The organism is Streptomyces clavifer, assembly GCF_036345975.1.
Taxonomy (GTDB): Bacteria; Actinomycetota; Actinomycetes; order Streptomycetales; family Streptomycetaceae; genus Streptomyces; species Streptomyces clavifer.
The window spans coordinates 5,549,579-5,607,249 of record NZ_CP107793.1; the positions used below are offsets into that span (position 1 = coordinate 5,549,579).

At 71.1% G+C, this 57,671-nt stretch carries 48 protein-coding genes (2 of these 48 running past the window's edge); 32 read left to right on the forward strand and 16 right to left on the reverse strand.

All coding sequences use genetic code 11. The features are described from left to right. The 11 genes from OG927_RS24410 to OG927_RS24460 all read left to right on the forward strand — a co-directional run. On the forward strand, positions 1-2,680 hold the final stretch of the coding sequence (locus OG927_RS24410) for a HAMP domain-containing protein (protein ID WP_056790942.1). The gene continues 2,750 nt to the left of window position 1, outside the view; 2,680 of the gene's 5,430 nt are visible here — the last part of the coding sequence; its start codon lies off the left edge, out of view; its stop codon occupies positions 2,678-2,680. Positions 2,681-2,924: 244 nt separating this feature from the next. Continuing rightward, on the forward strand, positions 2,925-3,605 hold the full coding sequence (locus OG927_RS24415) for a response regulator (RefSeq protein WP_056790939.1): 681 nt from the start codon (positions 2,925-2,927) through the stop codon (positions 3,603-3,605). A gap of 109 nt (positions 3,606-3,714) precedes the next feature. Beyond that, positions 3,715-6,486, forward strand: coding sequence for a DNA translocase FtsK (locus tag OG927_RS24420; RefSeq protein WP_124281033.1), 2,772 nt, complete (start codon positions 3,715-3,717; stop codon positions 6,484-6,486). Positions 6,487-6,698: 212 nt separating this feature from the next. Continuing rightward, positions 6,699-7,496: a helix-turn-helix domain-containing protein gene (locus OG927_RS24425; RefSeq protein WP_124281032.1), complete on the forward strand. Its 798-nt coding sequence runs from the start codon at positions 6,699-6,701 to the stop codon at positions 7,494-7,496. Between the two features lie 158 nt (positions 7,497-7,654). After that, the gene (rimO, locus tag OG927_RS24430; protein ID WP_056790933.1) at positions 7,655-9,133 is read left to right on the forward strand and encodes a 30S ribosomal protein S12 methylthiotransferase RimO; all 1,479 of its coding nucleotides are present in this window, start codon (positions 7,655-7,657) and stop codon (positions 9,131-9,133) included. After that, positions 9,130-9,966 (forward strand): CDP-diacylglycerol--glycerol-3-phosphate 3-phosphatidyltransferase, encoded by an 837-nt coding sequence (gene pgsA / locus OG927_RS24435; RefSeq protein WP_056790930.1) that lies wholly within the window; start codon positions 9,130-9,132, stop codon positions 9,964-9,966. The genes rimO and pgsA overlap by 4 nt, the downstream gene beginning before the upstream one ends. After that, positions 9,963-10,475 carry a CinA family protein gene (locus tag OG927_RS24440; RefSeq protein ID WP_056790927.1) on the forward strand — a complete coding sequence of 171 codons (513 nt, stop codon included), beginning with the start codon at positions 9,963-9,965 and terminating at the stop codon, positions 10,473-10,475. The genes pgsA and OG927_RS24440 overlap by 4 nt, the downstream gene beginning before the upstream one ends. A gap of 109 nt (positions 10,476-10,584) precedes the next feature. Continuing rightward, the gene (locus OG927_RS24445) at positions 10,585-10,968 is read left to right on the forward strand and encodes a helix-turn-helix domain-containing protein (protein WP_056790924.1); all 384 of its coding nucleotides are present in this window, start codon (positions 10,585-10,587) and stop codon (positions 10,966-10,968) included. 230 nt (positions 10,969-11,198) lie between these two features. Continuing rightward, a complete protein-coding gene (locus tag OG927_RS24450) occupies positions 11,199-11,669 on the forward strand; it encodes a Dps family protein (RefSeq protein ID WP_056790921.1) in 471 nt (156 codons plus the stop codon). A 45-nt stretch (positions 11,670-11,714) separates the two neighbouring features. Further along, positions 11,715-11,909 (forward strand): CsbD family protein, encoded by a 195-nt coding sequence (locus tag OG927_RS24455; RefSeq protein WP_056790916.1) that lies wholly within the window; start codon positions 11,715-11,717, stop codon positions 11,907-11,909. A gap of 294 nt (positions 11,910-12,203) precedes the next feature. Further along, complete coding sequence (locus tag OG927_RS24460) at positions 12,204-12,476, forward strand: hypothetical protein (protein WP_056790968.1); 273 nt, start codon at positions 12,204-12,206, stop codon at positions 12,474-12,476. Positions 12,477-12,499: 23 nt separating this feature from the next. Here OG927_RS24460 and OG927_RS24465 read toward each other — a convergent pair whose 3' ends face one another. The 3 genes from OG927_RS24465 to OG927_RS24475 all read right to left on the reverse strand — a co-directional run bounded on the left by OG927_RS24465 (position 12,500) and on the right by OG927_RS24475 (position 19,320). Then, on the reverse strand, positions 12,500-13,306 hold the full coding sequence (locus OG927_RS24465; protein ID WP_056790914.1) for an Fpg/Nei family DNA glycosylase: 807 nt from the start codon (positions 13,304-13,306) through the stop codon (positions 12,500-12,502). Between the two features lie 78 nt (positions 13,307-13,384). Continuing rightward, on the reverse strand, positions 13,385-18,097 hold the full coding sequence (locus OG927_RS24470; RefSeq protein WP_330320772.1) for an Lhr family ATP-dependent helicase: 4,713 nt from the start codon (positions 18,095-18,097) through the stop codon (positions 13,385-13,387). Between the two features lie 308 nt (positions 18,098-18,405). Continuing rightward, positions 18,406-19,320: a hypothetical protein gene (locus tag OG927_RS24475; protein WP_124281027.1), complete on the reverse strand. Its 915-nt coding sequence runs from the start codon at positions 19,318-19,320 to the stop codon at positions 18,406-18,408. A gap of 80 nt (positions 19,321-19,400) precedes the next feature. On the opposite strand from OG927_RS24475, the gene OG927_RS24480 reads away from it, so the two are divergent. From OG927_RS24480 to recX, 4 genes are all read left to right on the forward strand, one after another. Continuing rightward, positions 19,401-19,595, forward strand: a complete 195-nt coding sequence (locus OG927_RS24480) for a DUF3046 domain-containing protein (RefSeq protein WP_056790904.1) — start codon at positions 19,401-19,403, stop codon at positions 19,593-19,595. Between the two features lie 161 nt (positions 19,596-19,756). Continuing rightward, positions 19,757-20,878: an AI-2E family transporter gene (locus OG927_RS24485; RefSeq protein WP_124281646.1), complete on the forward strand. Its 1,122-nt coding sequence runs from the start codon at positions 19,757-19,759 to the stop codon at positions 20,876-20,878. A gap of 830 nt (positions 20,879-21,708) precedes the next feature. Beyond that, a complete protein-coding gene (gene recA, locus OG927_RS24490; protein WP_209469623.1) occupies positions 21,709-22,836 on the forward strand; it encodes a recombinase RecA in 1,128 nt (375 codons plus the stop codon). Positions 22,837-22,839: 3 nt separating this feature from the next. Next, on the forward strand, positions 22,840-23,532 hold the full coding sequence (recX, locus tag OG927_RS24495; RefSeq protein WP_330320773.1) for a recombination regulator RecX: 693 nt from the start codon (positions 22,840-22,842) through the stop codon (positions 23,530-23,532). Positions 23,533-23,813: 281 nt separating this feature from the next. On the opposite strand, the gene OG927_RS24500 is transcribed toward recX, so the two are convergent. The 9 genes from OG927_RS24500 to OG927_RS24535 form a co-directional block, all read right to left on the reverse strand. Further along, entirely contained in the window at positions 23,814-24,455 is a 642-nt protein-coding gene (locus tag OG927_RS24500) for a DUF6197 family protein (RefSeq protein WP_056790894.1), read from the reverse strand. Between the two features lie 103 nt (positions 24,456-24,558). After that, positions 24,559-24,984 carry a rhodanese-like domain-containing protein gene (locus OG927_RS24505; RefSeq protein WP_372450597.1) on the reverse strand — a complete coding sequence of 142 codons (426 nt, stop codon included), beginning with the start codon at positions 24,982-24,984 and terminating at the stop codon, positions 24,559-24,561. Further along, entirely contained in the window at positions 24,981-25,553 is a 573-nt protein-coding gene (locus tag OG927_RS24510; protein WP_057573575.1) for a cupin domain-containing protein, read from the reverse strand. Before OG927_RS24510 ends, OG927_RS24505 begins: the two co-directional genes overlap by 4 nt. 49 nt (positions 25,554-25,602) lie before the next feature. Next, positions 25,603-25,689 (reverse strand): putative leader peptide, encoded by an 87-nt coding sequence (locus OG927_RS36010; protein ID WP_311605579.1) that lies wholly within the window; start codon positions 25,687-25,689, stop codon positions 25,603-25,605. 32 nt (positions 25,690-25,721) lie between these two features. Beyond that, positions 25,722-27,356: an FAD-dependent monooxygenase gene (locus OG927_RS24515; protein WP_056790883.1), complete on the reverse strand. Its 1,635-nt coding sequence runs from the start codon at positions 27,354-27,356 to the stop codon at positions 25,722-25,724. A gap of 188 nt (positions 27,357-27,544) precedes the next feature. Further along, the gene (locus OG927_RS24520; RefSeq protein ID WP_056790880.1) at positions 27,545-28,459 is read right to left on the reverse strand and encodes an amino acid ABC transporter permease; all 915 of its coding nucleotides are present in this window, start codon (positions 28,457-28,459) and stop codon (positions 27,545-27,547) included. Further along, positions 28,456-29,124, reverse strand: coding sequence for an amino acid ABC transporter permease (locus tag OG927_RS24525; RefSeq protein WP_056790959.1), 669 nt, complete (start codon positions 29,122-29,124; stop codon positions 28,456-28,458). The genes OG927_RS24520 and OG927_RS24525 overlap by 4 nt, the downstream gene beginning before the upstream one ends. Before the next feature lie 100 nt (positions 29,125-29,224). Next, a complete protein-coding gene (locus tag OG927_RS24530) occupies positions 29,225-30,067 on the reverse strand; it encodes a glutamate ABC transporter substrate-binding protein (RefSeq protein WP_056790877.1) in 843 nt (280 codons plus the stop codon). 65 nt (positions 30,068-30,132) lie between these two features. Beyond that, positions 30,133-30,918 (reverse strand): amino acid ABC transporter ATP-binding protein, encoded by a 786-nt coding sequence (locus tag OG927_RS24535; RefSeq protein WP_056790875.1) that lies wholly within the window; start codon positions 30,916-30,918, stop codon positions 30,133-30,135. A gap of 361 nt (positions 30,919-31,279) precedes the next feature. On the opposite strand from OG927_RS24535, the gene OG927_RS24540 reads away from it, so the two are divergent. Next, positions 31,280-31,972 carry a response regulator transcription factor gene (locus tag OG927_RS24540; protein ID WP_056790873.1) on the forward strand — a complete coding sequence of 231 codons (693 nt, stop codon included), beginning with the start codon at positions 31,280-31,282 and terminating at the stop codon, positions 31,970-31,972. A gap of 15 nt (positions 31,973-31,987) precedes the next feature. Next, positions 31,988-33,382 (forward strand): sensor histidine kinase, encoded by a 1,395-nt coding sequence (locus OG927_RS24545; RefSeq protein WP_056790870.1) that lies wholly within the window; start codon positions 31,988-31,990, stop codon positions 33,380-33,382. A 10-nt stretch (positions 33,383-33,392) separates the two neighbouring features. On the opposite strand, the gene OG927_RS24550 is transcribed toward OG927_RS24545, so the two are convergent. Beyond that, positions 33,393-34,391, reverse strand: a complete 999-nt coding sequence (locus OG927_RS24550; RefSeq protein WP_056790867.1) for a TAXI family TRAP transporter solute-binding subunit — start codon at positions 34,389-34,391, stop codon at positions 33,393-33,395. A gap of 106 nt (positions 34,392-34,497) precedes the next feature. Here OG927_RS24550 and miaB point away from each other — a divergent pair, with 106 nt between their 5' ends. Both miaB and OG927_RS24560 read left to right on the forward strand, forming a co-directional pair. After that, on the forward strand, positions 34,498-36,018 hold the full coding sequence (gene miaB / locus OG927_RS24555; protein ID WP_330320774.1) for a tRNA (N6-isopentenyl adenosine(37)-C2)-methylthiotransferase MiaB: 1,521 nt from the start codon (positions 34,498-34,500) through the stop codon (positions 36,016-36,018). An 87-nt stretch (positions 36,019-36,105) separates the two neighbouring features. After that, positions 36,106-36,825: a class III extradiol dioxygenase subunit B-like domain-containing protein gene (locus OG927_RS24560; protein ID WP_209469618.1), complete on the forward strand. Its 720-nt coding sequence runs from the start codon at positions 36,106-36,108 to the stop codon at positions 36,823-36,825. 130 nt (positions 36,826-36,955) lie between these two features. Here the strand turns inward: OG927_RS24560 and OG927_RS24565 are convergent, their stop codons facing one another. Continuing rightward, positions 36,956-37,201, reverse strand: a complete 246-nt coding sequence (locus OG927_RS24565) for an antitoxin (protein ID WP_056790859.1) — start codon at positions 37,199-37,201, stop codon at positions 36,956-36,958. 164 nt (positions 37,202-37,365) lie between these two features. Between OG927_RS24565 and miaA the strand changes: the two genes are divergently transcribed. The 6 genes from miaA to hflX all read left to right on the forward strand — a co-directional run bounded on the left by miaA (position 37,366) and on the right by hflX (position 45,358). Further along, positions 37,366-38,304, forward strand: a complete 939-nt coding sequence (gene miaA, locus OG927_RS24570) for a tRNA (adenosine(37)-N6)-dimethylallyltransferase MiaA (protein WP_330320775.1) — start codon at positions 37,366-37,368, stop codon at positions 38,302-38,304. A gap of 108 nt (positions 38,305-38,412) precedes the next feature. Next, on the forward strand, positions 38,413-38,853 hold the full coding sequence (locus OG927_RS24575; RefSeq protein ID WP_330321351.1) for a hypothetical protein: 441 nt from the start codon (positions 38,413-38,415) through the stop codon (positions 38,851-38,853). Between the two features lie 73 nt (positions 38,854-38,926). Further along, on the forward strand, positions 38,927-39,796 hold the full coding sequence (dapF, locus tag OG927_RS24580) for a diaminopimelate epimerase (protein ID WP_330320776.1): 870 nt from the start codon (positions 38,927-38,929) through the stop codon (positions 39,794-39,796). A gap of 140 nt (positions 39,797-39,936) precedes the next feature. Next, positions 39,937-42,066: a RelA/SpoT family protein gene (locus tag OG927_RS24585; protein ID WP_319099281.1), complete on the forward strand. Its 2,130-nt coding sequence runs from the start codon at positions 39,937-39,939 to the stop codon at positions 42,064-42,066. A 105-nt stretch (positions 42,067-42,171) separates the two neighbouring features. After that, entirely contained in the window at positions 42,172-43,662 is a 1,491-nt protein-coding gene (locus OG927_RS24590; RefSeq protein ID WP_330320777.1) for a M1 family metallopeptidase, read from the forward strand. Positions 43,663-43,837: 175 nt separating this feature from the next. After that, entirely contained in the window at positions 43,838-45,358 is a 1,521-nt protein-coding gene (hflX, locus tag OG927_RS24595; protein WP_056790843.1) for a GTPase HflX, read from the forward strand. A 153-nt stretch (positions 45,359-45,511) separates the two neighbouring features. Here hflX and OG927_RS24600 read toward each other — a convergent pair whose 3' ends face one another. Then, positions 45,512-46,732, reverse strand: coding sequence for a trypsin-like serine peptidase (locus OG927_RS24600; RefSeq protein WP_371612926.1), 1,221 nt, complete (start codon positions 46,730-46,732; stop codon positions 45,512-45,514). A gap of 340 nt (positions 46,733-47,072) precedes the next feature. Here OG927_RS24600 and OG927_RS24605 point away from each other — a divergent pair, with 340 nt between their 5' ends. Genes OG927_RS24605 through OG927_RS24625 form a run of 5 tightly spaced genes read left to right on the forward strand, consistent with a single transcriptional unit; the run spans position 47,073 to position 55,234 of the window. Next, positions 47,073-48,473: a diaminobutyrate--2-oxoglutarate transaminase family protein gene (locus OG927_RS24605; protein ID WP_330320778.1), complete on the forward strand. Its 1,401-nt coding sequence runs from the start codon at positions 47,073-47,075 to the stop codon at positions 48,471-48,473. Between the two features lie 28 nt (positions 48,474-48,501). Beyond that, positions 48,502-50,457: an IucA/IucC family protein gene (locus tag OG927_RS24610; protein WP_330320779.1), complete on the forward strand. Its 1,956-nt coding sequence runs from the start codon at positions 48,502-48,504 to the stop codon at positions 50,455-50,457. A gap of 38 nt (positions 50,458-50,495) precedes the next feature. Then, complete coding sequence (locus OG927_RS24615; RefSeq protein WP_056790831.1) at positions 50,496-51,224, forward strand: GNAT family N-acetyltransferase; 729 nt, start codon at positions 50,496-50,498, stop codon at positions 51,222-51,224. Positions 51,225-51,284: 60 nt separating this feature from the next. Next, positions 51,285-53,216 carry an IucA/IucC family protein gene (locus OG927_RS24620; RefSeq protein WP_330320780.1) on the forward strand — a complete coding sequence of 644 codons (1,932 nt, stop codon included), beginning with the start codon at positions 51,285-51,287 and terminating at the stop codon, positions 53,214-53,216. A gap of 50 nt (positions 53,217-53,266) precedes the next feature. After that, positions 53,267-55,234 (forward strand): ATP-dependent DNA helicase, encoded by a 1,968-nt coding sequence (locus tag OG927_RS24625; protein WP_330320781.1) that lies wholly within the window; start codon positions 53,267-53,269, stop codon positions 55,232-55,234. Positions 55,235-55,403: 169 nt separating this feature from the next. On the opposite strand, the gene lexA is transcribed toward OG927_RS24625, so the two are convergent. Further along, entirely contained in the window at positions 55,404-56,201 is a 798-nt protein-coding gene (gene lexA / locus OG927_RS24630; protein WP_056790821.1) for a transcriptional repressor LexA, read from the reverse strand. A 635-nt stretch (positions 56,202-56,836) separates the two neighbouring features. On the opposite strand from lexA, the gene nrdR reads away from it, so the two are divergent. Continuing rightward, complete coding sequence (gene nrdR / locus OG927_RS24635; RefSeq protein ID WP_056790956.1) at positions 56,837-57,349, forward strand: transcriptional regulator NrdR; 513 nt, start codon at positions 56,837-56,839, stop codon at positions 57,347-57,349. 157 nt (positions 57,350-57,506) lie between these two features. Then, on the forward strand, positions 57,507-57,671 hold the beginning of the coding sequence (locus tag OG927_RS24640; RefSeq protein ID WP_124281013.1) for a vitamin B12-dependent ribonucleotide reductase. The gene runs 2,745 nt beyond the window's last position; 165 of the gene's 2,910 nt are visible here — the first part of the coding sequence; its start codon is at positions 57,507-57,509; its stop codon lies off the right edge, out of view.

The following is a 57,671-nucleotide window of genomic DNA, read 5'->3' on the forward strand; positions in this document are numbered from 1 at the left end:
CCAGGCACGGGTCCCCGGGGTCTCGGGCACCTGGAAGGACCTCACCGAGTCGGTGAACTCGATGGCGGACAACCTGACCGGTCAGGTGCGTCAGATCGCCACGGTCACCACCGCCATCGCCAAGGGCGATCTCACCAAGAAGATCGACATCGACGCGCGCGGCGAGATCCTGGAACTGAAGAACACCATCAACACGATGGTGGCGCAGCTGTCGAACTTCGCCGACCAGGTGACCCGGGTGGCCCGTGAAGTGGGTACCGAGGGGCAGCTGGGCGGACAGGCCCGGGTGCGGGACGTCGACGGGACCTGGCGCGACCTGACCGAGTCGGTGAACGAGATGGCCGGGAACCTGACCCGTCAGGTGCGGGCCATCGCCGCGGTCGCCACCGCGGTGACCCGGGGCGATCTCAACCTCAAGATCGACGTCGACGCGGCCGGCGAGATCCAGGTGCTGCAGGACAACATCAACACGATGATCGCGAATCTGCGCGACACCACCCTGGCCAACAAGGAACAGGACTGGCTCAAGGGCAATCTCGCCCGGATCTCGGGCCTGATGCAGGGCCGCCGCGACCTGGACGACGTCGCCTCGCTCATCATGAGCGAGCTGACTCCGGTCGTCTCGGCCCAGCACGGTGCGTTCTTCCTGGCCATGACCACGGGCGACACCGACGAGGTGGGGGCCGACGGCGGCAAGGACAGCTCGTACGAGCTGCGCATGCGCGGGAGTTACGGTTACTCGGCCGGCTCGATGCCCACCTCCTTCCGGCCGGGCGAGACGCTCATCGGCACGGCGGCCGAGGAGAAGCGGACCATCCAGGTGGACAACGTGCCGCCGGGTTACCTGAAGATCTCCTCCGGCCTCGGCGAGGCTCCGCCCGCCCATGTGATCGTGCTGCCGGTCCTCTTCGAGGGCAAGGTCCTCGGGGTGATCGAACTGGCCTCGTTCCAGCCGTTCACACACATCCAGCGGGACTTCCTCAACCAGCTCGCCGAAATGATCGCGACGAGCGTCAACACGATCAGCGTCAACACGAAGACGGAGAAACTCCTGGAGCAGTCCCAGGAGCTCACCGAGCAGCTGCGTGACCGGTCCCAGGAGCTCGAGAACCGGCAGAAGGCGCTGCAGGCCTCCAACGCCGAACTGGAGGAGAAGGCCGAGCTGCTGGCGCAGCAGAACCGCGACATCGAGGTGAAGAACACCGAGATCGAGGAGGCCCGGCAGGTCCTGGAGGAGCGCGCCGAGCAGCTGGCGGTGTCGATGCGCTACAAGTCCGAGTTCCTGGCGAACATGTCGCACGAGCTGCGTACCCCGCTCAACTCGCTGCTCATCCTGGCCAAGCTGCTCGCGGACAACGCCGAGGGCAACCTCTCGCCGAAGCAGGTGGAGTTCGCCGAGACGATCCACGGGGCGGGTTCCGACCTGCTCCAGCTGATCAACGACATCCTGGACCTGTCCAAGGTCGAGGCGGGCAAGATGGACGTCAGCCCGACCCGGATCGCCCTGGTCCAGCTGGTCGACTACGTGGAGGCGACGTTCCGGCCGCTCACCGCGGAGAAGGGTCTCGACTTCTCCGTACGGGTGTCCCCGGAGCTGCCCGCGACACTGCACACGGACGAGCAGCGGCTGCTCCAGGTGCTGCGCAACCTGCTGTCCAACGCGGTCAAGTTCACCGACAGCGGGGCGGTGGAGCTGGTGATCCGGCCGGCCGGCGCCGATGTCCCGAACGCCATCAGGGAGCATCTGCTGGAGGCCGGTTCGCTGCGTGACGCGGACGGCGACCTGATCGCCTTCTCGGTCACCGACACCGGGATCGGTATCGCTTCCAGCAAGATGCTGGTGATCTTCGAAGCGTTCAAGCAGGCGGACGGCACGACCAGCCGCAAGTACGGGGGTACGGGGCTCGGCCTGTCCATCAGCCGGGAGATCGCACGGCTGCTGGGCGGTGAGATCCACGCGGCGAGTGAACCGGGACGTGGTTCAACGTTCACGCTGTACCTGCCGCTGCACCCGAGCGAGCTGCCGCCGCAGGGTTACCCGCAGATGGGACCCGGTCCGATCGAGATCCACGCCGGTTCCGGCGAAGCCCTGCAACTGGAGGCCTCGCAGCGGACCGGGGCCGAGCCGCCCCTGGGTGACCCGGCCAACTCCGCCGGTGTCTTCCGACGGCGCCGCAAGGCCCTGGGCGGGGCGTCCCAGCGGCCCGCCCTGGCCAACGGCAGGGCGGGCGAGGGGAGCGCGGCGTCCCAGGAGTGGGTGCAGGGTCCGCAGCAGGATCAGGAGCCGCGGAGGGCGTTCCGCTTCCGCGGGGAGAAGGTGCTGATCGTCGACGACGACATCCGCAACGTCTTCGCCCTGACCAGTGTGCTGGAACAGCACGGCCTGTCGGTGCTGTACGCGGAGAACGGACGCGAGGGCATCGAAGTCCTGGAGCAGCACGACGATGTGACGATCGTGCTGATGGACATCATGATGCCCGAGATGGACGGTTACGCCACGACGACGGCGATCCGGAGGATGCCCCAGTTCGCGGGACTTCCGATCGTCGCACTGACCGCGAAGGCGATGAAGGGCGACCGTGAGAAGGCGATCGACTGCGGTGCCTCCGACTACGTCACCAAGCCGGTCGACTCCGATCACCTGCTGTCGGTGATGGAGAAGTGGATGCGCGGAGAGTGACCGGGCGGGGCCCGGCCCGCCGGGAACCGTCGACCGACCGTGCCCGAAAGGGTGTGAGTGACCGGAATCCGGGGAACCTTCTGGTCTCGCGCCGCGTTTTTGCTACGTGCACAGTGACATCGCGGTGACAGGGTGTGGCGACGGGCGGGGTGCGGCTACCATGACCGGCACAAGGGCGGACGGCGTAAGGGAGTCGTCCCCTGGGGCGGCACCCGGTGCGATTCCGGGGCGAGGAGGGCGGGCCATGGTGCAGAAGGCCAAGATCCTCCTGGTCGATGACCGGCCGGAGAATCTGCTGGCGCTGGAGGCGATCCTCTCGGCGCTCGATCAGACACTGGTGCGGGCATCGTCAGGGGAGGAAGCGCTCAAAGCGCTGCTCACGGACGACTTCGCGGTCATCCTGCTGGATGTGCAGATGCCCGGTATGGATGGGTTCGAGACGGCTGCGCACATCAAGCGGCGGGAGCGGACCCGGGACATCCCGATCATCTTCCTCACCGCGATCAACCACGGTCCGCACCACACCTTCCGCGGTTACGCGGCGGGCGCGGTGGACTACATCTCGAAGCCCTTCGACCCCTGGGTGCTGCGCGCAAAGGTCTCGGTGTTCGTCGAGCTGTACATGAAGAACTGCCAGCTGCGCGAACAGGCGGCCCTGCTGCGGCTGCAGCTCGAAGGCGGCGTGCACCCCGGTGCGGACGAGAGGGAGCCGGCGGGTCTGCTCGCGGAGCTCTCGGCGCGGCTCGCCGCCGTCGAGGAGCAGGCGGAGGCGCTCTCCAAGCAGTTGGACGACGAGTCGGCGGACGCCGCGGCCGTGGCGACCGCCGCGCACCTCGAGCGCAAGCTCACCGGACTGCGCCGTGCGCTCGACGCGCTGGAGCCCGGTACCGGCGGTTCGGCGACGGCCCTGCCTTCGCGGAACTGACCTCCGGCGGTTGAGGGCGCGTCAGTTCGGCGCCCTCACAGGGCGACACGGACGGGTGAAGGCGTAGGCACACGTGTCCACCGCCGTCGGCACCGGTAACCTCAGTCACATGGCCTCACGTACGTCCGGCAAGGGTTCCCAGGGCACGGCGGGCACCGCGAAGCGCGTCGGCAGTACCCGGGGACCGGTGAAGAAAGCCGCGCCCGCCAAGAAGACCGCGGCGAAGAAGACCGTGCCCGCGAAGAAGGCACCCGCCAGGAAGGCGGCGCCCAGGAAGGTCGCACCCAAACCGGCACCGTCCCCCACCGGGGGGGTCTACCGCCTCGTCCGTGCCCTCTGGCTGGGGACGGCCCACGGCGTCGGTGCGGTGTTCCGCTCCATAGGGCGCGGCGCGAAGGGCCTGGACCCCGCGCACCGCAAGGACGGCCTCGCGCTGCTGCTCCTCGGCCTCGGGCTGATCGTCGCGGCGGGCACGTGGTCGCGTCTTCAGGGCCCCGTCGGCGACCTCGTCGAGATGCTCGTCACCGGGGCCTTCGGCCGGCTCGACCTGCTCGTGCCGATACTGCTCGTCGCCGTCGGCGTCCGGCTGATCCTCTATCCGGAGAAGCCGGAGGCCAACGGCCGCATCGTCATCGGCCTGTCCGCGCTCGTCGTCGGAGTGCTGGGCCAGATCCACATCGCCTGCGGATCGCCGGGCCGCGAGGACGGTACCGCCGCCATGCAGGACGCGGGCGGGCTGATCGGCTGGGCCGCCTCCAAGCCCCTCGTCTTCACGATGGGCGAGGTGCTCGCCGTTCCGCTGCTCCTGCTGCTGACCGTCTTCGGGCTCCTGGTCGTCACGGCCACGCCGGTCAACGCCATCCCGCAGCGGCTGCGGCAGCTCGGCGTGCGGCTCGGCATCGTGGCCCCGGCGCAGGAGCCCGAGGAGGACGGCGACGACGAGCGTTACGACGAGCAGTGGCGCGACGCGCTGCCCGAGGGCTCCCGACGGTCTCCGGCCCGTGGGCCGGGGACGGACGACGTGTACGACGCGGACCCGGTCGAGGGGGAGGCGCCGGCAAGACGGCGCCGGCCGCGCAGGACCTCGGCCCAGCCCGCGATGAACCGCACCCTGGACGCCGTGGACGTGGCGGCAGCCGCCGCGGCCGCGCTCGACGGAGCGGTGATGAACGGCATGCCGCCGTCGCCGGTCGTCGCCGACCTGACGCAGGGGGTCTCCGCCGACCGTGAGCGGAGCGGCACACCGGTGCCCGGAGCCCGAGCGGCCGAGAAGGTCCCCCCGGGAGGCCGGGACGCCGGAGAGACCGCGGGCTCGCGGTCCGGCGGCGTACCCGACCTGACCAAGCCGGTCCCCGAGCGTTCCCAGCCGCTGCCAGCCCGAGCCGAGCAGCTCCAGCTCTCCGGCGACATCACCTACTCCCTGCCGTCGCTCGACCTGCTGGAGCGCGGGGGCCCCGGCAAGACGCGCAGCGCGGCCAACGACGCGGTCGTCGCGTCACTGACGACCGTCTTCACGGAGTTCAAGGTCGACGCGTCCGTCACCGGCTTCACCCGCGGACCGACGGTCACGCGGTACGAGGTGGAGCTCGGCCCGGCCGTCAAGGTCGAGCGGATCACCGCCCTCACCAAGAACATCGCGTACGCCGTCGCCAGCCCGGACGTCCGGATCATCTCCCCGATCCCGGGCAAGTCCGCGGTCGGAATCGAAATCCCCAACTCCGACCGGGAGATGGTCAACCTCGGCGACGTCCTGCGCCTCGCGGACGCGGCCGAGGACGACCACCCCATGCTGGTGGCGCTCGGCAAGAACGTCGAGGGCGGCTACGAGATGGCCAACCTCGCGAAGATGCCGCACGTCCTGGTGGCGGGGGCGACCGGCTCCGGCAAGTCCTCCTGCATCAACTGCCTGATCACCTCGGTCATGGTGCGGGCCACCCCGGAGGACGTCCGGATGGTGCTCGTCGACCCCAAGCGCGTCGAGCTCACCGCGTACGAAGGCATCCCGCACCTGATCACGCCGATCATCACCAACCCGAAGAAGGCCGCCGAGGCCCTCCAGTGGGTCGTACGCGAGATGGACCTGCGCTACGACGACCTCGCGGCGTACGGGTACCGGCACATCGACGACTTCAACCACGCCGTGCGCAGCGGCAAGGCCAAGGCCCCCGAAGGCAGCGAGCGGGAGCTCAGCCCCTACCCGTACCTGCTGGTCATCGTCGACGAGCTCGCGGACCTGATGATGGTCGCACCGCGTGACGTCGAGGACTCGATCGTCCGCATCACCCAGCTGGCGCGTGCTGCGGGCATCCATCTGGTGCTGGCCACGCAGCGTCCCTCGGTCGACGTGGTGACCGGTCTGATCAAGGCGAATGTCCCGTCCCGGCTGGCGTTCGCCACGTCCTCGCTCGCCGACAGCCGCGTCATCCTCGATCAGCCCGGTGCCGAGAAGCTCATCGGTAAGGGGGACGGGCTGTTCCTGCCGATGGGGGCGAACAAGCCGACCCGCATGCAGGGGGCCTTCGTCACCGAGGACGAGGTCGCGGCGATCGTGCAGCACTGCAAGGATCAGATGGCGCCGGTCTTCCGCGAGGACGTGGTGGTCGGTACCAAGCAGAAGAAGGAGATCGACGAGGACATCGGTGACGACCTCGATCTGCTCTGCCAGGCGGCCGAGCTCGTCGTCTCCACGCAGTTCGGCTCGACGTCCATGCTCCAGCGCAAGCTCCGGGTCGGCTTCGCGAAGGCCGGCCGGCTCATGGACCTGATGGAGTCGCGCAACATCGTCGGCCCCAGCGAGGGTTCCAAGGCGCGCGATGTCATGGTGAAACCGGACGAACTCGACGGGGTGTTGGCAGTGATCCGTGGGGAAACCGCTCCGTAGGAGTTTCGCGCGCAACCGTTTCGCCCGGTCGTACGTCAAGGTGGAGGAAGGAGTACGGGATGATCAGTTCCGGACTCCGTCCCCCGCCCTGCCCGAGGGGCTGCCCGGCGAACCCGATGGCGTACAAAGTCGTCCCTCCCGGTTGCCCCACCCTTTCGTACCACCCCTAGACTGAACATCCAGCAGGTGGCTCACGCTCGAAAGGCGCCCACGTGTCCATCGGCAACTCCCCCGAAGACGACCGGCCTTCGCTCGGTCACGCGCTCCAGCAGGCTCGAATCGCCGCAGGTCTTACGGTCGAGGAAGTCAGCAGCGCCACCCGGGTGCGCATCCCCATCGTGCACGCGATCGAGGCGGACGACTTCTCCCGCTGCGGCGGCGACGTGTACGCACGCGGTCACATCCGCATGCTCGCCCAAGCCGTCCGGCTCGACCCGGATCCGCTGATCGCGCAGTTCGACGCCGAACACGGCGGCCGTCCTGCGCCCACTCCGGCGGCGCCGCTGTTCGAGGCGGAACGGATCCGCTCCGAACCCCGTCGGCCGAACTGGACCGCGGCCATGGTCGCGGCGATCGTGGCCGTGGTCGGGTTCGTCGGCTTCACGCTGTTCAACGGCGACGACGACTCCGGCACGGCCCAGGTCGCCGAAGGTTCGACACCCGACAGGACCACTCCCGAACCCACTGCCACCAAGCCCGCCGATCCCAAGCCCGTGCCCTCCGAAAGCGCCATCGCCGCCGCCCCGCGCGACAAGGTGACGGTGAAGCTGAGCGCCACCGAGGGCAAGAGCTGGATCTCCGCCAAGGACCACAACGGACGGCTGCTCTTCGACGGGCTGCTGCTCCAGGGCGACTCCAAGACCTTCCAGGACAAGGAGCGGGTCGACCTCGTCCTCGGTGACGCCGGAGCCATCGAGCTCTTCGTCAACGGCAAGAAGGTCGACGACCGGTTCGAGCCGGGACAGGTCGAACGGCTCTCGTACACGAAGGGTGACCCCGAGGTCGGCTGACCTTGCGCCCCGCGTACTCGATCGGTGAGCATCCGGCGGCCCTGCCGGGAGCTCACCGTTCCTGTTTTCTCGTGCGCGGCACCGCTCCGCCGGTCACTCGCTGTAGCGGTGAACCCTGCACGGCAGGACGCGGTCCGGGACAAAGTAGTCTTGAGCCCATGCCCGAACGCCGTACCGTCGCCCTTGTCACTCTTGGCTGCGCCCGTAACGAGGTGGACTCGGAGGAGCTCGCAGGCCGCTTGGCAGCGGACGGCTGGGATCTCGTCGAGAACGCCTCCGACGCGGATGTCGCCGTCGTCAACACCTGTGGATTCGTCGAGGCCGCCAAGAAGGACTCCGTCGACGCCCTGCTCGAAGCCAATGATCTGAAGGATCACGGCAGAACCCAGGCCGTCGTGGCCGTCGGCTGCATGGCCGAGCGCTACGGCAAGGACCTCGCCGAGGCGCTGCCGGAAGCGGACGGAGTCCTCGGATTCGACGACTACGCCGACATCTCCGACCGCCTGCAGACCATCCTCAACGGTGGCATCCACGCCTCCCACACCCCGCGCGACCGGCGCAAGCTGCTCCCGATCAGCCCGGCCGAGCGCCAGGACGCCGCCGTCGCGCTGCCCGGGCACGCCCAGGAGATCACGCCGGCCCCCGCGGACCTGCCGGACGGCGTCGCGCCGGTCTCCGGGCCCCGGGCACCGCTGCGCCGCAGGCTGGGCACCAGCCCGGTCGCCTCGGTGAAGCTCGCGTCCGGCTGCGACCGCCGCTGTTCGTTCTGCGCCATTCCCTCCTTCCGCGGTTCCTTCATCTCCCGGCGCCCCTCGGACGTGCTGGGCGAGACGCGCTGGCTCGCTGAGCAGGGCGTCAAGGAGGTCATGCTGGTCTCCGAGAACAACACGTCGTACGGCAAGGACCTCGGTGACATCAGGCTCCTGGAGACCCTGCTGCCCGAGCTCGCCGACGTCGACGGCATCGAGCGGATCCGGGTCAGCTACCTGCAGCCCGCGGAGATGCGCCCGGGGCTGATCGACGTACTGACCTCGACCCCGAAGGTCGCGCCCTACTTCGACCTCTCCTTCCAGCACTCCGCCCCCGGCGTGCTCCGGGCGATGCGCAGGTTCGGCGACACGGACCGCTTCCTGGAGCTCCTGGACACCATCCGCGGCAAGGCGCCGCAGGCCGGGGCCCGGTCGAACTTCATCGTGGGCTTCCCGGGGGAGACCGAGGCGGACCTCGCCGAGCTGGAGCGCTTCCTGACCGGAGCGCGGCTGGACGCCATCGGTGTCTTCGGTTACTCCGACGAGGAGGGCACCGAGGCCGTCGGATACGAGAACAAGCTCGACGCCGACGTCATCGCCGAACGCCTCGCCCACATCTCGCAGCTGGCCGAGGAGCTCACCTCGCAGCGTGCCGAGGAGCGGGTCGGCGAGACGCTCCAGGTCCTCGTCGAATCCGTGGAGTCCGACGAGGACGGAGAGGTCGCGGTGGGCCGCGCCGCCCACCAGGCACCGGAAACGGACGGCCATGTCGTCTTCACCACACGCGAGGGACTCGTGCCGGGCCTTATGGTCGAGGCAAAGGCAGTGGGCACCGAGGGAGTGGACCTCGTGGCCGAACACCACGAGCTTGCGGAGGCAGCCAGATGACGGGAGCCCCGGCATCCGCGGCAGGCGGCTCCGGCGCGACGCCGGTACCCCGCGGCGGCATGCTGGGCGCGGGAGCCGTCAATCAGGCCGGCCTGTGGAACATCGCCAACATCCTCACCATGGTGCGGCTGCTGCTGGTCCCGGGCTTCGTCATGCTGCTCCTGCACGACGGCGGTTACGACCCGGTCTGGCGTTCGTTCGCCTGGGCGGCCTTCGCCGTCGCGATGATCACGGACCTCTTCGACGGTCATCTCGCACGCGCGTACAACCTCGTCACGGACTTCGGGAAGATCGCCGACCCGATCGCCGACAAAGCGATCATGGGCGCGGCCCTGATCGCCCTGTCCTCGCTCGGGGATCTTCCGTGGTGGATCACCGGAGTGATCCTCTTCCGTGAGCTCGGCATCACGCTCATGCGGTTCTGGGTCATCCGGCACGCGGTGATCCCGGCCAGTCGCGGCGGCAAGGTGAAGACGCTGGCGCAGGGCACGGCCGTCGGCATGTACGTCCTGGTACTGACCGGGCCGTTGGCCACCCTCCGCTTCTGGGTGATGCTGGCCGCCGTCGCGCTGACGGTGGTCACGGGTCTCGACTACGTGCGCCAGGCCGTCGTGCTGCGCCGCAAGGGTCTCGCCGCGGAGCGCGCCGCGGCCAGGGAAGGGATCGCGGCGGCGGCGGACGCCGGCGACGCGGGCCCGATCGCGGGTATGGGCGCGGGCGGCGCTGCGGGTGACGCGGGCCCGGTCGTGGGCACGTCCGCGAGCCACGCCGTCGGCGAAGGCGTCGTGGAGCCCGTCGCTGGGGCCCGGGGTGCGGCGGAGGCCGACCGGTGACGTCCGGAGCGGCCCGGGTGCTGCGGCGGCTGCAGGAGCGCGGTGAGACGCTCGCCGTCGCCGAATCCCTCACGGGCGGTCTGGTGGCCGCGGAGCTGACGTCGGTGCCCGGAGCCTCGCGGTCGTTCCGCGGGTCCGTCACGGCCTACGCAACGCCCCTCAAGCGGGACCTGCTGGGCGTCGACGGGGCCCTGCTCGCCGAACGGGGTGCGGTCGACCCGGATGTCGCGCTCGCGATGGCGGCCGGCGTACGGCGGGCCCTGGGAGCGGACTGGGGTGTGTCGACCACCGGTGTCGCCGGCCCCGATCCGCAGGACGGCAAGGCCGTCGGCACGGTCCACGTGGCCGTTTCCGGGCCGGGAGGCGTGCGGAAAGTCGCCGAGCTGAGGTTGAACGGTGGGCGGACGGACATCCGTAGAGAGAGTGTGCGGAGCCTGCTCGAACTGCTCTCCGGCGAACTCGGCGAAAATGCGGGGGCACAGGATACGGAACAGAACGGGGGGAATTGATGTTTGCAGCCCTGAGTGAACACGACATCGCTCCCCGCACGGCCGCAGCGCAAGGCGGTACGGTGGGGCGTGAAGGATGCGGCTACGCGGTCCGAGGAGGGAGCCACCGATGATTCTGCTCCGTCGCCTGCTTGGTGACGTGCTGCGTCGGCAGCGCCAGCGCCAAGGCCGTACTCTGCGCGAAGTCTCCTCGTCCGCCCGAGTCTCGCTCGGCTATCTCTCCGAGGTGGAGCGGGGGCAGAAGGAGGCATCCTCCGAGCTGCTCTCCGCCATTTGCGACGCGCTTGACGTACGGATGTCCGAGCTCATGCGTGAAGTGAGCGATGAACTGTCCCTGGCCGAGCTGGCCGAGTCGGCAGCAGCCAGCGACCCGGTGCCCGTGCCGGTGCGCCCCATGCTCAATTCGGTCTCCGTGGCGTCGGTGGCAGGTGTGCCGACGGGACGGGTGACCATCAAGGCGCCCGCGGAAGCGGTGGATGTCGTCGCCGCCTGACCTGCGCGGTTCATGGTGAACCGAGAGCCCCGGCCGGCCCCTCATGGGGTCGGCCGGGGCTCTCGGCATTCCGGGTGTGTGCGCGGGCGGACGCCGGGCAGGCGTGGGTGTGAGGCCTGGTGGCGTGGCCGGGTCGGCCCCTCCGGCACGCCACTCGAATGACCGTTTTGCGTTGTATATGCCATCGTGGACGGGTGGTAGGCCGAACAGCTATCTGATCGGAGAAGTGCATGTCTGTCGTGAAGAGCCCACTGTCCGAAGGCGACCGCAAGGTTGTGGGAGACGCCCTCCAAGGAGCTCTGGTCGACCTGATCGACCTCTCCCTGGCGGCCAAGCAGGTCCATTGGAATGTGGTCGGCCCGCGCTTCCGGTCCGTGCACCTTCAGCTCGACGAGGTCGTGGACACGGCGCGGCAGCACTCGGACACCGTCGCGGAGAGGGCCTCCGCGATCGGCGTCAATCCGGACGGGCGGTCCCGCACCCTCGCGAAGACCACGGCCATCGATTCCGTGCCTGACGGCTGGATCAAGGACGTGGACGCGGTACGGGCCCTCGTGGACGCCCTCCGTGTGGTGATCGACCGCATGAGGGAGCGCATCGAGGTGACCGCCGAGCCCGACCCCGTCAGCCAGGACATCCTGATCACGCTGACGGCGGACCTGGAGAAGCACGCGTGGATGTTCCAGGCGGAGAGCGCCTGACCGTCCGCCCCACCGACCACCCGACCAGCGAGCGAGGAGCAGAAGATGACCGACGACAACACCGTGGACAAGCTCAAGGGCAAGGCGAAGGAAGCGACCGGCAAGCTCACCGGGGACCGGCGCAAGGAGTCCGAGGGCAAGACCGATCAGGCCAAGGCCAAGGCCGGAGGCGCGATGGACGAGGCCGGTGAACGCGCCAAGGGCATGAAGGACTCGCTGACCGACGACGACGGGCGTTAGGGCCGCCGGACGACGGGCGTCAGGGCCTTCAAGGGTCTCGCCCGGTCGCACGGTTGCCGTGCCCCCGCCTTTTCCCGAGGCGGGGGCACAGCCATGGGATGCGGACGACGCAGGATGCAGGCGGAGGGGTCCCGGGGGAAACTGCGTGAAGGGCCGCGGTTCACCCGCTCCAGGACGGCCCCGGGAAAGAGCGTGCGACGTCGTCCTGTTCGCGCCCGTACGCCGGACAGTGCACCGATGCGCCCCTCCCACGAAGAGATCGTGCCGTACGGGCATCGGCCGGAGGAGGCAGTCATGGTGCGCCGATGGGTGCCGCTGCTCGTCCTGGGCGGCGTGTGGTGGTGGGCGGTGCTGCGGCTGCTGCTGGAGCCGCAGCACGCGGGCCTCGTCGAGGGCGCGGTGGCCGCGGGCGGGTGGGGTCTGAGCCTGCTGCCCGTACACGTCGCGGCGACCGGACGGCCCGCGCGCCCGCCCGCGCGGGCCGATGGCGGGCCGGCGCAGGGCGGTGGCGGCGCCTCCGCGCCCGGTGCTCACGGCGGGCCCGGGCCGGAGCGGCCGGACTCCTGACGGAGCGCGGCTCCCAGGGACTCTCAAGCGGTGGGCCCCGACTGGCACCGCGGACACCAGTAGGTGGGGCGGTAGTCCTGGTCCGCCTTGCGGATCGGCGTGCGACAGCGCAGGCAGGGCCGGCGGCCGCGGCCGTAGACGAACAGCCGCTCGTGCGTGCGGCCCCGGCCGTAGGCGGCGGTGGGGCCCGTCGTGGTCCGGTCGGGGCGGTCACGGTTGGCTTCCAGGAGCTGTTTGGCGGTGCCGACCAGACGTGTGGCCAGCGGCAGGGCGAGCTCGCCCACCGGCAGCCAGGGCGTGACACGGGCCATGAAGCAGAGCTCACACTTGTAGACATTGCCGATACCGGCCAGATTGCGCTGGTCCAGCAGCGCCTCGCCCAGGGGGCGCCCGGGCTCCGCGAGGAGATTGCGCAGGGCGGTGTCCGGATCCCAGCCGGGCCCCAGCAGATCGGGACCGAGGTGGCCGACGACCTGTTCCTCGTCCTTGGTGCGGAGGAGCTCGAGAACGGGGAGGCGATAGCCGACGGCGGTGCGCTCCGCGGTGCCCAGCACGGCCCGGATCTGGTGGTCGGGTCCGCCCCGCCAGCGTTCGCCCGGGCCGTAGACGCGCCAGGCACCGTCCATGCGCAGATGGCTGTGGAGGGTGAGACCGTCCTCGATGCGGGTGAGGAGGTGCTTGCCGCGTGCGGTGACATCGAGGACGGTCCGGCCGGTCAGGTCGGCCAGGGCGAACCGGGGCACCCGCAGATCGGAGCGGGTCAGCACATGACCCGCGAGCGCCGTGTCGAGACGCTTGGCGGTCTGCAGGACGGTGTCACCTTCGGGCATGCCTCCATGATGCGCGGCCCGGGGCCGTACGGGGCGGGCGACAGCCCGGCCGGCCCCGGGCAGGCACCCCGCACGGGCTCAGGCGCGCAGACGCAGCCCTCTCGGAGTGGCGAGGAAGCCGGCAGCCTCCAGGGTGCGCCCCAGGGGGGAGGTGAGGGACGAGACGCCGTTGGTGCGCTCCACGGTGACCGTGCCGAGCATTCCCGCGCGGGCCGCCGACGCGAGTGCCTCGGCCGCCGCGACGAGTGCCGGATCAGCGGGGTCGGCCGGCCAGGCCAGCAGCGTCTTGCCGCCGCGCTCCATGTACAGCGTCAGCTCGCCGTCGACCAGGACGACCAGTGCTCCCGCCTTGCGGCCCGGCTTGTGCCCCGCGCCGTCGGGGGGCTCGGGCCAGGACAGCGCGGCGCCGTACGCGTTGGCCGGATCGGCGGCCGCGAGGACCAGTGCCCGGGGGGCCGTGCCGGGGTCGGTGCGGTCGCGGGCGGTGGATGCGGCCCTCAGCCGGTCCACGGCGCCGTCCATCGCGAACTGTGCGGCTCCCAGGCCCTCGACGACGTACCCGCGGCGCGCCTGACCGCTGTCCTCGAACGCGGCGAGGATGCGGTACGTCGCGGAGAACCCGCCCTCGACACCCTCCGCCTGCACCGCGCCGCGTGTCACCACCCCGTGGCGGTCGAGGAGTGTCCTGGCCAGCGCGTGCGCGCGGTGGGTCGGTTCGGGCTCCGCCGGGGGCAGCAGGGACCACCGGCCCGACACGGTCGGCGGGCCGGTGCGGGAGGCGGTACGGGCGGCCGCGGTCAGCGACCCGTAACGGCCGCGCGGCACATTGCGCTTCGCGCGGTGTGCGGTCGCGCCCGCCGTGCGGCCCGAGCCGAGGAGCGAACGCAGCGGGGCGAGGGTGTCGTTGGTGAGGCGGCCGGACCAGACCAGGTCCCAGAGGACGTCGGCCAGTTGGGGGTCCGTACTGTCCGGGTGGGTGGTGGCGCGCACCTGGTCGGCGATCTGCCGGAAGAAGAGGCCGTACCCCCCGGAGAGGACCGCGAGGACCGATTCGTGCAGCGCGGTCTCCTCCAGCGGATGGGGCGGCGGCAGGAGCAGCGGTGCGCTGTCGGCGAGGTAGAGGGACAGCCAGCCGTCCTTCCCGGGGAGCGAGCCCGAACCGGCCCAGACGACCTCGCCCGTGGTCGTGAGCTCGTCGAGCAGCGCGGGGGAGTACCCGGCGACCCGGCTCGGCAGGATCAGCTTCTCCAGGGCCGACGCGGGGACCGGGGCGCCCTGCAACTGCTCGATGGCCCGGGCCAGCCCGTCGATCCCGCGCAGGCTGTTGTCGCCGAGGTGCTGCCACTGGGGCAGGAAGCCCGCCAGTGCGGCGGGTGGCACCGGCTCCAGCTCCTGGCGGAGCGCGGCGAGCGACCGGCGGCGCAGGCGCCGCAGCACTGTGGCGTCGCACCACTCCTGGCCGATGCCCGCGGGATGGAACTCTCCCTGGACGACGCGGCCCGATGCGGCGAGCCGCTGCAGCGCACCCTCCGTGACGGCGGCACCGAGGCCGAAGCGGCTCGCGGCGCGGGTGGTGGTGAACGGGCCGTGCGTGCGGGCATGACGGGCGAGGAGGTCGCCGAGCGGATCCTTCACCGGCTCGGTGAAGGCCTCGGGAACGCCCACGGGCAGCGCGGTACCGAGCGCGTCCCGCAGCCGGCCCGCGTCCTCGATGGCCGCCCAGTGGGGGGATCCGCCGATGCGCACCCGGATGGCCCGCCGGGCCGTCTCCAGCTCCTGCGCCCACTGCGGCTCGGCACCGCGCTCGGCCAGCTCGGCGTCGGTCAGCGGGCCGAGCACACGCAGGAGATCGGCCACTCCCTCGACGTCCTTGATCCGCCTGTCCTCGGTCAGCCACTGCAGTTCCCGCTCCAGCTCGCCGAGGACATCGGCGTCGAGCAGCTCGCGGAGCTCCGCCTGGCCGAGCAGCTCGGCCAGCAGATGGGAGTCGAGCGAGAGCGCGGCGGCCCGCCGTTCGGCGAGCGGGGAGTCGCCCTCGTACAGGAACTGTGCGACGTAGCCGAAGAGGAGCGAGCGGGCGAAAGGCGAGGGCTCGGGGGTGGTCACCTCGACCAGGCGGATGCGGCGCGCCTCCAGGTCGCCCATCAGTTCCGTGAGACCGGGGACGTCGAAGACGTCCTGGAGACACTCCCGGACCGCCTCCAGGACGATCGGGAAGGAACCGAACTCGGAGGCCACCTGCAGCAGCTGGGACGCGCGCTGCCGCTGCTGCCAGAGCGGGGTGCGCTTTCCGGGACTGCGCCGGGGCAGCAGCAGGGCGCGCGCGGCGCATTCGCGGAACCGGGAGGCGAACAGGGCCGAACCGCCGACCTGTTCGGTGACGACCTGGCTGATCTCCCCCTTGTCGAAGACCACGTCGGCGGCGCTGACGGGCGGCTGGTCGCTGTCGTAGCCGCCGCCGGGGAAGACCTGTCCCGGTTCGGAGCGCCCGGGAGCAGGCTCCTCCTCCCCGCCCGTATCCGCCGGTGCGGGATCGAAGTCGAGGAGATCCAGACCCATCAGATCGGCGTCGGGCAGCCGCAGCACGATGCCGTCGTCCGCGTGCATGACCTGCGCGTCCATGCCGTACCGCTCGCTGAGCCGGGCGGACAGGGCGAGTGCCCACGGGGCGTGCACCTGGGCGCCGAACGGCGAATGCACCACGACCCGCCAGTCACCCAGCTCGTCGCGGAAGCGCTCGACGAGGATCGTCCGGTCGTCGGGGACGTGGCCGCAGGCACGTCGCTGCTCGTCCAGGTACGACAGGATGTTCTCCGCAGCCCACGCGTCGAGGCCCGCGGCGAGCAACCGGAGCCGGGCGTCCTCGGGGGAGAGCCCGCCGATCTCCCGCAGGAACGCGCCCAGGGCACGGCCCAGCTCCAGCGGGCGGCCCAGCTGGTCGCCCTTCCAGAACGGCAGCCGTCCCGGGACACCGGGGGCCGGCGTGACCAGGACCCGGTCCCTGGTGATGTCCTCGATCCGCCAGGACGTCGTACCCAGCGTGAAGACGTCGCCGACCCGCGACTCGTAGACCATCTCCTCGTCCAGCTCACCGACCCGCCCGCCGCCCTTCTTCGGGTCGGACCCCGCCAGGAAGACGCCGAAGAGGCCGCGGTCGGGAATGGTGCCGCCCGAGGTGACGGCGAGCCGCTGGGCGCCAGGGCGGCCCGTGACCGTACCGGAGACGCGGTCCCACACCACGCGGGGGCGCAACTCCGCGAAGGCGTCGGACGGATAGCGTCCGGCGAGCATGTCGAGCACGGCGGTGAACGCGGATTCGGGGAGTGAGGCGAACGGCGCGGCCCGGCGGACGAGGGCCAGCAGGTCGTCCGCCTGCCGACTGTCGAGCGCGACCACGGCGACGATCTGCTGGGCGAGGACGTCCAGCGGGTTGGACGGGATCCGCAGTGCCTCGATGGCACCCACGCGCATCCGTTCGGTGACGACGGCGGCCTGGATCAGGTCGCCCCGGTACTTGGGGAAGACCACACCGGTGGACACCGCACCCACTTGGTGGCCGGCCCGGCCCACCCGCTGCAGCCCCGAGGCGACGGACGGTGGCGACTCGACCTGGATCACCAGGTCGACCGCGCCCATGTCGATGCCCAGCTCCAGACTCGACGTGGCGACCACGGCGGGCAGCCGGCCCGCCTTGAGGTCCTCCTCGACCTGGGAGCGCTGCTCCTTGGAGACCGAGCCGTGGTGCGCGCGGGCGAGCAGCGCGGGCGCTCCCTTGGCCGCTCCGGACTGAGCCATGATCTCGGCGGGGGAGTGGGCCTCGGGCAGCGGTCCGACGGACGTCTCCTCCTCGAAGGCCTTGCCCGTCGCCCGCTCGTACGCGATCTCGTTGAGCCGGTTGCACAGGCGCTCCGCCAGCCGCCGTGAATTCGCGAACACGATCGTGGAGCGGTGCGCCTGGACGAGATCGGCGATGCGCTCCTCGACGTGCGGCCAGATGGACGGCTTCTCCGCCTCGCCCGTCCCGCCGTCGGTGGCCGGGGAGCCGCCCAGCTCGCCGAGATCCTCCACCGGGACGACGACGGACAGGTCGAACTCCTTGGCCGACGGGGGCTGGACGATCTCCACCCTGCGCTGCGGCGACAGGAACCGTGCCACCTCGTCGACCGGGCGGACCGTCGCCGACAGCCCGATACGCCGGGCGGGGCGCGGCAGCAGCTCGTCCAGACGCTCCAGGGAGACGGCGAGGTGGGCACCGCGCTTCGTGCCCGCGACGGCGTGCACCTCGTCCAGGATCACCGTCTCGACCCCCGCCAGCGCCTCCCGGGCCGAGGAGGTGAGCATCAGGAACAGCGATTCCGGAGTGGTGATGAGGATGTCCGGGGGCCTGGTCGCCATCGAGCGCCGCTCGGCCGGAGGGGTGTCGCCGGAGCGGATTCCCACCCGCACCTCCGGCTCGGGCATGCCCAGCCGCACCGACTCCTGGCGGATGCCCGTCAGCGGCGAGCGCAGATTGCGCTCCACATCGACCGCGAGCGCCTTCATGGGTGACACGTACAGCACGCGGCAGCGCTTCTTCGCCTCCGCGGGCGGCGGCACCGCTGCCAGCCGGTCCAGCGAGGCGAGGAAGGCGGCCAGCGTCTTCCCGGAACCGGTCGGGGCGACGACCAGCACGTCGGAACCCTCGCCGATGGCCTGCCAGGCGCCCTCCTGCGCCGCGGTGGGCGCGTCGAAGGCGCCCGTGAACCAGCTGCGGGTAGCGGGTGAGAACGAGTCGAGTGCGGAACCGGCCATGCCACCCATCGTGCACCCCGGCACTGACAACGGCCGGTGACGTGCCCGGCGCTCACCGGCCCGAACTGCGGGCAGGTGCCCGGACCTGCGGGAATGTCCGAATGGCGGCAACGGACCGCCGAATGAGTGGGGGATGCGCGGGCACTGCGCGCGGCCCCCACCCCGGAGGTGAGGTGCCTTCCTCCGGGCCGGGCACCCGCCCGTCGCGCTGCTGGGGCCCTCGAGAAGCCGTACGGGATGCTCCGGACACCTGCCTCACGGGAACGCTCCCCGGCCCGGCCCGGCCCGGCCCGGACGCCGGTCGCGGTTCAGCGGAGACCGCGTCCGTACGCCCGGAGTGTCTGCAGGGCCTTGAGCGTCACGATCGGGCGCCCCTCCAGGGCCGTGCCGGGCGCCCACTGCCGCCAGCCGACCGGCCAGCCGCCGTCGGCCTGCTGCTCGTCCGCCAGGTGGTCCAGGCTGGTCTGCAGCTCGGCGTCGCTGAACCACCGGCGCGCGAAAGACCCGGGGGTGCGGGCGTAGTCGTAAGGGAAGTGGTGTTCCCCCGGCGCGTAACCCGGTGCCACCGGGTACTCGTCCCGCCGCCGCGGATCCAGCACCACCAGGTGCTGCTCACGGACCAGATGCCCCAGCCGGTCGGCAGCCGCTTCGGCACGGGCCCGGTCCGGGACGCCGTCCAGGAACGCGATCGCCGCCTCGATCTCGTACGGGTGCGACTGCTCCAGCGCGTCGACGGCGGCCCAGCAGAAGTCGGTGGCGCGGAACAGCCAGGCGTGCCACACCCGGTTGCGGTGCAGCAGTCCGACCACGGGCCCCGTCGTCAGCAGCTCGGCGGGCGGGTTGTCGACGACCGGGATGAAGGGGGCTGCGGGGTAGCCGCGCTGCGAGGGGTGCAGTGCGGGCAGCGCTCCTTCCTTCGTCGACACGGCGGTCAGATAGCGGCAGATCCGTTCGACGCGCAGGCCGCCGCAACGACCGATCGAGTCGAGGACGCTCAGGGCGTGCGCGGTGTGCAGGGGCTGGCTCACCGGCCCGCGGAGATCGGGTTCCAGTGCGTGGCCGTAACCGCCGTCATCGTTCAGATGGGCGGCGAGGGCTGTCTCGACGGCGTCCGCGCTCCCCTCGAGGAAGAGATGGGCGAACCGCCGCTGCTCGAGGACACGGGCGGTGAGCCAGATGAACTGCTCGGCGCGGGCGAGGGTGTTTGCTCCGGTTCCAGCCATGGACCGACCGTAGAGGGCGAAGCACCGCCCGCAGGGCCCACCCGGCTCGGCTGCACTCTCAGGGGCGGGATACTGGAGGCATGCGGTTGACGATTTTCTGGGAGCGGATGGCGGACCACTTCGGTGAGGGGTACGCGGATTCCTTCGCACGCGACCATGTGATGGCCGAGCTCGGCGGCCGCACGGTGCACGAGGCACTGGCCGCGGGCTGGGAGGCCAAGGACGTCTGGCGCGGCGTCTGTTCGGCGGTCGGTATTCCGGCGGACAGGCGCTGAGCACCGCGATCCCGGCAGACGGGGGACAGGATGTACCAGCAGTGAGCGAGACTTCTCCCGTGGCACCGACAGACGAGACCGCTCAGACCCAGCCGCCCGCCTCACCGCCCGTCCCGCCGGCTGCTCCACCCAACCCGCCGCCCGGCACCGGTCCTGTCCGTATGCCCGGCTGGCTGCCGCGGGCCATGGTCATGGCGCTGGCGCTCTACGGTGTCTTCCAGCTGGGCAGCTGGGCCTTCTACCAGCTCATCGGACTGCTGACCAACGTCCTCATCGCCTTCTTCCTGGCGCTGGCCATCGAGCCGGCGGTGGGCCGCATGGCGGGACGCGGGATGCGGCGGGGGCTCGCCACCTTCCTCGTCTTCCTCGCTGTGCTGATCGCCGGGGTCGGCTTCGTCGTCATGCTCGGCTCGATGCTCGCCGGTCAGATCATCGACATGGTCGAGGAGTTCCCCAAGTACCTCGACTCGGTGATCAACTGGGTCAACCAGACCTTCCGCACCGAGCTCTCCCGGGTCGAGGTGCAGGACAGCCTGCTGCACTCCGACTGGCTCCAGAAGTACGTGCAGAACAGTGCGACCGGTGTGCTCGACGTCTCCACCACCGTGCTCGGCGGACTGTTCCGGCTGCTGATGATCTTCCTGTTCTCGTTCTACTTCGCTGCCGACGGCCCCCGGCTGCGGCGGGCCCTGTGCTCCGTGCTGCCGCCCTCCCGGCAGACCGAGGTGCTGCGCGCCTGGGAGATCGCGGTGGACAAGACCGGCGGCTACATATACTCGCGCGGACTGATGGCGCTGATCTCCGGTGCGGCGCACTACATCCTGCTGGTGGTCCTCGGCGTGCCCTACGCGCCGGCGCTCGCGGTCTGGGTCGGCCTCGTCTCGCAGTTCATTCCCACGATCGGTACGTACCTGGCCGGTGCGTTGCCGATGCTGATCGCCTTCACCGTCAACCCCTGGTACGCACTGTGGGTTCTCGGTTTCGTCGTGGTCTACCAGCAGTTCGAGAACTACGTGCTGCAGCCGAAGCTCACGTCCAAGACGGTCGACATCCACCCCGCGGTCGCCTTCGGATCGGTGGTCGCGGGCACCGCGCTGATGGGGGCCGTGGGGGCCCTGATCGCCATCCCGGCCGTCGCGACGCTGCAGGCGTTCCTGGGCGTGTACGTGAAGCGCTACGACGTGACGGACGACCCGAGGGTGCAGGGGGCCCACCAGCGGCGCCGCGGCGAGCCGGTACTGAGACGGATCCGCAGGGCGGTCGGGGGCAACCGGGAACGCTGAGCCGGGACCGGCTCGGCGATCTCGCATGACATCGGCCGGCGGCCCGGACCCTCGGTCTCGGTGACGCGTCTCAGGGCTCCGGGGCGTCCGCCGTCCGGATCGGCGATTCGCGGGTCCGCACCGGCTGTGCGCTCGACAGCGACTGCGCGTACCGGTGCGCCGCCTCCTGCCTCCTGCCCCCGTGCGGTCGTCGCCCGCCCGGCGCACGCGGGTACGCGGAGACGGCGGAGCGAGCCGAAAAGTGACGGGATCACGCCGGTCTGCTCGGTGGCCGCCGCAGGCTTCGCCTCCTTGGCCACCGCCTGTTCGCCGAGGTGCGCGGTGGTCGCCCCGACGGCCTCCCGCCGGTCCGTCTCCGATCACACGGAGTCGCTCGTGCGTCCCGTTGACGTACGCGGTGGTACCGGCCCCGTCCTCGGGCGGACGGCGATGCCGTCGGCACCGCGTGCGTGTCCTCGGCGCCGGGCGTGGTCTCCTCCGGCTGGTCGCGCGGACCGCCCGGATCACTCGGAGATGTCGTCGCCCTCCTCGTCGCCATGGCCACGGGGAGGGCGGTGATGTGCCCGCCTTTGCTCGGCGAGATCGTGCTCGTGTCACGTTATAAGGCGATATTCTCGACTGCGTCGACCGGGTATCCCGCTCGCCGAGGCCCCGTGTGGTGCGCTTGACACCAAAATCGAACATCCATTCTTATGGAATTCCGGCCGGGTTTTTCCGGTCCCGGCCGCGGAGTTGTCCACAGGCCGGGAGGACGTCGATGCCCATTGTCAGTGGCAGGGGTTAGCGTCTGTGACGTGAAGCGATCGACTCAAGCAAATCGGGTGGAACCCATGGCAGGAACCGACCGCGAGAAGGCGTTGGACGCCGCACTCGCACAGATTGAACGGCAATTCGGCAAGGGCGCGGTCATGCGCCTCGGCGAGCGGCCGAACGAGCCGATCGAGGTGATCCCCACCGGATCGACCGCGCTCGACGTGGCGCTCGGCGTCGGCGGTCTGCCGCGCGGCCGTGTGGTGGAGGTGTACGGGCCGGAGTCCTCCGGTAAGACCACGCTGACGCTGCACGCCGTGGCGAACGCGCAGAAGCTCGGCGGATCGGTGGCCTTCATCGACGCGGAGCACGCTCTCGACCCCGAGTACGCGAAGAAGCTCGGCGTCGACATCGACAACCTCATCCTGTCGCAGCCGGACAACGGCGAACAGGCGCTGGAGATCGTGGACATGCTGGTCCGCTCCGGTGCGCTGGACCTGATCGTCATCGACTCCGTGGCGGCCCTGGTGCCCCGTGCGGAGATCGAGGGCGAGATGGGTGACTCGCACGTGGGTCTGCAGGCCCGTCTGATGAGCCAGGCGCTCCGGAAGATCACCAGCGCGCTCAACCAGTCCAAGACCACCGCGATCTTCATCAACCAGCTCCGCGAGAAGATCGGTGTGATGTTCGGCTCGCCGGAGACCACCACCGGTGGCCGGGCGCTGAAGTTCTACGCCTCGGTGCGTCTGGACATCCGCCGGATCGAGACGCTCAAGGACGGAACCGACGCGGTCGGCAACCGCACCCGCGTCAAGGTCGTCAAGAACAAGGTCGCGCCGCCGTTCAAGCAGGCCGAGTTCGACATCCTCTACGGCCAGGGCATCAGCCGCGAGGGCGGCCTGATCGACATGGGCGTGGACCACGGCTTCGTCCGCAAGGCCGGCGCCTGGTACACGTACGAGGGCGACCAGCTCGGCCAGGGCAAGGAGAACGCCCGCAACTTCCTCAAGGACAACCCCGATCTCGCGAATGAGATCGAGAAGAAGATCCTGGAGAAGCTCGGCATCGGCGTCCGTCCGGCGGACCCGGCGGAGGCAGCACCCGCCACCGCCGATGCGCCGGCGGCAGGTGCGGACGGTGCGGCGAAGTCGGTGCCCGCTCCCGCGGCCAAGGCCAAGCCCACCAAGACCGCGGCGGCCAAGAGTTAGGCCGTGACGCGTCGAACGGAGTGGTCGGGCACCGACCTGGGGGCGGTTCCCGGCCCGGGATCCACCGCAGAGCCCACCGAAGGCTCCACGGGACCCGGCCGGGGGGCCGGGTTCGGCGAGGGGGCGGGCCGTCGTTCCCGCTCCCGATCCAGAAGCAGCGGTTCCCCCTCTTCGTCGAGGGCCGAGAAGGGGGAACCGCAAGACCCGGTCGAGCAGGCGCGCAACATCTGTCTGAGGCTGCTCACCGGGACCCCGCGGACCCGTAAACAGCTCGCCGACGCCCTGCGCAAGCGGGAGATCCCCGATGAGGCGGCGGAGGAAGTGCTGTCGCGGTTCGTGGACGTCGGGCTGATCGACGACGCGGCGTTCGCGGACGCCTGGGTCGAGTCCCGGCACCACGGGAGAGGGCTGGCCCGTCGCGCCCTCGTGCGCGAGCTCCGCACCAAGGGCGTGGACTCCGCGGTGATCGACGAGGCGGTGGGGCAGCTCGCCCCGGAGCAGGAGGAGGAGACCGCCAGGGAGCTGGTCGCGCGCAAGCTCCGCTCCACGCGCGGTCTGGACCGTGACAAGCGTCTGCGCCGGCTGGCGGGCATGCTCGCCCGCAAGGGATACGGGGAGGGGATGGCCCTGCGCGTGGTGCGGCAGGCACTCGAGGCGGAGGGCGAGGACACGGAAGGGCTGGACGAGCCGTTCTGAGGGGCCACGGAGTAGCAGCGCCACAGGGGGAGCCGAAGGTCCGCCGCGGGGGAGGGCGGACGGGGCGGCGGTACGGGGAAGACGCGCTGGGCGGTGGGACGGGCAGGACGGGGCGGGTGCAGCGGTGACGGAGGGGGTCACCGCTGCCCGCCGGTGGCTCGTCCGCCCGCCGTCCGGCCGGGGAGGGGTCGCGGCGGACCGGCGCCCCAGGACCGGGCCGCGGAACGGGCTGTTCGCCGCGCGCCGCGTCCCCCGCGGTCCCGCAGGGGACGCGCGGTTCCTCAGTGTCCCGCCAGGGACGCGCGGCGGATCGTGGAGTCGAGCAGCGACAGTGCCTCCGGGGCGGTGCGGCCGGGATGCCGGTTCCACGGACCGATCATTCCGGTCCAGCCCCGTGAGCGCAGTTCGGTGATCATCCATGCGCCGGCCCGGTCCACGGTGTCGAGCGAGCCGTAGCCGAGCCTGTGCGCGGTCAGCATGGCTCCGCACAGGCACCGTGCGCCGCGGGCGTTGCGGAGCCGGTACGGGGTGTTCTGCCAGCCCCACTCGGTCAGGATCTGCCGCGCGTAGCCGAGATGGACGGACGGACGCACATCCGGCTGCCCGACGCGGCGCCATGCGTGGAGGTGCTCGGGCAGGACCGCGCCGAGCCGCCCGGGGAGCCGGCGTTCTCCGGCGGACCGGGCGGGCAGCGCCCGCAGGGACTCGTCGATCAGCCGGTCGACGGGCACGGTCAGCAGATTCCGCCAGTCGGCCGGAGGCTGCGATGGAGTCGCCGCCGGCCGCTGCGGGTCCGGGGCGGGGAGGACCGGCTCGGGTGTGGTGTGCTCCCAGCCCGAGACGATCTGCTGCCACGCCTCCGAGTCGTGGAGCCGGGAGGCCTGGGCGTCGAGCTGGTCGGGGCTGGGGCGAACGGTTTCCATCGGCGCGACATCTCCGTACATTCCGATCCTCAATGATGAGGTGAATGTCCGTCGCGCGGCGGGATCGCTCCACCGGGGAGCGGCGTTCGGGTGTGTCAGTGGGTCATTCGGCCCTGCCCGGGATCGGAAGGGCGACCGGTAGTCCCGCCGCGCGCCAGGCCTGGAAGCCGCCGATCAGATCCGTGGCCCTGCGAAGCCCCAGCTGACGCAGGGACGCGACCGCGAGACTCGACGCGTACCCCTCGTTGCAGATCACCACGACCGGTAGATCATGGCTCACCGCCTCCGGGGCGCGGTGGCTGCCCAGCGGGTCGAGCCGCCACTCCAGCTCGTTGCGCTCGATGACCAGCGCCCCGGGAATCAGGCCGTCCTTCTCACGAAGGGCCGCGTACCGGATGTCCACCAGCAGCGCTCCCTCTGCTGCAGCGGCAGCGGCCTCCGCCGGGGCGATCCGTTCGTAGCCGGCCCGGGTCCGTTCCAGCAGTTCGTCGATCCCGACCCGCTCCACACCGTCCTGGGTGCCGCTCACTGCCAGTCCTCCGGGCGCTCGGTCTGCTCCAGGCGGAGCACCGCACCCACGCGGCTGTACCGGCGGATCAGCGGCAGGGGCGGGTAGTAGGCGTGTACGGAGACGGCGTGCTCCTGGCCGGATGCGTTCAGCACCTCGTGCACATGGTGCCGTCCGAACGCCCTGCCCCGTCCCGTCGTCAGCTCCCGGGTGCGGTCGATGCCCTCGTTCAGCTCGAGGGTCTTCCAGCCGTCGGCGGGCAGCCGGGCGGCCAGCGAGTGCTCCCTGAGGGCCCCCGAGGCGATGGTGAACGCCCCGATCGATTCGGCGTGGTCGTGCCAGCCGGTGCCCGTGCCGGGCGGCCAGCCGATCAGCCAGGCCTCACTCCCCCCGGGCCCCTCGAGCCGGAGCCAGGTACGGCCCTCGGGATCGAGCGGGAGCGCGGCGACGAGCGCGGCGTCGTCCGCCGTGCGGCGGACGAAGTCGAGCAGCTCCGCCGCTGTCGGACCGGACGCGGCTTCGGCAGCGGACACGGGCGTGGGCAGGGAAGGGGTGGGCGCAGACACAGAAACCGTCCTGAGAGTTCGCATGGGAGCGCGGTCGTGCGCAGAGACAGCACGTCGCGCCAGGGGGAGCGAGTCAGCAGGACGGGCGACACACGCAGCCCGCATAGCGGACGAGGTCCATATGGACCCTCCGCCACAGGCGCACATCGGTGTCGGTCATGATCTGGAGTACACCATGTGCGCCTGCGGCGGTCAATTGACGTCCGCGGTCCGGTCGGAGCCCGTGGGGGCGCGCCCCTCGTCCTCGGGCGCCGTGCCTACGGCACCACCGCGCGCCGCGTCGGCCGCGGCGTGCAGCTCCGCGGCGCGGACCCCGCTGAAGGCCGCCACGAGGTGGCCGTCCGGCCTGACCAGCAGCACTGTGTGGGCCGTCGCGCCCGGATAGCTCTCGGTGACCAGGAGCTCGGCCTTCGCGGGCAGGGCGTCCACGGCCTCCACCAGCCGGGGCATGACCCCCGCGGTCAGCCAGTGCCGCCGGTCCCACACCCCGGTCCCCGGGGCGACCAGGATCACCAGCAGATGCCCCTGCCCCAGCCGCTCGCGCAGTCGCACCGTCTTTCCGTCAGGCGCGGTCACCCGCACATCGGTGACCGGCGCACCGGGGGGCGTACCCACCGGAGTGTGTGCGCCGGTGTGCGGAGGCGAAAGAGGGGAGTACGTGTACGAGGGGGGCGCACCGAGGGGGCCGCACCCCAGGTGACCGTCGGCCAGCAAGGTGTCGTGCCCGCGTGCGCTGCCCGGTACCAGCGTCCGCAGGCCCGCGCCGCCCCGCAGTATCGGCAGCGACTGGTCGGCGGCGCGCAGCCGGGAGGCGACCGCGGCCCGGCGCTCCGCCTGGTAGCTGTCGAGCAGCACGTCGGAGGCGCCCTGATGCCAGGCCTGCGCCAGCTTCCAGGCCAGGTTCTCGGCGTCCCGCAGCCCTTCGTCCAGGCCCTGGGTGCCGAGCGCACCCAGCAGGTGGGCCGCGTCGCCGGCCAGGAAGGCCCGTTTCGACCGCCACCGCCGGGCCAGTCGGTGGTGCAGCGTGTACACACCGGTGTCCAGCAGCTCGTAGGCCGGGGTCTCGCCGCACCAGCCCGCCAGAGTGTCGCGGATCCTGGTGATCAGGGCGTCGGGGGTGACGAGCTCGCCGCGCGGCGGGAGGAGCCAGTCCAGCCGCCACACGTCGTCCGGCAGCGGACGCGCGGTGACCTCGGCGCCCCCGGTGCGCCAGGGCGGCGACCGGTGCAGCACGGCCTCGCCGGGCCAGGGCAGATCGACACGGAGGGCGGCGACGGCGTGCCGCTCCACCGCGGTCCTGCCGGGAAACCTGATGTCGAGGAGCTTGCGCACGGTGGACCTGGCGCCGTCGCAGCCGACCAGATAGCTCCCCCGCCACCAGGTCGAACCGGGCTCCCTGGTGTGCACCGTGACCCCGTCCGCGTCCTGCTCCAGCGTGTCGATCCGGCTGAACGGCACCATGCGCACCAGGCTCTGGGCGGCGACCGCGCGCCGCAGACCGCGGGTGAGGGAGTGCTGGGGCAGATGGACGGGAGCGGGAAGCGGAACCGCACCCTCCTCCTCGCCGAGCGGGACGGCGCGCACCAGCTGCTTGCGCCGCACGGACCGCCAGCCGGTCCAGCGCAGCCCCTCGTCGTGGAGCGCCGAGCAGCCGAGGCGTACGACCAGGTCCGCGGTGTCCTCGCGCAGTACGACCGTGCGGGCCGGGCGCGGCTCGTCCTTCCCGGGCCCTTCGTCGAGTACGACGGTGGGGACGCCCTGATCCGCGAGGGCGAGGGACAGCGCCAGACCGACCGGTCCGGCGCCGACGACGATCACCGGGTCCACGGTGCGTACCCTCCGGCCCTGGCAGTCGGAGCGGGGAGGGAGGAGGGGGTTGCGGCGGCGGGGGTTCGGGGCGCGATCACAGAACGTATGCAACCTATTGGTGGTGCTTGCGTCAAGTGACGCCGGAACGTGGCGGGGGGCGCGGCAACTGCGCCGGCGCCCCCCGCGGGTCAACTGTCGACGGACCGTCAGGTCGCGCGCCCGTCCTCGATCACGAGCGGCGCGGTGCCGATGGTGTCGAGGCCCCCACCGGGTCCGGTCCCGAGCGTCGCGCCCGTGCTCTTCTTCGCGCGGCGCAGCCTGCGTTCGAGCCAGCTCGCGAACGAGGTGATGGCGAAGTTCACCACGACGAAGATCAGCGCGATGATGGTGAAGCACGCGATCGTGTTCGCACCGTAGTTCGCGCTCATCGGCCGGACCGAAGCGAGCAGTTCGGGGAAGGTGAGGACGGCGCCGCCGAGCGCGGTGTCCTTCACGATGACCACGATCTGGCTGACGATCGCGGGCAGCATGGCGGTCACCGACTGCGGCAGCAGCACGTACCGCATCGTCTGGCCCTTGCGCATGCCGATCGCCTTCGCGGCGTCGGTCTGACCCTGCGGAAGCGACTGGATCCCGGCCCGCACGATCTCGGCGAGCACCGAGGCGTTGTACAGCACCAGACCGGTGACGACGGCGTACAGCGGGCGCACGTCGCTCGCGATGTCGGTGAACTCGGAGTACGCGGCGTTCGCCGTGATCATCAGGATCAGGACGGGGATGGCGCGGAAGAACTCCACGACGACCCCGGACGGCACCCGCACCCGGCGGTGGTCGGAGAGCCGGCCGATACCGAACAGTGCTCCGAGCGGCAGGGCGATCAGCAGGGCGAAGAACGCGGCCTTGAGCGTGTTCTGGAGCCCGGGCCACAGATAGGTCACCCATGGCTGGGAGCTGGTGAAGAACGGCTCCCACTTGACCCAGTCGAGCTGGTGCTTCTCGTCGAGGCTGGTGTAGACCCACCAGCCCACGGCCGCGATGGCCACTACGAAGACGACGGTGTACAGGATGTTGCGCTGTTTGGCGCGGGGCCCCTGTGCGTCGAAGAGGACGGACGTCGTCATCGTTTCACCGCCACCTTCTTGCTCACCCAGCCGAGGACGAGCCCGGTCGGAAGGGTGAGACAGATGAATCCGAACGCGAAGATGGCCGAGATCAGGATGAGTTGGGCCTCGGCCTCGATCATGTCCTTCATCAGGTACGCCGCTTCGACCACGCCGATCGCCGCTGCGACGGTGGTGTTCTTGGTCAGCGCGATCAGCACGTTGGCCAGGGGGTTCACGACCGAGCGGAACGCCTGCGGGAGGATGATCAGCCGCAGGACCTGGGTGAAGCTCAGCCCCAGCGCGCGTGCCGCTTCCGCCTGGCCCGCGGGGACCGTGTTGATGCCCGAACGCAGCGCCTCGCAGACGAAGGCCGCGGTGTAGAGGGCGAGTGAGAGAACCGCGAGCCGGAAGTTGACGGTCTCGAAGTTGTCTCCGCCTCCAAGGGTGACCTGCAAGGTCTGGAAGAGGCCCAGAGACGCGAAGACGATGATGACGGTCAGTGGGATGTTACGGACAATGTTCACATAAGCGGTACCGAACCCGCGCATCAGGGGGACCGGGCCGACCCGCATGCCGGCCAGCAGCGTTCCCCATATGAGGGCACCGAGGGCGGAGTAGACGGTGAGTTTCACCGTTACCCAGAAGGCCCCCAGTAGGTCATAACCTTCAAGAAAGTCGAACACGATCTCCCGTGCTTCCACGTGTGGGGAGGGCTCGGTGCGCCGCCTCGCCGGCGGCGCACCTCATGTCGGCCCGGTTTCGGACCGCCCTGCGACGGCAGCCCTACTTGACGACGTTGCCGATCTCCGGCGCCTTCTCGTTCTTGTAGTTGGCGGGGCCGAAGTTGGCCTCGACCGCCTTGTCCCAGGAACCGTCCGAGACCATCTTGGTCAGCGCGGCGTCGACCTTCTTCTTGAGGTCGGCGTCACCCTTCTTCAGGCCGATGCCGTAGTTCTCGTTGGTCATCTTGAAGCCGGCCAGCTTGAACTTGCCCTTGTGGGCCTCCTGCGCCGCGTATCCGGCGAGGATGGAGTCGTCCGTGGTCAGCGCGTCGATGGCCTTGTTCTCCAGGCCGGTGAGGCACTCGGAGTAGCCGCCGTAGTTCTGCAGCTGAGCCTTGGGGGCCAGCTTCTCCTTGACGTTCTTCGCGGAGGTCGAACCGGTGACGGAACAGAGCTTCTTGTTGTTGAGGTCCTCGGGCGACTTGATGGTGTTGTCATCGGCCCGGACGAGGACGTCCTGGTGCGCCAGGAGGTACGGGCCGGCGAAGTCGACCTTCTGCAGACGCTCGTCGTTGATGGAGTACGTCGCAGCGATGAACTTCACGTCGCCGCGTTCGATCGCGGTCTCGCGGTCGGCGCTCTTCGTCTCGACGAACTCGATGTTCTTGGCGTCGAAGCCGAGCTCCTTGGCGATGTACGTGGCGACGTCGACGTCGAAGCCGGCGAACTTGCCGTCGGGCGTCTTCAGGCCGAGACCGGGCTGGTCGATCTTGATGCCGATCGTGATCTTCCCGCCGCCGCCGGAGCCCGCGGCGTCGTCCTTGTCTTCGGAGCCGCAGGCGGTGGCAGTGAGGGCGAGCGCGAGCACGGCGGCCGAGGCGGCGGTGACCTTACGAAGCTGCATGATGGAATTCCCTGGGGTTGACGCGATGTGAGTGGTCAGCTGGTCCGGAGAACAGCCGTGCGGGATCAGTGGTGAAGGATCTTCGAAAGGAAGTCCTTGGCCCGGTCACTGCGCGGGTTGCTGAAGAACTGGTCGGGCACTGCCTCTTCGACGATCTTCCCGTCGGCCATGAAGACGACCCTGTTGGCCGCCGACCTCGCGAAGCCCATCTCGTGGGTGACGACGACCATGGTCATCCCGTCCCGGGCGAGCTGCTGCATGACCTCCAGCACCTCGTTGATCATTTCCGGGTCGAGCGCGGACGTCGGCTCGTCGAACAGCATGACCTTGGGGTCCATCGCCAACGCGCGTGCGATGGCGACGCGTTGCTGCTGACCGCCGGACAGCTGCGAAGGGTACTTGTCGGCCTGCGTGGCCACGCCCACCCGGTCAAGCAGTGAACGAGCCTTCTGCTCCGCGGCAGCCTTGTCCGTCCTGCGGACCTTGAGCTGCCCCAGCATCACGTTCTCGAGCACCGTCTTGTGCGCGAAGAGATTGAACGACTGGAAGACCATGCCGACGTCGGAACGCAGCCTGGCCAGCTCCTTGCCCTCCTGGGGCAGCGGCTTGCCGTCGATCGTGATCGCGCCCGAGTCGATCGTCTCCAAGCGGTTGATCGTGCGGCACAGCGTGGACTTCCCGGACCCGGAGGGTCCGATGACGACGACGACCTCGCCACGGGCGATGGTCAGATCGATGTCCTGGAGCACATGCAGCGCGCCGAAGTGCTTGTTGACGTTGCTCAGTACGACAAGGTCGTCCCCCGCAGGTGCGGCATCCTCGGCGGCCTTGGTCACTGAAACTCCGCTCATCGGCTTTTTGCTCCGTCCTCCTCGGTTAGGGAAGGACCCTAGTGACGCAGTGCGACCAGCGTCATTACATCTGAGCGGAAATTGAGCATAACGATCCGGCCGCAACCGGACACTCCGTGTGAAGGGGACGCCTCGACGCCTGTGACGGCGTACCGGGTGGGTAACGGAAACCCGCTGGTAACGGGCAGGGGCTTGACTGGCGTACCCGTCATCGGAGTGGATGCCCTGGTGCGGTATGACGCGCGTCGTCGGCGTACGCGTGCTTCGCCGGCGGGACCGGCCGCGGCCATCACGCATAGTCTTCAACCGGCCCGGAAGACATGAGACGGGGGCCGGAAGGCATGAGACGGAGAGGGGGGCCATGAGACTGCTGCTCGTCGAGGACGACAACCACGTCGCGGCGGCCCTGTCCGCCGTGCTCGCGCGCCACGGGTTCCAGGTGGTGCACGCCCGCAGCGGCGAGGAGGCCCTGCAGGCGCTGCTGCCCGCGGACAAGGATCCCTTCGGGGTCGTGCTCCTCGACCTCGGCCTGCCCGACCAGGACGGCTACGAGGTCTGCGGCAAGATCCGCAAGCGATCGGCGATCCCCGTGATCATGGTGACCGCGCGGGCGGACGTCCGCTCGAGGATCCACGGTCTCAACCTCGGCGCGGACGACTACGTCACCAAGCCGTACGACACCGGCGAGCTCCTCGCCCGGATCCACGCCGTCGCCCGGCGCAGGACCGCCGGCGAGGACACCGGACCGACCCCGCTCGCGGCCCTGCGGTTCGGTCCGGTCCACATCGAGCTGCCGACCCGCCGGGTCAGCGTCGGGGGCCAGGAGGTCCAGCTGACCCGCAAGGAGTTCGACCTGCTCGCGCTGCTGGCGCAGCGCCCCGGTGTGGTCTTCCGCCGGGAGCAGATCATCAGCGAGGTGTGGCGGACCAGCTGGGAGGGAACGGGCCGCACCCTCGAGGTGCACGTCGCGTCGCTCCGCTCCAAGCTGCGGCTTCCCGCTCTGATCGAGACCGTGCGAGGCGTCGGCTACCGGCTCGTCGCGCCGTCCGGCTGAGGGCGTACGTTCCCTGTGCGCACCCGTCTGCTGCCCCTGCTCATCATCCTGATGGCCGCCGTTCTGCTCGCCCTGGGTGTCCCCCTGGCCGTCCAGGTGGCCGCCGCCGAACAGCAGCGCGTCGTCATCGACCGGATCGACGACATGGCGCGCTTCGCCGCGCTCGCCCAGTTCGTCAGCGAGCCCGTCGAGGGCAGCGACGAAAGGCAGCGGATCCTCCAGACCGAACTCGAGTCCTACAACTCGGTGTACGGGATCAAGGCAGGCGTGTTCTACCGCGACGACAGGGCCCTCGCCAAGGCCCCCGCCTCCTGGCTGCTGCCCGAGGAGGGGGAGGGGCGCCAGGCGTTCAAGGAGGCCCTGCTCGGACGCCGTTCCCACGACCCGCCCCAGGTCTGGCCCTGGCAGGACGGCCGGGTCGTCGTCGCCTCACCCGTCGTGCGGGACGGTGACGTGGTCGCCGTCGTGGTGACCGACTCGCCCACCGGTGACATGCGCTCCCGGACGCTGCGCGGCTGGCTGCTCATCGGCCTCGGCGAGGCCGCGGCCATGCTGGTGGCGGTCGGTGCCGCCTTCCGCCTCACCGGATGGGTCCTCCTGCCCGTGCGGACCCTGGACGCGGCCACGCACGACATCGCCAGCGGCCGGATGCGGTCCCGGGTCGCCGCCTCCGGAGGGCCGCCGGAACTCAGACGACTGGCCCGGTCGTTCAACGAGATGGCCGACAACGTCGAGGACGTGCTGGAGCAGCAGCGCGCCTTCGTGGCCGATGCCTCGCACCAGCTGCGCAACCCACTGGCCGCGCTGCTCCTGCGGATCGAGCTCCTCGCCCTGGAGCTCCCCGAGGGCAACGCGGAGATCGCCTCGGTGCGCACCGAGGGCAAGCGCCTCGCCCAGGTCCTGGACGACCTGCTCGACCTGGCCCTGGCCGAGCACGTGGAGCCGGACCTCCGGCTCACGGACATCGGCGCGCTGGCCGCCGAGCGGGTCGCCTCGTGGAGCCCGTACGCCGAGGAACAGGGCGTACGGCTGACGCTCGACGGCGCGGCGGCGATCACCGGCTGGGCGGACCCGATCGCCCTCTCCAGCGCGCTGGACGCCGTCATCGACAACGCGCTGAAGTTCACCCCGGAGGGCCAGGAGGTCCGGGTCACCGTCGGATCCGACGGCGCCGTCGCGACGGTCGTCGTGGCCGACCAGGGGCCCGGACTCACCGAACAGGAGCTGGAGCGCGTGGGCGACCGCTTCTGGCGCAGCAACCGGCACCAGAACATCAAGGGGTCCGGACTCGGCCTGTCCATCTCACGCGCGCTGCTGACCGCCGGCGGCGGCTCCATCGGCTACGGCACCAACGAGCCGCACGGTCTGCGGGTGACGGTCACCGTGCCGCGCAACGCACCGCACGCGTGAGCGCGGACGGTCAGGGCTTGGCCGAGCGGTAGTAGCGCTGGGCGCCGGTGTGCAGGGGCAGCGGATCGGTGTAGATCGCCGTGCGCAGGTCCACCAGCTGCGCCGCGTGGACCTCCCGTCCGATCCGGTCCCGGCTGTCGATGACGGTCCGCGTGAACGCCTCGGTCGTCAGCGGATCCGTACGGTCCGTGGTGATCAGCAGGTTGGCGACCGCAACCGTCTGCACGGCCATTCCCTGGTGCGCGTGGTCGTACGCGTCGGCCGGCATCGCGGCCGAGCGGTAGTGGCGGGTGGACCCACCGGCCGCCTGGAGCTCGCTGATCAGCGGATCCTCCAGCGGGACCAGCCGGATGGCGAACTTCTCCGCGAGGTCCTGCACCGCACCGGTCGGCAGTCCGCCGGACCAGAAGAAGGCGTCCAGCCGGCCGTCGGCCAGCCGCGCGGGCATCGTGTCTATGCCCGCCTCGACCGGGGTGATGTCCTCGGTCGGATCGACACCCGCCGCCTTCATCAGCCGGTCGGCGACGAGCAGCACCCCCGAGCCCTTCTGCCCCACGCCGACCCGGTGTCCCCGGAGGTCGGCGACCCGCCGGATCCCGGAGTCCCTGGGCACGACGAGCTGGACGTAGTCGTCGTAGAGGCGGACACAGCCGCGCAGCCGGTCGCCACCGGGCTTCCCGCTCTGCAGGTAGGTGGCGACGGCATCCGCGGTGGCGATCGTGAAGTCCGCCTTCCCCGTCGCCACCCGCTCGATGTTCTGCTGGGAGCCCTCGCTCGTCCTCAGCCGTATCGACACCTTGGGCATGTCCTTGGCCAGCGCACCCTCGAGCCGTTGCCCGTAGCGCTGGTACACCCCGCTGCGCACACCGGTGGAGAAGGTCAGTGAACCGCTGGGCTCCGGTTCCCCCAGGGGGGACACCCACCACAGCAGCAGCCCGAGAACGACCGCGGCGGCGGCGCCTCCCTGAAGGGTGCGTCGCCGGCCGAATCGGGACAGTGCGTGCAGCATGGCGCGATCCTGCCAGTCTGCGCCCCGTCCTGGCCAGGCCGGTCCGGGCAGGTGCCCAGGAGGCTCCGGCGGTGGGGGGAGCGCCATCACCGCCTACCCTTGTCCCATGACCAGCGGCAACCGGAGCGAAGCAGTGGACGTCAAGAAGAGCTACGAGGTGCGCACTTACGGGTGCCAGATGAACGTCCACGACTCCGAACGCTTGTCGGGGCTCCTCGAGGACGCCGGCTACGTGCCCGCCCCCGCGGGCTCCGACGGGGACGCCGACGTCGTGGTCTTCAACACGTGTGCGGTGCGTGAGAACGCCGACAACAAGCTCTACGGCAACCTCGGCCGTCTCGCCCCGATGAAGACCAAGCGCCCCGGGATGCAGATCGCCGTCGGTGGCTGCCTGGCGCAGAAGGACCGCGACACGATCGTCCAGCGGGCCCCCTGGGTCGATGTCGTCTTCGGTACGCACAACATCGGCAAGCTGCCGGTCCTGCTGGAGCGCGCCCGCGTCCAGGAGGAGGCGCAGATCGAGATCGCCGAGTCGCTCGAGGCGTTCCCCTCCACGCTGCCCACCCGCCGCGAGTCCGCGTACGCCGCCTGGGTGTCCATCTCCGTGGGCTGCAACAACACGTGCACGTTCTGCATCGTCCCCGCGCTGCGCGGCAAGGAGAAGGACCGCCGCACCGGCGACATCCTGGCCGAGATCGAGGCGCTCGTCGCCGAGGGAGTCAGCGAGATCACGCTGCTCGGCCAGAACGTGAACGCCTACGGCTCCGACATCGGCGACCGCGAGGCGTTCTCCAAGCTGCTGCGCGCCTGCGGCACCATCGAGGGGCTGGAACGCGTCCGCTTCACCTCACCCCACCCCCGTGACTTCACCGACGACGTGATCGCCGCGATGGCCGAGACGCCGAACGTCATGCCGCAGCTCCACATGCCGATGCAGTCGGGCTCGGACACCGTCCTGAAGGCCATGCGTCGCTCGTACCGGCAGGAGCGCTTCCTGGGGATCATCGAGAAGGTGCGTGCCGCGATGCCGGACGCCGCCATCTCCACCGACATCATCGTGGGCTTCCCCGGCGAGACCGAGGAGGACTTCGACCAGACGCTGCACGCGGTGCGCGAGGCCCGGTTCGCGAACGCCTTCACCTTCCAGTACTCCAAGCGCCCCGGGACGCCCGCCGCCGACATGGAGGGGCAGATCCCCAAGGAGGTCGTCCAGGAGCGCTACATGCGCCTGTCCGCCCTTCAGGAGGAGATCTCCTGGGAGGAGAACAAGAAGCAGGTCGGCCGCGTCATCGAGGTCATGGTCGCCGAGGGCGAGGGCCGCAAGGACGGCGCCACGCACCGCCTCTCCGGGCGTGCACCGGACAACCGCCTGGTGCACTTCACGAAGCCCGCCCAGGACGTGCGCCCCGGGGACGTCGTGACCGTGGAGGTCACCTACGCCGCCCCGCACCACCTGCTCGCCGAGGGGGCGCCCCTGGGTGTCCGGCTCACCCGCTCGGGCGATGCCTGGGAGAAGCGCAACCGGGAGGCCGCCCCGAAGCCCGCCGGAGTCATGCTCGGGCTGCCCGGCATCGGAGCCCCCGCCCCGCTGCCCGCGGCGGCGGCTCCCGGGTGCGGCTCCGTCTGACGGCCGGAGGCGGTACCGGCGGCGGGTACGGGCCCGGAGCGGTCGGCGCAATCAGCTGCGGCGAGCCGTCGCAGTACGCTGACCGGCATGCTTGTCGCCGCCGCCGTCTGCCCCTGCCCGCCGCTGCTGGTTCCCGACGTGGCCGCGGGAGCCGCACCCGAACTCGACGCCGCGCGGAGCGCGTGCGCCGATGCCCTGGGTGTACTCGCCGCCGCACGGCCCGATCTGCTCGTCGTGGTCGGGCCCGCGGGCGCGGGCGGCTCCGGTTCGTTCCCGGAGGGCTCGGAGGGATCCTTCTCCGGGTTCGGCGTCGGCCTCACCGTGCGCCTGGGTGAGGTGCCCGAGGGGTCCCCGGTGCCGGAGCGCGGGCTCCCGGCGTCCCTCGCGGTCGGTGCCTGGCTACTGGCCCGCGCCCGGTGGACGGCCGCCCCGGCCGAAGGGCTCGGGGTGGAGGAGCGCTCCGCCGCCGCCGACTGCGAGCGGACCGGACGCGACCTGGCGGCGCGGGCGGACAGGGTCGCCCTGCTGGTGATGGGCGACGGCAGTGCCTGCCGCACGGTCAAGGCACCCGGGTACCTGGACGAGCGGGCGGTGGACTTCGACGCGGCGGCGGTGCGCGCCCTGGGCAGCGCCGACCTCGCGGCGCTGAGCGCGCTGGACGGCTCGCTCGCGTACGAGCTCAAGGTCTCGGGCCGGGCACCGTGGCAGGTGCTGGAAAGCGCGGCCCGGGGGGCAGGGCTCGGCGGTCAGCTGCTGTACGAGGACGCCCCGTACGGCGTGGGCTACGCCGTCGCCGCCTGGTCGTGAGCCGGGCCGTGCCGGTGTGCACGGAGCGGGCGTACGGCGGCCGGTGGATGCGGCAGGCGCGGTCGGGGACATGCGCGGGGCCGCGGAGTGAAGCACTCCGCGGCCCAGGCGCACCACCTTCCGGGCCGGGTCAGGACGCGGGAGGAGGGGGCGGGGTGCCGCCCCCGTCCTTGTGGCCCAGGCGGTCGACCGCGTCCTTGGCCTTCTGCGTGCCGGACACGATCTTGTCGCTGTACTTGCCCTTGGTCCTTTGGTCGACCGTGCGGGCCGCCTTGTCGAGGCCCTGGTCGATCTTGCCCCCGTGCTGCTGCGCGAGGTCGCCGACCTTTTCCTTGGCCGGGGCCAGCTTGGCCTTCAGGTTGTCCAGGAAACCCATGGGTCACCTTCCGTGCTGGGGGACTGTGCTGACATTTTACCCGCGAGAGGGCAAAGCACGCGTCATTCACCGTGTCCGGCCGACCCTCCGGGGCGGCGATCGCAGCCCCCGGGACGGTGCCTCACTCGTTCGGGAAGCGTCCCGAAGTTTGAGACACTGTCTCAGTGAGAACATCAGCTCCCACCCCCCGCGTCATCACCGTCGTCGGTCCCACCGCTGCCGGAAAATCCGATCTGGCTGTGTATCTGGCCCAGCAGCTCGGGGGTGAGGTGGTCAACGCCGACTCCATGCAGCTCTACCGGGGGATGGACATCGGCACGGCGAAGCTGACGCCTCCGGAGCGCGGTGGGATCCCGCACCATCTGCTGGACATCTGGGACGTCACCGAGGCCGCCAGCGTGGCCGAGTACCAGCGCCTCGCCCGCGCGGAGATCGACCGGCTGCTGGCCGAGGGGCGCACTCCCGTACTGGTCGGCGGCTCGGGTCTCTACGTGAAGGGCGCGATCGACGCCCTGGAGTTCCCCGGTACGGACCCCGGGGTGCGCGCGAGGCTCGAACAGGAGCTGACGGAGAGCGGCTCCGGGGTCCTGCACACCCGTCTCGCCGCCGCGGACCCCGAGGCCGCCCGCGCGATCCTGGCCAGCAACGGGCGCCGCATCGTCCGCGCCCTGGAAGTCATCGAGATCACGGGCAAGCCCTTCACCGCCAACCTCCCGGGCGACGAAGCCGTGTACGAAGCCCTCCAGATCGGTGTGGACGTCGAGCGTCCGGAGCTGGACGAGCGGATCCGGGCCCGGGTGGACCGGATGTGGGAAGCCGGGCTGGTGGACGAGGTGCGCGCCCTGGAGGCCCTGGGGCTGCGCGACGGCCGCACCGCCTCCCGGGCGCTCGGCTACCAGCAGGTCCTCGCCGCGCTCGCGGGGGAGTGCACCGAGGACGAGGCGCGCGCCGAGACCGTACGCGCCACCAAACGCTTCGCGCGCCGCCAGGACTCGTGGTTCCGCCGCGACCCGCGCGTCCGGTGGCTGAGTGGCGCCGAGGAGCGGCGCGCGGAACTCCCGCACCGGGCGCTGGCGTTGGTCGAACGAGCGGTTACATCCTGATCACGTGATGGCATCGGGACGCTCCGCCCGTCATTCCGGTGCCCCCGGGCGTGCCATCATCGAGCATCGATCGACCAGTGGAGTCCGAGTAGGGGAGGGCGCGTGGCGATGGAGGCCGGCCCTCGCGACACAGACCGGGACGCACCCGATGCACAGGACGAGACAGGACGCCTGAGCCCGGACGGGCCCGAGGAGCACCACGTGCCCCCGGAGGTCGAGGTCGAGCTGCGCCCCGCCCGTCGGATGCGGATCTGGCAGCTCGCACCGATCGTCGTACTGGGCGCTCTCGGCTCCCTGATGTTCGCCTTCCCGCTCGCGTTCGAGTTCGGCGACGGCGGTGCCGTCGTGGCGATGCTGGGGCTGCTGATCAGCTCCTGTGCCGCGGGCTGGGGGATGATGGCGGCGCGGCGCGTGGGCCACACCTGGCCCGGCCTGGCCGCGAAGGAACCGGGCGAGCGGCCCGACTGGCGCGTGATCGCGCTGTACGTCGCCCTGTGCGCGGGAGTGGTCGCACTCGCCGTCTGGCGAGTGGCCCGCCTCCGCTCCTGAGCTGCGGACACCGCCGGTCCCGGTGGGCGGACCGGTTCCGCGGGCTGTCGCCGCGGCCTCGTACAGTTGGTCCGTGAGCACTTCGCAGATCCCCTTCCTCAAGGGCCACGGCACCGAGAACGACTTCGTGATCGTTCCCGACCCGGACAACGCCCTCGACCTGCCGGCCTCCGTCGTCGCACGGCTGTGCGACCGGCGGGCGGGCATCGGCGGCGACGGTCTGCTGCACGTCGTCCGGTCCGCCGCGCACCCCGAGGCGTCGGACATGGCCGAGCAGGCCGAGTGGTTCATGGACTACCGCAACGCCGACGGTTCGATCGCCGAGATGTGCGGCAACGGGGTGCGCGTCTTCGCACGCTACCTGCAGCGCGCCGGTCTCGCCGATGACGGCGATCTGGCCGTCGCCACCCGGGGCGGGGTCAAGCGGGTGCACCTCGCCAAGGACGGCGACGTCACGGTCTCCATGGGGCGGGCCGTGCTCCCCGGCAGCGGAGTCACCGTCACGGTGGACGGCCGCAGCTGGGACGCCCGCAACGTGAGCATGGGCAATCCGCACGCCGTCGCGTTCGTCGAGGACCTGGCCCACGCCGGGGACCTGCGCTCCGTACCGTCGTTCGGCCCGGCGTCCGTCTACCCGGACGGCGTCAACATCGAGTTCGTCGTGGACCGCGGACCGCGCCACGTGGCCATGCGCGTCCACGAGCGCGGCTCCGGCGAGACCCGCTCCTGCGGTACCGGCGCCTGCGCCGTGGCCGTGGCCGCCGCCCGAAGGGACGGTGTCGACCCCGCCGAGACCGGCTCGCCGGCCACGTACACGGTGGACCTCCCCGGTGGCACGCTGGTGATCACCGAGTACCCGGACGGCGGTGTCGACATGACGGGGCCCGCCGTGCTCGTCGCCGAAGGCGCGATCGATTCCGACTGGCTCGCGACGGCGCTCTAGGGCTTCGCTCGAATGGGTGATCCGTTTCACGCTGGGCGAGAGGTGGACTGCGCCACGTGGTGGGGTCGGTAGCATCAAGCACCGGCCCGGAGGCGCATCCGCATCTCCCCACCGCCGGTCGACGTTGCCGGAGGTGCCCCATGAGCGCAGAGGCCACCAATCCAGGTGCTCCCCTTCGCAAGCGCAGTCGTCCCAGGATCGATCTGCGCAGGCTCGGCCGTGTGGCCCTGCTCGGGCCGGTCTCCCGCGACCGGTTGCCCGATGCCATCGGGCATGTCGCGGAGGCCCATCGCGCGCACTGTCCGGACGCCGATCTCACCATCCTGCGCAGGGCCTACCTCCTCGCCGAGACCTCGCACCGCGGCCAGATGCGCAAGAGCGGCGAGCCGTACATCACGCATCCGCTGGCGGTGACCCTCATCCTCGCCGAGCTCGGCGCGGAGACCACGACCCTGACGGCCTCGCTCCTCCACGACACCGTGGAGGACACCGAGGTGACGCTCGATCAGGTGCGTGAGGAGTTCGGTGACGAGGTCTGCTATCTGGTCGATGGCGTCACCAAGCTGGAGAAGGTCGACTACGGTGCGGCCGCCGAACCCGAGACCTTCCGCAAGATGCTCGTCGCCACCGGGAACGACGTGCGGGTCATGTCGATCAAGCTCGCCGACCGGCTGCACAACATGCGGACCCTCGGTGTCATGCGCCCCGAGAAACAGGCCAGGATCGCCAAGGTCACCCGCGACGTGCTCATCCCGCTCGCCGAACGCCTCGGTGTGCAGGCCCTCAAGACCGAGCTGGAGGACCTCGTCTTCGCGATCCTCCACCCCGCGGAGTACGCGCACACCAGGTCCCTGATCGCCGCTTGGGAGGACGCGCAGCCTCCGCTGACGGAGATCGCCGAAAGCGTGAGATCGACCCTGCGGGAAGCCGGCGTCGCGGCAGAAGTCCTCATCAGGCCACGGCACTTCGTCTCCGTGCACCGGGTCAGGATGAAACGCGGGGAACTGCGCGGCACCGACTTCGGACGGCTGCTGGTGCTGGTCGGCGAGGACGCCGACTGCTACGCGGTCCTGGGCGAACTTCACACCTGTTTCACCCCGGTGATCTCCGAGTTCAAGGACTTCATCGCAGCCCCCAAGTTCAACCTCTACCAGTCGCTGCACACCGCCGTCGTCGGCCCGGAGGGCGCGGTCGCCGAAGTGCTCATCCGTACGCACCGGATGCACAAGGTCGCCGAGGCCGGCGTCGTCGCACTCGGCAACCCCTACACAGCGGACGGCGCCACCGAACCCGTCGACGGCGAACGGGCCGACCCGACCAGGCCCGGCTGGCTCTCGCGCCTGCTGGACTGGCAGGAGTCCGCCACCGACCCCGACACGTTCTGGACCACGCTGCGCGCCGATCTCGCACAGGACCGCGAGATCACGGTCTTCCGCACCGACGGCGGGACGCTCGGGCTGCCCGCGGGTGCCAGCTGCGTCGACGCCGCGTACGCGCAGTACGGACACGAGGCGCACGGAAGCATCGGGGCCCGGGTCAACGGCCGTCTGGCCACGCTCAGCACCGTACTGAACGACGGCGACACCGTGCAGCTGCTGCTCGCCCAGGACGCCTCCTCGGGGCCCTCGCCGGAGTGGCTGGACCATGTGCGCACCCCCGCCGCGAGGATCGCGATCACCGGGTGGCTCGACGCCCATCCCGCCGGCGCCCAGGGGCCGCACGGAAGGGCCGCGGAACCGAGGCCGCAGGCCCAGCCGGCGGACGACGCGGCGACCGGACGCGGCAGGACGGACAGCCGGCCCGCGAGCGTGGCCGTCGACACCCCGGGCGCACCGGTCCGCCTCGCCGGCTGCTGCACGCCCGTCCCGCCCGACGACATCATCGGATGCACCGTGCGCGGCGGGACCGTCACCGTGCACCGTACGGAGTGTCCCGCCGTGGCCCGGATGAAGGCGATCGGCCGGGCGGCCGTCGGGGCCCGGTGGAACGACACCGGCGACTGGACCGACACGGCCGACTACCGGGTCACCCTCGTCGCCGAGTCCTTCGGCCGCCCCCGGCTGCTCGCCGACCTGACCGAGGCCATCGCCACGGCGGACGCCGCCATCGTCGCCGCGACCGTCGAACCGCCCAGCGAACAGCGCGTCCGGCACACGTACACGCTGCAGCTCCCGGACGCGGCAGGGCTGCCCGGACTGATGCGGGCGATGCGCGACGTCCCCGGGGTGTACGACGTGAGCCGGGCCCAGCAGCCCGCCACCACGGTCTGACGGACTGCCCTGCCCGGCCCCTCCTGCCAGGCCCTGGCGACCCCGTTCGGGTGGTGCGGCGCGCGCCACCCCGGCAGGGCGGGTTCCCGCTGGTAGCCGTAGTCCATGCCGCTCACCTCCCGCCGACTGCGCGCCGCTCTCCTGGCCACCGCCTCGGCCACCCTCGTCGCCGCGACCCTGCCCGCGCCCGTGCCGCTGGGTATCGGCGACCGTCTCTTCCCGCTGCTCGGCAACCCCGGGTACGACGTCCTCTCGTACGACATCTCCCTCGCCTACGGGGGCAGCAACACCCAACCGCTCGATGCCGTCACCAGGATCGACGCGCGCACCACCGCGCCCCTGGAACGAATCAACCTCGACTTCGCCCGGGGCACCGTCCGATCCGTCGACGTCAACGGAGTGCGGTCCGATTTCGCCACCGAGGACGAGGACCTCGTCGTCCGGACGCCCGCCCGTCTCCCCGCCGGCGTCCCGGTGCGCATCACCGTCCGGCACACCAGTGATCCCTCCGGGGACCAGGCCGCCGGCGGCTGGGTCCGCACCGCCGACGGACTGGCCATGGCCAACCAGGCCGACGCCGCGCACCGGGTCTTCCCCGGCAACGACCACCCCTCGGACAAGGCCCACTTCACCTTCCGGGTGACCGCGCCGGAGAACCTCACGGTCGTGGCGGGCGGTCTGCCCGCCGGGAAGCACCGGCAGGGCGCCAGGACGACGTGGACCTACCGCACCGAGCACCCGATGGCCACCGAGCTGGCTCAGGTGTCCATCGGCCGCTCGGCCGTCCTGCACCGGACCGGGCCGCGCGGGCTGCCGCTTCGCGACGTGGTGCCCGTGGCCGACCGCAAGAAGCTGGAGCCCTGGCTGCGCAAGACCCCCGCGCAGGTGGCCTGGATGGAGGAGCAGGTCGGCCCGTACCCCTTCGAGACGTACGGGCTGCTGGTCGCGGACACGACGACCGGCTTCGAGCTGGAGACCCAGACGCTCTCGCTGTTCGAGCGTTCCCTGTTCACCGAGCCGGGATATCCCGAGTGGTACATCGACTCGATCATGGTGCACGAGCTCGCCCACCAGTGGTTCGGCAACAGCGTCTCGCCGGCGGTCTGGTCCGACCTGTGGCTCAACGAGGGACACGCCACCTGGTACGAGGCCCGCTACGCCGAGGAGCACGCGCACAAGCCCGTCGAGCGGCGGATGCGTGAGGCGTACACCCGGTCCGACGCCTGGCGCGCCGCCGGCGGTCCGCCGGCGCATCCGGACGTGCCGTCCCCGGATCACAAGATCAGCCTGTTCAGGCCCGTGATGTACGACGGCAGCGCCCTCGTCCTGTACGCGCTGCGCCAGGAGATCGGAGCGGCCGCCTTCGACCGCCTGGAGCGGACCTGGGTGCGCGGGCACCGGGACCGGTCGGCGACCACCGCGGACTTCACGGGGCTGGCGTCGCACATCGCCGGGCGTGACCTGACCGCCTTCTTCGACGGCTGGCTGTACGGGAGGAAGACCCCTCCCATGCCGGGGCACCCGGACTGGCGCAGTGCCGCGCCCCGGAGCGGGACCGCCGGGAAGGGCCCCACCTCCGGCCCCGCACACGAGTGACGCCCGGCCGGCGGGTGACGGGCTCGGGGTAAACCCGAGTGACGGGTCCGGCGAGGACATGCCACTATCAACGCGTCGGAACGGTGGCCGGCCGGTGGATCCCGACCCGGGGAATCATCGGACGGGATCACACGTTGTGACTGGTGAATCCGAATTCCATCGACGTAAGGACCCAATGACCTCCTCTTCTTCCCTTCCCCAGGACGCGCAGGACGCGCAGAGCGCCACGGACCACGCCTCCGAGAGCCTCACCGAAAGCCTTCGGGCCGACGCCCTGATGGAAGAGGACGTCGCCTGGAGCCACGAGATCGACGGAGAGCGGGACGGCGAGCAGCTCGACCGCTCCGAGCGTGCGGCCCTGCGCCGCGTCGCCGGTCTCTCCACGGAGCTCGAGGACGTCACCGAGGTCGAATACCGACAGCTGCGCCTGGAGCGCGTGGTGCTGGTCGGTGTCTGGACCTCGGGGACGGTGCACGACGCGGAGATCTCGCTCGCCGAGCTGGCGGCGCTGGCCGAGACGGCGGGTGCCCAGGTGCTCGACGCCGTGTTCCAGCGGCGCGACAAGCCCGACCCGGCCACCTACCTCGGCTCGGGCAAGGCGCTGGAGCTCCGCGACATCGTGCTCGAGTCCGGCGCCGACACCGTCGTCTGCGACGGTGAGCTGAGCCCCGGCCAGCTGATCCACCTCGAAGACGTCGTCAAGGTGAAGGTGGTCGACAGGACCGCGCTGATCCTCGACATCTTCGCCCAGCACGCCAAGTCCCGTGAGGGCAAGGCGCAGGTGTCGCTGGCACAGATGCAGTACATGCTGCCGCGCCTGCGCGGCTGGGGTCAGTCGCTGTCCCGGCAGATGGGCGGTGGCGGATCCAGCGGTGGCGGCGGTATGGCCACCCGTGGTCCGGGTGAGACCAAGATCGAGACGGACCGGCGCCGGATCCGCGAGAAGATGGCGAAGATGCGCCGGGAGATCGCGGAGATGAAGACGGGCCGCGAGATCAAGCGCCAGGAGCGCAAGCGCAACAAGGTGCCCTCGGTGGCCATCGCCGGATACACCAACGCGGGCAAGTCCTCGCTGCTCAACCGGCTCACCGGCGCCGGCGTCCTGGTGGAGAACACCCTGTTCGCCACCCTGGACCCGACGGTGCGCCGGGCCGAGACGCCGAGCGGCCGGATCTACACCCTGGCCGACACCGTCGGGTTCGTGCGCCACCTTCCGCACCACCTCGTCGAGGCGTTCCGCTCCACCATGGAGGAGGTCGGCGAGTCCGATCTCATCCTGCACGTGGTGGACGGTGCGCACCCGGTGCCCGAGGAACAGCTCGCCGCCGTGCGTGAGGTGATCCGGGAGGTCGGGGCGGTCAACGTCCCCGAGGTCGTCGTGATCAACAAGGCGGACGCGGCGGACCCGCTCGTCCTCCAGCGGCTGCTGCGCACGGAGAAGCACGCGATCGCCGTATCGGCGCGGACCGGTGCGGGCATCGACGAGCTGCTCGCGCTCATCGACGCGGAGCTGCCGCGGCCGTCCGTCGAGATCGAGGCACTCGTGCCCTACATCCAGGGCGGACTCGTCTCCCGGGTGCACGCCGAGGGCGAGGTGATCTCCGAGGAGCACACGGCGGAGGGCACCCTGCTCAAGGCGCGGGTGCACGAGGAGCTCGCGGCGGAGCTCGAGATGTTCGTTCCCGTGGCTCCCTGACGCACCACCGCGCCGCCCCGGGCGGCGCACAGGCGGAAGGCCCGGCCCCCTCGCTGCCGAGGGGGCCGGGCCTTCCGCCTGTCGTGCGCGTGGCGGCGATCGCTGACGCGGGACCCCGGCCGGGAACCGCCGGGCCGAGGTCCCCGGGCGTGGCTACCGTCCCGCGTACTTCTCGCTGACCGCCTCGTAGATGCCCTTGGCTTCCTCGCCGAGGCGGGGACCCGCCAGCCAGCCGGCCGTCACCGGGCCGATCGAGGTGTTCGAGACGAGGGCCGGCTTACCGTCCTGGCCCTTCGCCACCCAGCCACCGCCGGAGGAACCACCCGTCATCGTGCACCCGATGCGGTACATCGTCGGGTCGTTCTCGAAGACCGAGAGACGGCCGGGCCTGTCCGAACACTGGAGTGCCTTCTGGCCGTCGAACGGCGGAGCCGCCGGATAGCCGGTCGCCGTCATGCTGTCCATCTCCGGGACGGCCGGGGCGTTGAAGTCGACGGGGAGCGCCGAACCGACGGTCTCCTCCAGGGACTTGCCCGTCGAGCCCTTCTCCGGAGTGACCTGCAGGACCGCGAAGTCGTACGGGGCGCCCTGGCCGCCGGCAGCGGCGCCCTGGGCGATCCACTGCTCGGACGTCTGCGCCCACTGGCCCCACCACACACCGTACGGAGCGACCTCCTCCTTGGGCGCGTTCTGCAGCTCGGCCACCGACAGGCCCGTGTTGTTGTACGACGGGACGAAGGCGATGTTGCGGTACCAGCCGCCCTTCTTGCCCGCGTGCACGCAGTGCCCGGCGGTCCACACCATGTTGGACTTGCCGGGGTTGGCCGGGTCCTCCACCACGGTCGCGGAACAGACCATCGATCCCTCGGGGCCGTCGAAGAACAGCTTGCCCGACTCCGGTGCGCTGTCGTGGTAGGGCGTCTTGAGACCGGCTGCCTCGACCGGGGCAGGGGTCGGATCCGTCACCCCGTCGTCGCCCGAGATGTCGTTGTCGACGGGGTTCTCCGGAGCCTTGTCGGCATCCCGCATCCGGTCCGGATCCCAGAGGTCCTCGATGACCGGGTTGACGTAGTCCTTGGCCTCACGCAGCCACTTGTCCTTGTCCCAGTTCTTCCACTCGCCGTCCCTCCACTTGTCGAGGTCGATCCCGTGCTCCTTGAGCCGGTCCTTCAGATCGTCCGGGATCGTGACCTTGCCGTCGGCGGCCTGGCTGGTGGCATCGCTCGGCGTGCTGCCCGCCGCGTCCTCCTCAGGCCCGCAGGCGGTGGCAGTGAACGTCAGAACAGCGGCGAGGGCGGCTGCGGCGAACACGGGGGAGGTGCGGCGGGCGCTCCTGCCTCGGTGTGCGGTGTCTATCGGGCGCATGGGTCGCATCTGGTGATCCCCCTGGGACTTCGTCACTGACTTCGGTACTGCACGGCGGACCTGCCCGGTGCGCGCGGCACCGCCCTGCGGAACTGCGGCGCACACCAGGGGCGTCGGAGCCGCGGCCCCGTCCCGGGTGCGGCCCCCACTATGCCGGTGCCGAGGAGGACGGCATGCGGCAGGGCCATGGTTCCGTCCCCGCAAGGATCTACCGGTCTACCCGTGATCCCCCGCGTCCTGCGTCGTTGGTACGTACGGGGACGCCCTCACAGCGTTCACCCGCGCAGTCCGCACCCGGGGCGACGTACCGACGCGCGACGCAACTGTTACAGCAGGAGGACCGACAGCCGTGGCCGTGACCGAACCAGCTCCGGTGGCACTTCCCCCTGCGCACGAGGGGATTCTGCGGCGTCAGGCACTGCGGGAGTCGGCGGCCCGTACCTACGCGCGGTCCCTGCCGATCGTGCCGGTGCGGGCGAGGGGGATGACGATCGAGGGGGCGGACGGGCGGCGCTACCTCGACTGTCTCTCCGGGGCGGGCACCCTGGCCCTCGGCCACAACCACCCCGTGGTGCTCGAAGCCATCAGGAGGGTCATCGACTCCGGCGCACCGCTGCATGTGCTCGACCTCGCCACACCCGTCAAGGACGCCTTCACGACCGAGCTGTTCGCCACGCTGCCGAGTGAGCTCGCGGACAACGGGCGGATCCAGTTCTGCGGACCGGCCGGGACGGACGCGGTCGAGGCGGCGTTCAAGCTGGTGCGCGCCGCGACCGGACGCAGTGAACTCCTCGCGTTCACGGGTGCCTACCACGGGATGACCGCCGGGGCGCTGGCCGCGTCGGGCGGTGCCCCGGACGTGCGCGTGACCAGGCTGCCCTTCCCGCAGGACTACCGCTGCCCGTTCGGGACCGGCGGCGAGCGGGGAGAGCGCATCGCGGCGCGCTGGACCGAATACCTCCTGGACGACCCCAAGGGCGGGGTGCCCGCTCCGGCCGGGATGATCCTGGAGCCCGTCCAGGGAGAGGGCGGGGTGAATCCCGCCCCGGACGGCTGGCTGCGCCGGATGCGGGAGATCACCAGGGACCGTTCCATCCCGCTGATCGCGGACGAGGTGCAGACGGGCGTCGGCCGGACCGGGACGTTCTGGGCGGTCGAGCACAGCGGTGTCGTACCCGACGTGATGGTCCTCTCCAAGGCCATCGGAGGGTCCCTCCCGCTCGCCGTGATCGTCTACCGCTCCGAACTCGACACCTGGCAGCCGGGCGCCCACGCCGGCACCTTCCGGGGCAACCAGCTCGCCATGGCGGCCGGTGCGGCCACCCTCGCGTACGTACGGGAGAACCGGCTCGCCGACCATGCCGCGACGCTCGGCGCGCGGATGCTCGCCCGCCTGCGGGCACTGGGCGCCGACCACCCGAGCGTGGGCGACGTACGGGGCCGCGGTCTGATGATCGGCATCGAGCTCGTCGACCCCGAGGCGGCTCCGACCGGTACGGCCACCGACACCGGGGAGAGCCGCTCCGTCCCGCCGCCCGACCCCGTACTCGCGGCCGCGGTCCAGCAGGAATGCCTGCGCCGCGGCCTGATCGTCGAACTCGGGGGACGCCACGGTGCCGTGGTCCGACTGCTCCCCCCTCTCACCCTCACCGACGAACAGGCGACGGCGGTCGTCGACCGCCTCGCCGACGCGATGCGAGCCGCGGAGCGCTCCCCGCACCGTCGGGCCGCTGCCGGGCCGACCCGCTGATCCCGGACCCCTCACAAGAAAGACCGCCGTGAACCCCACCCCTGCGCCCGAGGCCGACGGCCCTCTCACCAGCCAGCATCGAGGACAGGACCTGCCGGACGGCCCCCTGGCCGTCGAGTCGACGACCGTGCCGCGCCAGAAGGCGGGCCCGTGCGGTGCCCTCCGCGACGCGGCGGGCACCTCGGCCCCCTCTCCGACCGGCACCGCCCCGGCTCCCCGGCACGACGACCGGGATCCGGTCCACGGCCCGGGCCCCCTCGGCCACATGGATCCGCTGGACCACCCCGACCCCCTCCGGGCCGCGGACGCGGCGGGCACCGAGAACCTGCTGCGCTGCTGGGTCCGGGAGAACGACCTGGCCCGGCCGCAGGGAGGCACCCTGCGCATTCCGCTCCCCGCCAGCGCCACGGCTCTCCTCGTCCCGGTCGGTCACTGGTCCGCGACGGGATGGCACCGCTTCGGCACCCCCGCACTGGAGAACGCGCCGGCCGGCGCACCCGGCGTGGACGCCGTCACCGTGGCCGCACTCCTCGGACGGGAGAGCGCCAGGAACGCCGGCCCGGACCTCGTGGCGCGGGTCGCCGACTCGGTACGCCACACCGCCGTCTTCCTCGCGGAGCGGAGGCGCACCCCCGGCGCGTCACCCGAGGCCGACCTCTTCCTCACCGCCGAGCAGTCACTCGTCCTCGGACACCCGCTGCACCCCACACCCAAGAGCCGAGAAGGCCTCTCGGAATCCGAGACGCTCCTCTACTCGCCCGAACTGCGCGGCTCCTTCTCGCTCCACTGGATGGCCGTCGACCGGTCCGTGCTGGCCTCCGAGTCGTCCTGGACGCAGGCGGGCCGCCCGGTCTGCGCGGAGGAACTGCTGGCGCCCCACGCCGACGGGCTGAGCCTTCCCGAGGGCACGGCGCCGCTCCCGCTCCACCCCTGGCAGGCCGCAGAGCTCATGCGCCGCCCGGAAGTCGTCGCGCTCCACGAGAAGGGCCTCCTGCACGATCTCGGCCCGCACGGGGAGCACTGGCACCCCACGTCCTCCGTCCGGACCGTGCACCGGACCGGCGCCGAGATCATGCTGAAGCTCTCCCTGGGCGTACGCATCACCAACTCGCGCCGGGAGAACCTGCGCAAGGAACTCCACCGCGGAGCCGAGGTCCACCGCCTGCTGAGCACCGGACTGGGCGGCCAGTGGCAGAAGGCGCACCCGGGCTTCGACATCGTCCGGGACCCCGCCTGGCTCGCCGTCGACGGTCTGGACGGCAGCCCCGTGCACGGCCTGGACGTCATGCTCCGGCACAATCCGTTCGGCCCGGCCGACGACGCCGTGTGCATCGCCGGACTCACCTCCCCGCGCCCCTGGCCCGGCCGAACCGGTACGCACTCCCGGCTCGCGGAGACCGTGTCGGACCTCGCCGCCCGCACGGGCCGGACGACCGGAGCGGTCAGCGCCGAGTGGTTCCTGCGCTATCTCGACCAGGTGGTCCTGCCCGTCCTCTGGCTCGACGCCCACGCGGGCGTCGCCCTGGAGGCCCACCAGCAGAACACGCTCGTACTCCTCGACCGGGACGGATGGCCCGTCGGCGGCCGGTACCGCGACAACCAGGGCTACTACTTCCGCGAGTCCCGTCGTGCCGCACTCGAGCGCCGCCTCCCCGGCATCGGCGCCGTCAGCGACACCTTCGTGTCCGACGCGGTCACGGACGAACGGCTGGCCTACTACCTCGGCATCAACAACGTCTTCGGGCTCATCGGAGCGTTCGGCGCCCAGCGCCTGGCCGACGAGCGGCTGCTCCTCGCCGCGTTCCGCCGGTTCCTCGAAGGGGCCGTCGCACTGGGGTCCCCGCTGCCGGCGTATCTGCTCGGAACGTCGCAACTGCGCTGCAAGGCGAATCTGCTGACCCGGATGCACGGCCTGGACGAGCTCGTCGGACCGGTCGACACGCAGTCCGTCTACGTCACCATCGCCAACCCCCTGCACAGCTGAGGGGCACGACCGTCCGAACCACGAGAGGAGGGCGTCACGTGCGTCCGGCCGATGCGCACACCGAGTCCGCGACCGGCGCAGCCGCACCGCACGGCACCACGGGTGCCGAGGACACCCTGGAGCTGCGGCTCACCGAGGAACTGCTCGCCCTGCTCGGCGAGGGCCCGTGGTCGGCCGCGCCCCGGCCCGACGCACCCGATCTGGTGGGCGACCCTGGCAGCTGGTGCCCCGTCACCACGGCCGCCGGAGAGTTCCAGCTGGTCGCCGTGGACCTCGAGCGCGACCTCGGAGTGATCAGCCGATGGATGAACGACCCGGCCGTCGCCGCCTTCTGGGAGCTCGCCGGACCGGAGTCGGTCGCCGCCGGGCACCTTCGCCGGCAGCTCGAAGGCGACGGCCGCAGTGTTCCCTGCCTCGGAGTGCTCGGCGGCAGGCCCATGAGCTACTGGGAGATCTACCGCGCGGATCTCGATCCGCTGGCCCGCCACTACCCGGCCCGGCCCCACGACACCGGCGTCCACCTCCTCATCGGAGGTGTGGGCAACAGGGGCCGGGGCATCGGCACCCTACTGCTCAGAGCCGTCTCCGAGCTCGTACTGGACAACCGTCCGTCCTGCGCACGCGTGGTCGCGGAGCCGGACCTGCGCAACACCCCCTCCGTCTCGGCGTTCCTGAGCGCCGGCTTCCGCTTCGCCGCAGAGGTGGACCTCCCCGACAAGCGGGCCGCACTGATGGTCCGCGACCGAGCCCACCGTGCCCAGCTGTGAACAACTCGCCGCACCACGCCCACCGCTCGAGCCCCATCGGTCCCACCCGGAGGAGTCCCCGTGCCGACATACCCTGCGTGCCAGAAACCGGCGGAGCCCCACCTGCCGCTCGACCTGACCGAGCTGAACCCGGCGGTCTGGGACCGGGCGGCGGTGCGGATGCTCGCGAAGATGCTCGGTGAGTTCGCCTACGAGGAAGTCGTCGCCCCCGTCCCGCAGGCGGGCGGTCACGAGGGGGCGACGGGCGGCTACGCACTGCCGCTCGACGACGGCGCCACGCTGCACTTCCGTGCCCGGAGGGGCGTCTACGGAAGCTGGCGCGTCGCCCCCGATTCGATCCGCGAACTCCCCGCGGGGACGTCCGCGGCGGGAAGCGCCGGGACGGCCGGTGAGAGGCCGCCGGGGACGGCCGTGGGGACGCCTCCGGAACCGGCTCCGGGCGGCGGTGGCCACGGCACACCGTTCCGCGATCCGCTGAGGTTCCTCGCCCGCGCCCGCCGCCTCCTCGGGCTCGACGGCGCCACCCTCGGCCACCTGGTGCGCGAGCTCACCACCACGCTCGCCGCCGACGCCCGGCTCGACCACACCGCGCTCCGTGCGGCACAGCTCGCCGATCTCCCGTACGCCGAGCTCGAAGGGCACCAGACGGGCCACCCCTGGCTCGTCGCGAACAAGGGACGTCTCGGGTTCTCCGCCGCCGATGCCGCCCGCTTCACCCCGGAGGCGCGCTCGGCCACCAGGCTCCCCTGGGTCGCGGTCCGCAAGGACATAGCGAACTACCGGGGCGTGGCCAGGCTCGCCACCCCCGAGCAGCTCTACGCCGAGGAGCTCGACCCACCGGTCCGGGCCTCGTTCGCCGGCGCCCTGCGCGCCCGCGGTCTCGATCCCGACGGCTACCTGTTCCTTCCGGTGCATCCGTGGCAGTGGGACGAATGGATCGTCCCCCTGTTCGCCCCGGCCATCGCCGACGGTGCCATCGTGCCGCTGCGCACCGACGACGACCTCCGGCTGCCGCAGCAGTCCATCCGCACGTTCACCAACATGGGCCGGCCGGACCGGCACACGGTCAAGCTGCCGCTGTCGATCCTCAACACCCTCGTCTGGCGCGGTCTCCCGACCGCCCGCACACTCGCCGCCCCCGCGGTCACCGCCTGGGTCCAGGGACTGCGGGACAACGACCCCTTCCTGCGGGACACCTGCCGCGTCATCCTGCTCGGAGAGGTGGCCTCCGTGGCGGTCGAGCATCCGCTCTACGACCATCTCCCCGAGACGCCTTACCAGTTCAAGGAAATCCTCGGGGCGATCTGGCGGGAACCCCTGCAGCCGCGGCTCGCACCCGGGGAGCGGGCCCGCACGCTGGCGTCGCTGCTGCACACGGACCCCGAGGGCCGGGCCTTCACCGCCGAGCTGGTCGCCCGCTCGGGCCTGACCCCGGGCGTGTGGCTGACCCGGCTCTTCGCGGCGCTCCTGCCACCGCTCCTGCACTTCCTGTACCGCTACGGCACCGTCTTCTCCCCGCACGGCGAGAACGCCATCGTCGTCTTCGACGAGAGGGACGTGCCGGTCCGGCTCGCGATCAAGGACTTCGTCGACGACGTGAACGTGAGCGCCCGGCCGCTGCCCGAGCACGAGGGGATGCCGGCGGACGTCCGCGGCATCCTGCTCACGGAGGATCCGTCGTTCCTCACCCAGTTCATCCACTCCGGACTTCTCGTGGGCGTGTTCCGCTACCTGTCCCCGATCTGCGAGGACCAGCTCGACGTCCCGGAGGGTGAATTCTGGTCACTCGTGCGTGACGAGATCCTGCGCCACCACGCGCGCTTCCCAGAGCTCAAGGAACGGTTCGAGGTCTTCGACATGCTGACGCCCACGATCGAGCGGCTCTGCCTCAACCGCAACCGTCTGCATCTGGACGGCTACCGTGACCGGCCGGAGCGCCCGCACGCCGCCGTCCACGGCAGGGTCCCCAACCCGCTGCACCCCTCCGCGTGAGTCCGGGAGTGACCGCTGTTGTCAGTGACGCGCCGTAGGGTGGTCGGGCTATGACGAAGCCATCTCTCCCCGAGCTCCTCCACGCCGCCGTGACCGCCGTCGGCGGTTCGGAACGGCCCGGCCAGGCGGCCATGGCCGAGGCCGTGGCCGCGGCCGTCGACGACAACGCCCACCTGCTCGTCCAGGCCGGTACCGGCACGGGCAAGTCCCTCGGCTACCTGGTGCCCGCTCTGGCCCACGGGGAGCGCGTCGTGGTCGCCACGGCGACCCTCGCCCTGCAGCGCCAGCTGGTGGAGCGGGACCTTCCGCGTACGGTCGAGGCCCTGCAACCGCTGCTGCGCCGGCGCCCCCAGTTCGCGATGCTCAAGGGCAGGTCGAACTACCTCTGCCTGCACCGGCTCCACGAAGGGGTCCCGCAGGACGAGGAGGAAGGGCTCTTCGACCAGTTCGAGGCGGCGGCCCCGTCGAGCAAGCTGGGCCAGGACCTGCTGCGCATGCGGGACTGGTCGGACGACACGGAGAACGGCGACCGGGACGACCTCACCCCTGGTGTTTCGGACCGGGCCTGGGCACAGATCTCGGTCTCCTCCCGTGAGTGCCTGGGCGCGACCAAGTGCGCGTACGGGGCCGAGTGCTTCGCGGAGGCGGCCCGCGAGCGGGCCAAGCTCGCTGATGTCGTCGTCACGAACCACGCCCTGCTGGCCATCGACGCGATCGAGGGTGCCCCGGTGCTCCCGCAGCACGAGGTGCTGATCGTCGACGAGGCCCACGAGCTGGTCTCGCGGGTCACGGGGGTGGCCACCGGCGAGCTCACCCCGGGCCAGGTGAACCGTGCGGTGCGCCGCGCGGCGAAGCTGGTGAACGAGAAGGCGGCCGATGCCCTCCAGACCGCCTCGGAGGGGTTCGAGCGGGTCATGGAGCTGGCCCTTCCGGGGCGCCTCGAAGAGGTCCCGGAGGATCTCGGCTACGCGCTGATGGCGCTGCGGGACGCCGCTCGTACGGTGATCTCCGCGCTGGGCTCCACCCGGGACAAGTCCGTCCAGGACGAGGACGCCGTCCGGAAGCAGGCCATGGCGTCGGTCGAGTCCATCCACAGTGTGGCGGAGCGCATCACGCTGGGCTCCGAGTACGACGTCGTCTGGTACGAGCGCCACGACCGTTTCGGCGCGTCCGTGCGCGTCGCCCCGCTCTCCGTGTCGGGGCTGCTCCGCGAGAAGCTCTTCGCTGACCGTTCGGTGGTCCTGACCTCGGCCACCCTCAAACTGGGCGGGGACTTCAACGGGGTGGGGGCGTCGCTGGGACTCGCGCCCGAGGGCACGGCGGGCGACGACATCCCGCAGTGGAAGGGGCTGGACGTCGGCTCCCCGTTCGACTACCCGAAGCAGGGCATCCTCTATGTCGCCCGGCACCTGGCCACGCCCGGCCGGGAGGGATCGCGCACCGACATGCTGGACGAGCTCGCCGAGCTGGTCGACGCGGCGGGGGGACGCACCTTGGGGCTCTTCTCCTCCATGCGGGCGGCCCAGGCCGCCGCGGAGGAGCTGCGCGGCCGGCAGGACAGGACCATCCTGCTGCAGGGCGAGGAGACGCTCGGGGAGCTGATCAAGAATTTCGCCGCAGACCCCGAGACCTGCCTGTTCGGGACGCTGTCCCTCTGGCAGGGCGTGGACGTCCCCGGCCCGAGCTGCCAGCTCGTGGTCATGGACCGGATCCCCTTCCCGAGGCCGGACGACCCGCTGATGAGCGCGCGGCAGAAGGCGGTCGAGGAGGCGGGCGGCAACGGCTTCATGGCGGTCGCGGCGACCCATGCCGCGCTGCTCATGGCGCAGGGCGCAGGCCGGCTCGTGCGTGCCACCGGTGACAAGGGTGTGGTCGCCGTACTCGACCCCCGGCTGGCCAACGCCCGGTACGGGAGCTACCTGCGGGCTTCGCTGCCCGACTTCTGGTACACGACGGACCGGAACCAGGCGCGCCGCTCGCTCGCGGCCATCGACGCGGCAGCCAGGGCGGCCGAGTAGCCGGCGGCGAGGTGCGGGGCAGCCTCGCCGGCACGCGCGCAGGTGGGCGGTGACCGGAGTCCTGCGCCCGGCCGGCGCCCCGTGCCTGCCGGAGCTGCTCGGCCGATGTGCGCGGCAGGGCCCCGGGATCGGCGCAGTGACCCCGGGGCCCGGTTCGAACCGGCGGACGTCAGACCCGCCGCAGCACTGCCACGACCTTGCCCAGGATGGTCGCCTCGTCGCCGGGAATCGGCTGGTACGCGGAGTTGTGCGGAAGCAGCCAGACGTGGCCGTCCTCGCGCTTGAACCGCTTCACCGTGGCTTCGCCGTCCAGCATGGCAGCCACGATGTCGCCGTTCTCCGCGACGGGCTGGCGCCGGACGGTGACCCAGTCGCCGTCCATGATCGCTGCCTCGATCATCGAGTCACCGACGACCTTCAGGACGAAGAGCTCGCCGTCACCGACCAGCTGGCGGGGGAGCGGGAAGACGTCCTCGACCGACTCCTCGGCGAGGATCGGGCCACCCGCGGCGATCCTGCCGACCAGCGGTACGTACGACGCGGCCGGCTTCCCCGTGGTGTCGGTCGTCTGGGTGCTGGGCTGGTCCGAACCGCGCACCTCGTACGCGCGGGGACGGTGCGGGTCGCGGCGCAGGAAGCCCTTGCGCTCCAGCGCCATCAGCTGGTGGGCGACGGACGAGGTGCTGGACAGCCCCACGGCCTGACCGATCTCCCGCATCGACGGGGGATAGCCCCGGCGCTGCACGGAGTCCCGGATGACCTCGATCACGCGCCGCTGCCGGTCCGTGAGCCCCGAGCTGTCCGCGCGGATTCCTGGAGGTCGGCCGGGCAAGGAGCGCGCAGGTCGCGCGGGCTCCTGGCCCTGCGTGTCCGAGACTGAGTCATTCATGGCATGCACCGGCTCAAGTCGGCTCTGGGAGCGGTGGTCCTGGGCGGTGATGGTGGCACTGTCTGCGGTGGTGGTCACGTCGGCCCCTCTCGAATGGTCTCCCTAGTTAGGCAACGGTAGTAGCTTTCGAAAGGTTGCGCCAAACACACGTTCGAGTGAAAAACAAATAAAGGACTGTCGCAGGTTGCCCACGAGGTGTATGAGCGGGGTATTCGGCGGCGGTTGGGCCGACACCCGATCCGGCGGCGGTCGTCCTCGCGGGACCGCCCCGCGATCCGTGACGGATCCAGGTCTCAACGGCGATCCGTAAAGGATCCAGGTCTCACGCTAACGTCCACCGGTCGTCCACCGGCGTGCGGGGGTGCGTCCGCGCCGTGGGTGCCGGGCCGCTCGCGGCGCTGCCGGGAGGGGGCCCTCGGAGCCCTCGCGGCAGTCTGCCACCCATGGGTCCGTGGATCTGGACGCCGCGTGTTTCCCGTACCCTCGTGCCGGGCCGCACGCCGTCTCCGAGCCGTCCGGGAGGCGCGACACGCGCTAGGGCGGAAGTGGACTAAAACCCTAGATCTAGTGGTTGGATTGTCGCAGCCGCCCAGAAGTAGTGGTCCCCGGTCTCCGGGGCTGAGCTCATCGCCTATGCTGGGGACTGCCTCGGAGGGTCTGTTCCGGACCTGCGCAGGCTATTCAGTCGCGCCGTGAAGAAGGGTTGGGAGACCATGCACTGCCCCTTCTGCAGGCACCCCGACAGCAGGGTCGTCGACAGTCGCACCACGGACGACGGGACGTCGATCCGGCGCCGTCGCCAGTGCCCCGACTGCTCCCGTCGCTTCACGACGGTGGAGACCTGCTCGCTGATGGTGGTCAAGCGCAGCGGCGTGACCGAGCCCTTCAGCAGGACCAAGGTCATCTCGGGTGTGCGCAAGGCGTGCCAGGGGCGGCCCGTGACGGAGGACGCACTCGCGAAGCTGGGGCAGCGGGTCGAGGAGGCGGTGCGGGCCACGGGCAGCGCGGAGCTGACCACGCACGACGTCGGCCTCGCCATCCTCGGCCCCCTGCAGGAGCTCGACCTCGTCGCGTACCTGCGCTTCGCGTCGGTGTACCGGGCGTTCAACTCGCTCGAGGACTTCGAGGCCGCCATCGCGGAACTCCGCGAGCAACGGCCTCCCGGCGGCGGTGGGAGCGGCGAGACCCTGGAGGTCCCCGCCCCCGCCGCTGTCGCCGCTGACTGATTCACCGGCCTGCCCGCGGGAGCGGCAAGGGTCGGGAACGGGCGGCAACAAGACCTGTTCCGTGGCGCCGTAACGGCGTCGGGAGCATCAGACACAGACTGTGCCCTGGGAAGATCTGGGCACTTCAGGGCGTTTTTGCCCACATATGGGAGGCGGCATGACAGAGACGGCGAGCGGCCCGGCACGAGGTTCCCGTACCAAGGGAGCCAAGTCGACTGCGACCAAGCAGGGCCTGCGCATCGAGCGCATCCACACCTCTCCCGGCGTGCATCCGTACGACGAGGTCGTGTGGGAGCGCCGTGACGTCGTCATGACCAATTGG

Coding starts and splice junctions, on each gene's coding strand:
- OG927_RS24485 (WP_124281646.1), top strand. CDS start 19,757: ATGCCCGGCTGGCTGCCGCGGGCCATGGTCATGGCGCTGGCGCTCTAC.
- OG927_RS24445 (WP_056790924.1), top strand. CDS start 10,585: ATGATTCTGCTCCGTCGCCTGCTTGGTGACGTGCTGCGTCGGCAGCGC.
- OG927_RS24455 (WP_056790916.1), top strand. CDS start 11,715: ATGACCGACGACAACACCGTGGACAAGCTCAAGGGCAAGGCGAAGGAA.
- OG927_RS24510 (WP_057573575.1), bottom strand. CDS start 25,553: ATGCGAACTCTCAGGACGGTTTCTGTGTCTGCGCCCACCCCTTCCCTG.
- hflX (WP_056790843.1), top strand. CDS start 43,838: ATGACCTCCTCTTCTTCCCTTCCCCAGGACGCGCAGGACGCGCAGAGC.
- OG927_RS24590 (WP_330320777.1), top strand. CDS start 42,172: ATGCCGCTCACCTCCCGCCGACTGCGCGCCGCTCTCCTGGCCACCGCC.
- pgsA (WP_056790930.1), top strand. CDS start 9,130: ATGACGGGAGCCCCGGCATCCGCGGCAGGCGGCTCCGGCGCGACGCCG.
- OG927_RS24475 (WP_124281027.1), bottom strand. CDS start 19,320: ATGGCTGGAACCGGAGCAAACACCCTCGCCCGCGCCGAGCAGTTCATC.
- miaB (WP_330320774.1), top strand. CDS start 34,498: ATGACCAGCGGCAACCGGAGCGAAGCAGTGGACGTCAAGAAGAGCTAC.
- OG927_RS24560 (WP_209469618.1), top strand. CDS start 36,106: ATGCTTGTCGCCGCCGCCGTCTGCCCCTGCCCGCCGCTGCTGGTTCCC.
- OG927_RS24600 (WP_371612926.1), bottom strand. CDS start 46,732: ATGCGACCCATGCGCCCGATAGACACCGCACACCGAGGCAGGAGCGCC.
- OG927_RS24420 (WP_124281033.1), top strand. CDS start 3,715: ATGGCCTCACGTACGTCCGGCAAGGGTTCCCAGGGCACGGCGGGCACC.
- OG927_RS24575 (WP_330321351.1), top strand. CDS start 38,413: ATGGAGGCCGGCCCTCGCGACACAGACCGGGACGCACCCGATGCACAG.
- OG927_RS24530 (WP_056790877.1), bottom strand. CDS start 30,067: ATGCAGCTTCGTAAGGTCACCGCCGCCTCGGCCGCCGTGCTCGCGCTC.
- OG927_RS24585 (WP_319099281.1), top strand. CDS start 39,937: ATGAGCGCAGAGGCCACCAATCCAGGTGCTCCCCTTCGCAAGCGCAGT.
- OG927_RS24460 (WP_056790968.1), top strand. CDS start 12,204: ATGGTGCGCCGATGGGTGCCGCTGCTCGTCCTGGGCGGCGTGTGGTGG.
- OG927_RS24415 (WP_056790939.1), top strand. CDS start 2,925: ATGGTGCAGAAGGCCAAGATCCTCCTGGTCGATGACCGGCCGGAGAAT.
- recA (WP_209469623.1), top strand. CDS start 21,709: ATGGCAGGAACCGACCGCGAGAAGGCGTTGGACGCCGCACTCGCACAG.
- OG927_RS24565 (WP_056790859.1), bottom strand. CDS start 37,201: ATGGGTTTCCTGGACAACCTGAAGGCCAAGCTGGCCCCGGCCAAGGAA.
- rimO (WP_056790933.1), top strand. CDS start 7,655: ATGCCCGAACGCCGTACCGTCGCCCTTGTCACTCTTGGCTGCGCCCGT.
- OG927_RS24470 (WP_330320772.1), bottom strand. CDS start 18,097: ATGGCCGGTTCCGCACTCGACTCGTTCTCACCCGCTACCCGCAGCTGG.
- OG927_RS24465 (WP_056790914.1), bottom strand. CDS start 13,306: ATGCCCGAAGGTGACACCGTCCTGCAGACCGCCAAGCGTCTCGACACG.
- OG927_RS24550 (WP_056790867.1), bottom strand. CDS start 34,391: ATGCTGCACGCACTGTCCCGATTCGGCCGGCGACGCACCCTTCAGGGA.
- OG927_RS36010 (WP_311605579.1), bottom strand. CDS start 25,689: ATGACCGACACCGATGTGCGCCTGTGGCGGAGGGTCCATATGGACCTC.
- OG927_RS24540 (WP_056790873.1), top strand. CDS start 31,280: ATGAGACTGCTGCTCGTCGAGGACGACAACCACGTCGCGGCGGCCCTG.
- OG927_RS24625 (WP_330320781.1), top strand. CDS start 53,267: ATGACGAAGCCATCTCTCCCCGAGCTCCTCCACGCCGCCGTGACCGCC.
- OG927_RS24500 (WP_056790894.1), bottom strand. CDS start 24,455: ATGGAAACCGTTCGCCCCAGCCCCGACCAGCTCGACGCCCAGGCCTCC.
- OG927_RS24520 (WP_056790880.1), bottom strand. CDS start 28,459: ATGACGACGTCCGTCCTCTTCGACGCACAGGGGCCCCGCGCCAAACAG.
- OG927_RS24535 (WP_056790875.1), bottom strand. CDS start 30,918: ATGAGCGGAGTTTCAGTGACCAAGGCCGCCGAGGATGCCGCACCTGCG.
- OG927_RS24480 (WP_056790904.1), top strand. CDS start 19,401: ATGCGGTTGACGATTTTCTGGGAGCGGATGGCGGACCACTTCGGTGAG.
- OG927_RS24450 (WP_056790921.1), top strand. CDS start 11,199: ATGTCTGTCGTGAAGAGCCCACTGTCCGAAGGCGACCGCAAGGTTGTG.
- nrdR (WP_056790956.1), top strand. CDS start 56,837: ATGCACTGCCCCTTCTGCAGGCACCCCGACAGCAGGGTCGTCGACAGT.